We start from the raw sequence: 57,671 nt of genomic DNA on the forward strand, positions 1-57,671 counted from the left end.
GTGACGAGATAGATTCCGCCACCGGAAGTAGGCGGGGCCATCGCTTGATCGCGCCGTGATGTCGTCTCGAGGTCAAGCGTGCTCTGCAACACGGCGAGTAGATGATGCTCGCTGTCGTACTTCAGATCGTACCGAGTGCCGCCGCGCTCGAAATACTCGGCAACCGTTTCTGCGCCGTGATACCGCGCAAAGCGCATCCCGGCCTGTGATCCTGCGCGCTTGTGGTGGGGATTCTTCTCGATCCAGTCGATGCGCTGATGAAGTTCCGGGCACACCCATCGCGGTTTTCTTGTTCTGAACATCCCCATACCAAACCTCCCTATGGCACTTGGTAGATGGAGAGATACTTGAATCTCGGCGTCGACATCCGCTGTTGGATCGTGGGGATGGCATCGCCATTGCGAACCTGCGTGGCTCGGCCAAGGAGGGTTTCGGCTTGAAGAGGAGAAAAGACAACGAGCGCGAGCAGGAGGGCCGCGAGGTAGGAGCACTGGGCCAAGTGGGACCGAGGCCAATGTTCAGGAGCGGTGAAGCCAAGAGGCCGAACGGCAGTTGATAGGTAGCCAACCCCAACAGCGGCGCGACCCTGAGCAAAGTCTTGGTCTTGCTGCTCAAATCGCGTGTCATCCGAGTGCCATGAAGCGACGACTATCGCTTTCACCATCCCCAGTGCCTCATGCAGTTGACGCGACTGAACCTTAGCCTTGCGCGTCTTGACTCGTCAGTGAGGCTGACGCTACCACAGGGAACGAGATGATACCGTTGACTTGGGGCAAGTTGAGGGGTGGTTAGCTAGACGACGGCTGAAGATACAGAGGGCGGCTGATTGACGACCTGTTGCCAGGACTCGAGCAAACCACAAAAATTATCTGGTGCTCCAAGTCCCACCCTAGGTCCCACCTAAAGAAAAACGGGCTAGACCCATCTGAATCTAACCCGTTGTTTTATATGGTGCGCCCTGTGCGACTCGAACGCACGACCACCTGATTAAAAGTCAGATGCTCTACCAACTGAGCTAAGGGCGCGTTTAGTGGTGCTGAGCTGTATATCATACCTCAGTAAGCGTCCGTCCGAAAGTTGCTAGACTTTGTCAGTCGGCGGCCTGGCTTAAGCTGCGAGCGGAGTGAGATCGACTCTGTTCCCGAGTATTGCCACCGCGGGAAGAACGAGTTACGGCGGGCGGTGCGGGGTAGAGATGATGGATGGTCAGTCAAGCGGGTGCTGTCGGGGGCAGGATGCGGTTGCCGAGCGCATGGCGCGGCGTTTTCTGGTGAGCACATATCCTTTGCGCCTGAGTCCGCTCGGCGAGGGGTTGATCAACGATACCCGCTTGGTTGAGGCCGGCGGAAATCGCTTCGTACTCCAGCGGATCAACGGCGCTGTGTTCGCTGATGCCGATGCCATCGCAGGAAATCTCCTGCAGGTGCAATCCTGGCTCGGCACGCAGGCCAACACCACTGTGCGCTTACCGCGGCTGATTCGCGCCGCTGGCGGCGAGGCGACGCTGCGAGACGCCGATGGACAGGCCTGGCGACTACTCGAGTACATTGACAACAGTCGCGTCGTCAAGCCACTGGAGAACCTCGCCCAGGCAGCCGAGGTTGGCCGCGCCCTCGGTCGATTCCATGCCGCCTTGGCCGGGCTCAACCCAAGACGGTTAGCGCTGACGCTACCAGGGCTGCACGACACCCCAGGCTATAAGGCGAGACTCGAGTGGGTCGTCACCTCGACCCTCTCTGCCAATGCGGCAGATAGTGCCAAGACCACCAAAATCGACAAGACGACTCGACTCGGCGGGATCGACGCGATTGGTCACCCGTTGCTTGATCAGACGCGCGGTAGCGACTCAAGCCTGCGTCGAGTAGACGCGGTGGTGGCTTCCGCGCTCGCGCAAATCGAGGCTCGCGCGGCTCTGATCCCGCTACTGCAGCAGGCTTGGGGTGATGGGCGACTTGCTCTTTCTGTCACCCACGGCGACCCAAAGCTCGATAACGTGCTGTTTGCGAAGGGCGAAGACCGGGCTCTTTGCCTCATCGACTTGGATACAGTCCAACCTGGACTCCTGCATCAGGACGTTGCGGACTGCCTGCGCTCCTGCTGCAACCGCAACGGCATCGCCAGTCCGCATAACGGCCAGCCGACGGATGATAAGCGACTGATTGGCAAGCCCTCGGCGACCTTCGATCTCGATCTCTGCCGGGCGCTGTTGGGCGGCTATGCAGAGCTTGCCGCTTCGCTGTTCGACAACGATAGCATCGCGTTCCTGTACCCCGCCATCCGATTGATTCCGCTCGAACTCGCGATCCGGTTCTTGACCGATTATCTCCAAGGCGACCGCTACTTCCGCGTCACCCGCCCGCGCCAGAACCTCGACAAAACGCTGATCCAACTTGCGTTAGTCGCTGATATCGAGGCCAAAGGCGCCGAGATCGAACACATCATCGACGACAGCTTCAACCGGAGGTGGCACCGATGATGACGCCTCACCTCACCGAGATCCTCGCCCTGTTGATGGTCATCGGCATCGCGGCGCAATGGATCGGTTGGCGACTGCAGATTCCGGCCATCATCCTGCTCAGTCTGAGCGGGCTCTTGATCGGCCCCGTGCTAGGCATTTTTCGGCCAAGCGAGGCCCTAGGCGATGCCTATCAACCGCTGATCAATCTCGCCGTCGCCGCGATCCTGTTCGAAGGTGGCCTGTCGCTCCATTTCGCTGAACTGAGACAGGCCGCCTCTGGCGTCAACCGCCTCGTGACCATCACGGTGGTATTGAGCTTGGGGCTGACGGCGGCTGCGGCGCATTGGGTTGGTGGTCTGTCCTGGGCAGTCGCGCTGATCTTCGGCGCGATCATGATCGTGACTGGCCCCACCGTCATCCTACCGCTGCTGCGTCAGGCGCGCTTAAAGCGACGTCCAGCGTCCTATTTGAAATGGGAAGGCATCGTCAATGATCCCATCGGTGCCTTACTGGTGGTGGTGCTGTTCGACTACGTCGCCGGCGCAGGCGCAGGCCCGAGCCCGCTGGATGAGGCCTTCTTGCGCATGGCCACTGGTGTTGCCGCCGCGCTGTTCCTCGGCGGCGTTGGCGGTTGGCTGCTCGGAAGAGCCTTCCTTGCCGGCAAGGTACCGGAATATCTAAAGGGTCCGCTTGCACTCGCCACGGCGATCGGCGTCTATGCACTCTCTAACATGGTGCTGCATGAGGCGGGTTTGATTGCCGCCACCGTGCTCGGGATCGTGCTTGGCAACATGAACCTGCCGAGCATCGGCGAGATCCGCCGCTTCAAGGAATACGTCGCTATCCTGCTGGTCTCCGGGGTCTTCTTGCTGCTCACCGCCGATCTGGACCCGCACATCATGGCAGCGATGGATTGGCGCAGCGGCGCGTTGATCCTGGTGGTCATCTTTATTGTCCGCCCACTCGCGGTCTGGATCAGCACCATCGGCGCCGGGATGCCCTGGCAGGAGCGCGCACTCTTAGGCTGGATCGCGCCACGCGGTGTGGTGGCGGCGGCTGTCGCTGGCGTCTTCGGACCTGCGCTGGCCGAGCGTGGCTTCTCTGGCGCAGAGCAATTGCTGCCGCTCGTATTCACACTGATCTTGCTCACCGTGGTCTTGCATGGCTTCAGCTTGGGCTGGATGGCCCGGCGCCTGAGTCTGAGCGCGCAGCGACGTGGCGGCCTGATTATTGCGGGTGGCACGGCCTGGAGCAATGGCCTAGCCAAGGCCCTGCACGAGCGCGAGGTGCCAGTGATCCTGGTCGATAATGCCTGGCACCGATTACGTGGCGCGCGCCTAGCCGGAGTGCCAATCTATTTCGGCGAACTGCTCTCGGAACACGCCGAGTATGCACTGGAGCTCGGCGCCTATGGCAATCTGCTCGCAGTCAGCAACAACGACGCCTATAACGCATTGGTCTGCGCGCACTTCGCGCCTGAGCTTGGCACCCAAAAGGTCTTTCAGCTCGCGAGCGGAGATACCAGTGAGACGCGGCGGCCATCGCCAGCCGCGCGCGGGCGCACCGCGTTCTCCAGCGAGGTGCAATATGAAGATCTGCAACGCCACTGGTATCAAAGCTGGGGCTTTTACGGCACCCGCATCAGCGAAAGCTTCGATCTGAAGGCGCTGCGCTCCACCTTGCCCGAGGGCGCGATCCCGCTGCTGGTGATCAATAGCGACAACGAAGCGACCCTGATCGAAGCGGACAAGACCTTTAAGGCGACCCCCGGCCAGCGGGTACTCTGGTTTGGCTGCAAGACTGCCTGCAACAGCGATAAGGCCGCAACGGTACCGCCGCTGCAAACCACGGAAGCCAGAGACCGTACCGCCAGCAATGCTAGGTGGCTGCCTAGCTAAGCAGCTGTCGACCTTCTATTTCCCGATGATCGCCCAGCGGTGCTCAACATCAGGAAGCCGTTGATGGACATCGCTAAGACCCGGCATGAGATGCTTGACGGCGGCTTGTCTTCCCGCGACGCTGGGCTTGCCATCCACTGATCCGCCAATAAGCCCAAGTGAAGAGGGCGATCCAGAGCGCGGCTAGCCAACCGATCACCCCATCGTATTGGCCCGCAAGAAAGGCCCAAGGCGAGGTCAGATCACCATCGGTGGCGCGACGCGTGAGCTGAATCACAAACACCCAACCAGCATGTAGGCCCACACTCCAGCCGATGTGCCCACTGCGCTCGCGGACCAAGGCCAGAAAGATTCCAGCGCTGAACAAGGCGGTCAGCGAGTCTAGGTGCTGCCACTGGAACAGACCCACGAAGACGTGCAGGAACATGCTCCAGGTGCCCGCCCAGTCGAAGGCGACATCCGGCGGCAGCGCATGTGGCTTGAGGAAATGCACCAGCGCATAGAGCGCGGCTGAGCCGACGGCGGCCGCGCCGATACTCGCGCGGCGCCGGATGGCTGAGTAGAGCGCACCGCGGAAGAAGAGTTCTTCAAGCAGACCAATCAGCAGACCGCCGATCAGAGCCGCCACGGCCTTCTCGAGCAGGCTCAGTGGCCTCAATCCATCGCGATCCGGTATCCGAATGCCAAGGTAAAGCTCAACCAGAACCAAGGCGGCGAGGATGACAACGCCGAGCAACCAGCCACCGCGAATCGCTCGTAACAGATCGGCGCGCTGCGGTGCGAGACCAAGCGCCTGGCGATTGGCGACCCCCATCAACCCTAAGAAGGGCCAGAGCCCCAGTAAGATCAACAGTTGGGCAAGCCGCCCCATTACCCGCTTCGGCTCGAGGTCGAGCCAGCCGGTCTGCATCAGGGGATAGGTCAGCGCAGCGGCAAGCAACAGCGCGATGAACAGATAACCAAAAAAGACCAGGCTGATGCGCGTGGCGTAGCGATGGGAGTCATCCATCAACTCAGGGACGGCGCCTGATGCAGATAGCGATCATCGCGCAGTTGTTGAAGCACGAAGTCGGCGACATCAGCGCGCGAGATGCGCGTGGCCTTGATCGACTTGTCCGTGCCGCTCAGATAGCTCCCAGTGGCCGGACCATCGGTCAACCCACCCGGGCGCACAATGGTCCAGTCCAGCCCGCTTTCACGGATCAGCTGCTCTTGGCGCTCCTTCGCCGCCATAATCTTCTTCAGGGTCAGCTGCATGATGACGCGGAAGAAGCCCGGCACCTGCTCACGGCTGTCGCCGACGCCCATTGAGGTCACCGCGACGAGCCGATTGATACCAAGGCGCTGCATGCCGGCAATGATGCGCTCGGTCCCATCGGCCTCAACAGGCTCCGCACTACCATGACTGCCGAGCACGCAGATCACTGCATCGGTGCCGGTCAGGCAGCGATCAACCGCGGCTTGATCAAGCACATCACCAGCGATGACCTCAAGATCCGTTGCTGGCTGCAGTGTCTCGGGCGAGCGAGCCAAGACATGAAAACCATCGCCTTTAGCGAGCCCCTGGCTGAGGACTTGACGGCCGGTTCCGCCGGTTGCCCCGAAGAGAGCGATCTTCATCCTTCAGCCACCTCAGGATTGTGTCGGAACAGCATCATATAATTGACCGCCATCGAGTCAGTAAAACTGAATGACCGATTGAAGGGACTCACCCGCACGCCCGTGCGATCCAAGGGAACCAGTTGCTCGCCGAGCCCCTGCATGAGCTCGTCGGGCTTGACCAGCTTGCGGTAGTGATGGGTGCCTTTCGGCAGCCAGCCCATGATCCACTCGGCACCGATAATGGCGGTGATCCAGGCCAGGGGGGTGCGGTTGATGGTCGCCACCACCATCACGCCGCCTGGACGCACCAAGCGCGCGCAGTCGGCGAGGAAGTCGGGCAGATGATCGACATGCTCGACCACTTCCATGTTGAGCACGGCATCAAAGGTCTCGCCGGCATTGGCAAGCTCGCGCGCGGTAACCAGGCGATAATCGATATCAAGCCCACTCCAGCTTGCGTGAATCTGAGACACGCGAATATTCTTCTCGGTGATCTCAGTGCCGGTTACGCGTGCGCCAAGACGCGCCATCGACTCGCTGAGGATGCCGCCGCCGCAGCCGATGTCCAGCAGCTGCAGCCCCTCAAGCGGCTGCCTCGCCGTCGCATCGCGCGCAAAGATGCGGCAGAGCTGCGCGCGGATGTAGTCGGCTCGGAACCGATTCAGCTTGTGCAGCGGCCAAAAAGGACCGTTCTCGTCCCACCAGCGGTGGGCAAGCTTCTCGAAGTAGGCGACCTCTTTCGGGTCGATATCAGGGGCAGTGAGATGAACAGCCGTCATAGCACGCAATATCTCCGTTGATCTTGGTGCAAACGTCGTGCTCGCCGGCCCCGATTGCAAGCCCGCGAAGCCGCAGCCAAGCCTGGCCCTGGGTGTCCCGCCTAGATGCCGGCCTAGTAGGTGCCGGCCTCGATGCGCGAAGCAGTTGCATTACTCGGCTATTTTCAGCGCACGCACCTTCTCCAAGAGGGCCGGGTCATCCCATTCGCGCTCGCCGATCGCCTGGTAGATCAGGCGCCCATCTGGAGCGACCACAAAGGTGGTGGGCAAGCCACGCATCGGCCAGCGCTGGGCGATCCTGGAGTCAGTATCCAGCGGTAATGGAAAGTTCACTGGCACCTGTTCTAAAAAGGCCTGAACCGTTTCCAGGTCCTCGCCGACGTTGATCGCGATGAGGCCGATACCCTCTTGCTCGATCTGCTCCCAGGCGCGTTGCATTGAGGGCATCTCGGCGCGGCAGGGCGGACACCAGGTTGCCCAAAAGTTGACGATCAGCGGCTGGCCTTTGAAATCTGCTAGGCGGTATGTATCACCGTCGGCCCCCATCAGCACAAAATCGGGCGCCTGGGGTGTCCCTGGCAGCCTGTCCAAAGATAGATGAGCGTCTGCGGCACGCGCCACCGACATTCCCGACAGCAGCGGTGCAGCCACAACTAGCATCGCCAGACTGAACACCAAACGGCTCAACCAGCCGAGGGATCGGGGCTGCTGGATCAGCGGCTCGATCCTCGGGGCGGGCTGCGGCAAGGCTGAGCAGCTGAGGGTGGCTTGGGGCTGGGCTCGGTTCATCATGGTCCTCTGAGTCGTCGTTCGAGACGCTCGCACAGCAGTGAGAGCAAGGTTGTGGCGTTCAGTCACGCCACGCTCGCCATGCATCAATATCAGCTCAGATAATCCTGAGCAATGGGGTTTCAGGCAGATTCCGAGAGCCTAAATCGCCATATTGTCAACCCTAACGCGCGAGATCACGCGCCGCGTTCCGCAGGTCGATCTACAGCTCCCCGCTGGTGGGTGGGATCTGCTGGATCTGAATCGACCGCCACAGCCGCCTTCTCGAGTCGCGACCGCACCGGGGCGAAGCTGCGGCGATGCGCGATACAAGGACCAAGCCGGTCCAAGGCAGCGAGGTGGGCCTTGGTACCATAGCCCTTGTGTTGAGCGAAGCCGTAGCCAGGATGACACTGATCTAGTCGGCACATCTCCTGATCACGCGCTACCTTGGCCAAGATGGATGCAGCGCCAATGGACAGCACTCTTCGATCTCCGCGCACGATGGCCTGCGACGCGCAGCTCAGTCCCTCAGGACAGCGGTTACCGTCGATCAGTGCCAGTGTTGGGGCCAGCCTCAAGGCATCAAGCGCGCGGCGCATCGCCAACAGCGACGCCTGGAGGATATTGATGCGGTCGATCTCGGCAACATCGACGAAGGCGACCGCCCAGGCGATCGCGGAGTCTTCGATCGCAGCCGCCAGCGTTTCGCGTCGCTTGGCAGAGAGCAGCTTCGAATCCGCGATTCCGATCGGACACTGCGCCGGATTCAGGATCACCGCGGCCGCGCAAACTGGCCCCGCGAGCGGACCCCGCCCTGCCTCATCGACACCAGCAACCCGCTCGCTTAGGGTCGGTTTGAGCCCAGCAAGATCAAGCGCATCTGGATCAAGACTCCTTGAATCATGCACCTTTGAATCAACCATGATCGCAAGCCTTGGATCGATCGACTAGCGCTAGAATCGCCTCGGCTGCGCGCTGCGCAGCCTGCTGCCGCAGCGCAAGATGGACTTGCCGATAGGCGGTCTCAATCTCAACCCGGCGATGAGGATCATCGAGCAATGCCAACAAGGCTGGCCCCATCAGGTCGGGGCGGCAGCGGTCTTGGAGAAACTCGGGCGCCAGCTCGCGTCCCACCAAGAGGTTGGCCATCGCTGCATAACGGACCTTAATCAGCCGCAGCCGAGTCACCAGCCAATAGGTCAGCGGATGCAGCCGATAGGCGACCAACATGGGCCGCTTCGCCAGCAGCGCCTCCAGGGTTGCGGTTCCCGAGGCGGTCAGCACCACATCAGCGGCTGCCATGGCCTCGCGGCTCTGACCGTTGAATACCTTAAGCGGAAGCTGAGGCGCCATCTCGCAGCGCATCGCCTCGAAGCGCTGACGCAGGGCATCCGAGACCATGGGCGCAAGAAAGCGCAGCCCCGGTCGCTGGGCATGACACCAAGCCGCCGTCTCCAGCATGGGCTGACCGAGCTGCTCGATCTCGCTACGCCGACTGCCGGGAAGGATGGCGATCACACCGGCCGATGGCTCAAGTGGCTCGGCAGACGCCTCTGCAGCCAAGGCTTCAGCGGAGATTGGGGTTTGAGCAACCTCTGCCGCCTGTGCGTGCAAGCCGAATCCTAGGGCGCTACGCGCGGCCGCACGGTCGGGCTGCAGCGGGAGCTCGTCGGCTAGGGGATGGCCGATGTATTGCACCGGGACGCGGTGCGCGCGCAGGAAATCCGCCTCGAAGGGAAAGATACTCAGCATCAGATCGACCGAGCGCCGGATCTGCTTCACCCGACCTCTGCGCCAGGCCCAAACCGTTGGACTCACCAGATGCACGGTCGTCAGACCGCGAGCACGGAGGCGCCGCTCCAGGCCAAGGTTGAAGTCCGGTGCATCGATGCCGATCACAAGTCGTGGATTGAGCTGCGGCAATCCGCGCACCAGATCACGCCGAGCGCGGAGCAGGTCTGGAAGCACCTTGGCCACCTCAACCAGCCCCATCACCGAGAGCCGCTCCATTGGGAACAAGGTCTCGCAACCTTCGGCGAGCATCTTCGGACCAGCAACACCGACGAAGCGCAGGTCAGGCTGTCGTTCGCGCAGCGCCCGCACAAGCAGGGCCCCCAGCTGATCACCCGAGGGCTCATTCGCGATGATGCCGATCAACGGTTGGGATGGGCTCGAATCGGACGCTTGCACGATGCGGGGATCAGCGGACGATACTGCGAGCACTCGCATCCAGAAAGGCGGTCATCGCAGCGACCACGGGTTGAGCTTTGGCAAGCGTATCCAAAGCACCTGTCGCCTCATCGAGCTTGAGGTTCGATAGATAGAGGAGTCGGTAAGCGCGTCGAATCGCACTGATCTGATCAGTCGAGAACTGCCGGCGCTTCAGGCCTTCGCTATTGATCCCGCGCGGCACCGCCGGATGACCGTCAATGGTGATATAGGGTGGCACATCCTTGCCGATCACCGAGCCCATGGCGCTGAAACTGTGTGCACCGATACGGCAGAATTGATGCACGATGGTAAAGCCACCGAGGATAGCCCAATCCTCGATCACCACATGGCCGCCAAGAGAGGCGGCATTAGCCATGATCACCTGGTCACCGATGATGCAATCATGTGCGACATGGGTGTAGGCCATGAACAGGTTATCGTTGCCGATGCGGGTCTCGCCATAGCCCTGGACCGTACCCCGATGGATGGTCGCGGACTCGCGCACCACATTGCGATCCCCCAGGGTCAAGGTCGTCGGCTCACCACCGTACTTCTTGTCCTGAGGATCTTCGCCTACCGATGCAAACTGAAAGATCCGGTTGTCACGACCAATGACGCTAGGACCACGCACCAGGGCATGGGGGCCAATCCGGGTGCCACGGCCAATGCGGACATCCGCGCCGATGATGGCATAGGGCCCAACCTCGACATCCGCGTCGAATTGCGCCGAGGGATCGACGACCGCGGTTGGATGGATCAAGGCTTAGAAATCCCGCGCGGTACACATGATCTCAGCGCTTGCGACCATGCGCTCATCGACGCGCGCCTCCCCTGAGAACTTCCAGATGCCGCGCTTGACGTTGCGGATCTTGACATCAAGGAAAAGCTGATCACCAGGCTCAACAGGACGCTTGAAGCGCGCCTTGTCAATACCGACAAAGTAGTAAAGCGACTTCTCTCCCACCTCTTCCGGACGGGACTCCATCGCCAGTAGCCCAGTCGCCTGGGCCAGAGCCTCAATGATCAACACCCCAGGCATCACCGGGCGTACCGGGAAATGACCCGCAAAATAAGGCTCATTGAAGGTCACATTCTTCAAGCCGATCAGTTGATCGTTGGGCTTGAACAGCACCACGCGATCGACCAATAGAAACGGATAACGGTGCGGCAGCAGGCTGAGCACCTTATGGATATCCATGTTAATCAAGACCACCTCCAGAGAGCCGGCTGCACGCCAACATCACGCTGTCTCATCACCTTACTCGTTCTTGCTCAGTCTGCTTGCTCGCGCTGAGCCTCCTGCAGCTCGGCCACTCGCTCCTCGAGCCGCCGCAAGCGCTTCGCCATCGCGTCAAGATGCCGAAAGCGCGCGACATTACGTCGCCAATCGGCACTCGACATGGCCGGAATTCCACTGCTGTAGGTACCCGGCTCCGCAAATGAACGGGTCACCATGGCCATCCCCGTGAAGTGCACATCGTCGCCGATCTCAAGGTGCCCAGCCATGCCGACGGCACCAGCGATCGTGCAGCCCTTGCCAATCCGCGTTGAGCCCGAGATCCCGGAGCAAGCCGCCATCGCGGTATGCTCACCAACCTCGACGTTATGCCCAATCTGGATCAGGTTGTCGATCTTAACCCCATTGCCGATGACCGTCTCACCGATCGCGCCACGATCCACGGCGCTATTGGCGCCGACCTCGACATCGTCGCCAAGACGCACGCGACCAATCTGCGGAATCCGAATCCAGCGTTCGCCGTCCCGTGCAAAGCCAAACCCTTCTCTACCGATCACCGCACCAGGATGTAATAGTACACGTTTGCCAATGATCGTCCGCTCACAAACCGTGACCGCCGCCACCAGACGTGTCTCGGCGCCAATCAGGCTATCGCGCTGAATCACGCACTGAGGTCCTATCTCGACACCAGCGGCAATCCGCACCCCCTCCTCAATAACGCAGAGCGCACCGATCGACGCGGTGGGATGCACCTCGGCGCTCATCGCAATCACAGCACTGGGGTGGCACCCAGCCGGCGCGCGCCTCCGCGGGTGCAATAGCTCGGCAGCGCGCGCAAACGCCAGTACCGGGTTGTCGACCAACAGACAAGGACAGGGTGCATCCCCAGCCAAGGCTGGCGTCAAAATCACGGCTCCGGCATGGGTCGCTCGCAGCGCAGATCGATACTTCTGGGCGCTAACATAAGTGACTGCGGAAGGATGACCATCGGCCAGCGCGCAAATATCTTGGATCTCGAGGGCGGCGCCCGCTCCTCGCAGCTCGGCACCGATTCGCCTGGCAAGCTCAGTCAGCAGCATCGTCTTGGCTGTCTTGAGTCATCGATCCGAAACGCACAGGCGCCTAGAAGGTGATCTCAGGGCTTCTCGAAGACCTCTTTCAAGCGGCTGATGACCTCGTCTGAGATATCGGCGCGCGCACTCGAATAGACCACGCCTTCGCTCAAGATGAGGTCGATACCGTTGTCTTTGGCGACCTGCTCTACCACTTCTTCGACCTGCTGAACGAGCTTCGTGCGCAGATCGCTCTGACGCAGTGCGAAGTCAGCTTGCAGTTCCTCCTGCGCATAACGTAGCCTTCGCTCGCGGGCACGAATGTCGTTGCGCAGCCGCGTCACCTCATCGGCGCGCATCAAGGCACCGTCACGCTCAAGGCGTGTTTCCAAGCGCGCAATATCATCCTGCTGCGAGGTCAGCTCGGCCTCCCGCTCCTGGGCCTCTGCGCTCAGCAGATTGCGCGCAGCCTCGTATTGAGGCGACTCCTCAACGATCCGATTCGGATCAATCACGGCGATACGAAACGACTCTTCTGCAGACAGCGTACCGACAAACAGAAACACGCATGCGACAGAAGCGGTCAAAAGGGGTTTCAACATGACAACTCGACTCTAGAATGCCTGCCCGAACGAGAACTGGAAGACCTGGGTCTCATCCTCATCCTTGGAGTTGACCGGATAAGCCAAACTCAACGACAAGGCTCCAACGGGCGACAGCCAAGCGAAAGAGAGACCGGTCGAGTAGCGAAGCTCGCCAAGATCGAAACCGGTTGGCTCAACCAATGAGTTTGACTCGGTCCACCAAACATTGCCGAAGTCAAAGAACGCACCGAGACGCACGCTGTTCTCAAAGCGACCACCGATGGGCGGCGGCGCGTAAATCTCAAGCGAGCCCGTGAGCTTGAGATTACCTCCGACTGGATCTTCGTCGCCGCCAAACTCACGCGGGCCGAGTGAGTAGGCCTCATAGCCACGCACCGATTGTGGTCCACCCGCGTAGAAATTATCGAAGAACGGAAGTTGCTCCGTATCGCCGTAGCCGGCGCCGTAGCCCAGGTCACCCTTTAAGGCAAAGGTGAAACGACGTGTCAGCGGGATGTACTGGCGACCCTGCACATTCAGCCTGTAATACTGAAGGTCGCTACCTGGAATGGCAATTTCGCCAAAGATGCGCTGTACCGCGCCCCGGTTCGGGAAAATCGCCGAATCCCGACTATCTCTGGTGTAGCTGGCGGTCAAGAAAAAATCGTTGAACTTATCCCCATTCTTATCAACGAAGTCTTGTGCCAGCCGCGAGGCTCCACCTGGAAAGAAATGGGTATACTGGTAGCGAAAGCCGAGGCCGGCACGACTATTATCAGAGATCGGCAAACCAAAATTAACCTCGGCAATGCCAACATCGGTCGTATAATCGGCGCCGGTGAGATCATCGAAATTCGTTGCCCGGTAGCTCAGATCAAAGCCTCGGCTAATGCCATCGACCGTAAAGTAAGGGTTGGTGTAGGCCAATCGATAGAGCTGGGTACTGCGGCTCGTATTCAGCGCCAACGAGACGCGCTTACCCGTACCCAGGAAATTATTCTGGGTCACGCTGGCATTGAACAAGATGCCCTGCGACTGCGAAAAGCCGACGCCAGCAAGCAGATTGCCAGAGGGCCTTTCCTTCACCCTTACATCAACATCCACCTGATCGGCGAGGCCGGGCACGGCCGGTGTTTCGATGGTGACATCCTCGAAGTAGCCAAGCCGCTGCAAACGCTCACGCGAACGCTTGACCAATTCGGTAGAAAACCAGGCACGCTCCAGCTGGCGCATCTCGCGCCGCAACACCACATCACGGGTGCGTGTGTTGCCTTCCATGTTAATTCGCCGAACATAGACACGTTTGCCGGGATCGACGAAGAAGGTGATGCTCACCTCCTTATTTTCTTCATCGATTTCTGGCACTGCATTGACGTTAGCAAAGGCATAACCCTCACTACCCAGCAGCTCTGAGATCCGCTCTGCGCTCTCGGTCGCCTTGATACGAGAGAAGTCTTCGCCTCGACGCAGGTGAATCAGCGGGAAGAGCTCCTCGGTGGGGACCGAAGACTCACCCGCCAGCTTGATGTCTTTCACCCGATACACATCGCCCTCTTCAATTGCGATGGTGACGTACATGCCGTCCTTATCCGGGCTGATCGAGACTTGGGTCGAGGTAATCTCGAAATTGACATAGCCACGATCAAGATAGAACGAGCGTAAGTCCTCGAGATCACCACCAAGCTTCTGCTTCGAGTACTGGTCGTTCTTGGTGTAGAACGAATGCCACCTCGTGGTCCCAAGGTCGAACTGCTTCAACAACTCTTTGTCGGAGAATGCCTGGTTGCCGATGATATTGATCTGTTTGATGCGCGCGGTGCGCCCTTCGGTGATCGCAATCCTGACCGCAACCCGATTGCGATCCAGTGGCGAGATCGTGGAATCGACGTCGACCCCATACTTGCCAGCACTAAAATACTGCCGAAGCAGTTCTTGTTTGATCCGATCAAGCATCGCCGGATTGAACACCCGACCCTCGGCGAGGCCGATCTCCTCAAGCCCCTGGATCAGTTGATCGGTCTTCAGCGACTTGTTGCCGGAGAGATCGATCTGGGCAATCGCCGGTCGCTCGCGCACCACGACGATCAGCACATCGCCTTCGCGCTCAACCTTCACGTCACTGAAGAAACCGGTTGCGTAGAGCGCGCGGATGATATTGCCGGTGATGCCTTCGCTGACCTGATCACCAACCTGCACCGGCAGATAGTTGAAGATGGTTCCAGCAGCAATACGCTGAAGACCCTCGACGCGAATGTCGGCGACCTCGAAGTCGGCGGCCTGGACGCCGATGGCTAGGAACAGCAAGGCGAAAACCGCTGCCCTCAATCGGCCTACTGCGCTGATGGCGCGGGGCGACGTCACATTGACCTCCTGGACACGAGAAGAACGGGCTCTGAGAGACCGGTATGACCGGGTTCTAGGGACAGTGTCACATCGGATCATGACAACCTGATGCCCCAACGCCTGCAAAGCGCTCGAGTATAAGGGATTCACCCAAATCAGCCCAGCAAGATCAGCCCAGGGATATCAATTCAGGAATCGTGTGATGTCGACATAGAAGGCCAGCGCCATCAGCGAGACCAGCAAGGCGATGCCGATGCGCTGGCCCTGTTGCTGAACGCCCTCGGATAAAGGCCGACCAATCACGCCTTCGATGGCAAAGTACAGCAGATGGCCACCGTCCAGAACCGGAATCGGGAACAGGTTGATCAAGCCGAGACTCAGGCTCAGCAACGCAAGGAACTGAACGAACGACGCCACACCATAGCTGGCCGTCTGCCCCGCCGCATTGGCGATTCCGATCGGGCTGCTGATGTTCTCGACCGAAGCGGTGCCGATCAGCATCTTGCCGACGATCTGCAAGGTCAGCACGGAGACGTCCACCACGCGCCGGCCCGCCTGAGCAGCAGCATCGATGGGGCCGTAGTTGACCCAGACCTCTTGTTCGGCAAGGAGATCCTCGGGGTAGAGCACACCCGCACCGATACGCCCGCTCACCTGACCCTGCGCCTCAACCAGCCGTGGACGGATCGACAGCGTCATACGCTCAGCGCCGCGCTCAATGGTCAGACGAAGGACGTGATCAGGGCGCGTCTGAACCGCCTCAACGAGGGTCTGCCAGTCGCTCACCTCGGCCCCATCGATTTGCAACACCCGATCACCGACCTCCAGCCCCGCCTCCGCTGCCGGTTCGCCGGGGATCAGCTCGCCAATGACCGCGGGAATGCGCGGCGAGGCGCGTTGAAGGCCGATTGCATCAAGAAAACCCTGGCTGGGTTCGATGCCAGCCAGTCGACCGCCGTCTAGCACACGCACCCGTTCGCTGCCATCGGGCCGTTGGACACGGATACTGAGGTCATCACCACCGATCCCTTCGGCCAACGTGCTAAGCCAAACGGCACTCCAAGTCGGGGTCGGGCGATCCTCCACTGCGAGCACCAGATCCCCAGACTCAAAGCCTGCGTCAGCCGCGATACTCTGTGGCACCACTTCGCCAATCTCAGGCTTGAGACCGGACTCCCCAGCCATGAACAGCAGCCAATAGAGTAGGAAGGCGAAGAGGAAGTTGAAGGCGGGACCAGCCACGACGATGGCCGAGCGCACCCATAACCTTTGCCGATTGAAGGCCTGCCCCAATTCGGCTTCAGGCACTGGCTCCTCGCGCTCATCCAACATCTTGACGTAACCGCCAGCGGGGATCGCGGCAATGACGTACTCGGTCGGGTCAGCGCGGCGGCGCCAGGTCAGCAGCGGCCGGCCGAAACCGATTGAGAAACGCAGCACCTTGACCCCAAGCCGTCGAGCCACCCAAAAATGCCCGAACTCATGCACGGTCACCAGGACGATGATCGCGACGAGGAAGGCGCCGAGCTTGAGCAGTAGGTCGAGCATATCGGATTAAGCGGCCATTTGGAGCAGATGTTGTTCCGCGATCTGCCGTGCGCGGGCATCAACCGCGAGCAGATGCTCAAGGCCATCTGCGCCCACAGGCTCGGCTGGTAGCTGGTCCATCGTCCGCTCGACCAGTGTCGCGATCTGGGTAAAACCGATCCGTTCTGCCAGGAAAGCGGCTACCGCGACCTCATTGGCCGCATTCAGCACCGCCGCAGAGGTACCCCCTTCAGCGGCAGCACGATACGCGAGCGCCAAACAGGGGAAACGCTCCGGTGCCGGCGGCTCGAAGTCGAGATGGGCAGTCACAAACAGATCCAGCGGCTCGACCCCGGAAGCCATGCGCTCAGGCCAGGCCAGGGCATGCGCGATCGGGGTGCGCATGTCCGGGTTGCCCAGTTGCGCCAACACCGAGCCATCAGAGTACTGGACCATCGAGTGAATCACGCTCTGCGGATGGACAACGACCTGGATCTTTGCGGCTGAGGTATTGAACAACCAGCAGGCCTCAATGATCTCGAGTCCTTTATTCATCATGGTCGCGGAATCGACCGAGATCTTGCGCCCCATCTGCCAATTTGGATGCGCGCAGGCCTGATCTGGCGTCACTGCCGCCAGAGACTCAGGCGCCGCATCCCGAAACGGCCCGCCCGAGGCAGTCAGCAGGATACGCTCAACGCCGCACTGACCCAATCCCTCAGCAAAGCTTGGCGGCATGCACTGGAAGATGGCGTTGTGCTCGCTATCGATCGGCAGCAGCAGGGCATTATTCTCTGCCACAGCCCGCATCATGATCTCGCCAGCCACGACCAAGGCTTCCTTGTTCGCCAGCAAGACGCGCTTACCGGCACGGGCCGCGGCCAGGGTCGATTGCAGACCGGCGGCACCGACGATAGCCGCCATCACATAGTCGGTGTCGGGCAGTGCGGCAATGGTCTCGAGCGACTCGGCGCCCGCAAGCACCTCGGGCGGTTGCGACATATCCGCAAGCCGCTCGCGCAAATCAGCCGCGGCCGAGGCATCGACCATCACCGCGTAGGCAGGCTGAACGCGCCGGCATTGCTCGGCCATGCGCTCGACATTGCGCTGCGCACTCAGCGCGACCACCCGAAAGCGGTCCGGATGTCGAAGCACGACATCCAGCGTACTCACACCAATGGAGCCGGTCGACCCGAGCACCGTGATACCAATCATCGCCTCACCTCCGTCATTGCCCACCAATCAGCCAGATGTAGCCTAGTGCAAAGATCGGAGCCGCTGCCGTCAAACTATCGATCCGATCCAGCATGCCGCCGTGGCCTGGCAACAGAGAGCCAGCATCCTTGATCCCACGCCGGCGCTTAAGCAAGCTCTCAAACAGATCGCCGACCACCGACATCACCGCCGTGACCACGCAGATTAGAACGATGAGCAACGTCTTGAACGCCGACAAGCCAAGCAGGGCGGCGATGAGCGCGCCCCAAAGTGCCGCCGCGGCCAGCCCGGTGTAGACCCCCGCGCGGGTCTTGCCCGGGCTCAACAGGACCGACAGCTTTGCGCCGCCAAAATGCCGGCCACCAAAATAGGCCGCCGAATCCGCAATCCAGATCAACATCAGCAAGCCAAGCGTAATGCCGGGGCCATCCCCCGGAAGCCCGTGGAGCAACACCAACGCCAGCCAAGGCGCGACCAACACGAGCGCACCTAGCAGCAGCAACATCGGCTCGACCTGGCGCGGCTGATCAATGCGCTCGATCAAGCCTAATCGCACTGAGAGCAGGAGCCACCAGAGCGCGGCCAAGGCAACCATGACGACACCGAGCGCGTTAACGGCGGCAAGCCACAAGAACAGCAAGCACAGGAGCGTGAGGACCACGTAGCCGAGGCGTGCCTGCCGAGCCTCAAAACCCGCCAATCCTGACCACTCCCAAGCGCCCATCGCAACAAACAGGGCCATCAGCAGTGCGACCCAACCGGTCGGCAACAGCAGCACGCCGACCATCACCAAGGGCGCCAACAAGCCTGCGGTCAGCACCCGGGCACGCAAGGCCGGAGTCCACCAACCGGTCTGATCAGGTGCCATAGACTTCCGCTAACTCAGTGACCTGCTCGCTGGTGAGTCCAAAGCGCCGCTGACGTCGACCGAAATCCTTCAGGGCGGCGACAAAGGCGTCGGCATCAAACTCTGGCCACATCAGATCAGAGAAATAGAGCTCGGCATAGGCAGACTGCCACAGCAGAAAGTTGCTAATGCGTTTCTCGCCGCCCGTGCGAATGAACAGATCGGGCTCAGCTAGCCCAGCGGTGCAGAGCCGTGAATCGATGAGCTGCTCAGTGATCGCGCCTGGCTCAAGCCGGCCCGCAGCGACCTCCTGGGCAAGGGCGCGGGTCGATTGCGCAATGTCCCAGCGACCGCCGTAATTGGCCGCAACCTGTAGCAGCAAGGCATCGCCATCGCGGGTCGCCGTCTCGGCGGCAACGAGTTGGCGCTGCAGCCGGTCGGAGAACGCAGACAGGTCGCCAATGAAGCGCAGCTTCACGCCGTGCTCGGCAAGGCGGCTGACCTCAGTCCTCAGAGTACTCATGAAGAGCTCGAGCAGGGTATTGACCTCAGACCTTGGGCGCCGCCAATTCTCGCTGCTAAACGCAAACAGCGTGAGGATCTTCACGCCACTGCGGAGGCTCTGCTCGACCACAGCGCGAACACTCTTTGCCCCAGCGCGATGGCCTTGCGTCCTTGGCAAGCCCCGTTGTCGTGCCCAACGCCCATTGCCGTCCATGATAATGGCGACATGGATGGGTACCTTGAATGAGGCTCCTTCGCAGTCAACAATCGGCGCTGAAGACATGAATGATCAGCGAGCTTCACGAGGCAGTAACATGAGGCAAGGGAGACAGGAGACAGTCACGCGCCTCAAATCGCCATCAGATCCTGCTCTTTCTCGTCCAAGATCTGATCCACCTCTTTGACGAACTGATCCGTTAATTTCTGCACGATCTCTTGACCGCGGTGCTCATCGTCTTCAGAAATCAGCTTTTCTTTGACCAACTCCTTCAGCTCATGATTAGCATCGCGGCGAATGTTACGCACCGCCACTCGGGCCTGTTCCGCTTCTTGCCGAGCGATCCGCTGCAGGTCACGACGCCGCTCCTCGGTCAGCGCGGGCATCGGCACACGAATAACAGTCCCCGCACTGTTCGGGTTGACGCCGAGATCCGACTGGATGATCGCCTTCTCGACCGCCTGCACCATGGTGCGCTCCCAAGGGGTCACGGTCAGGGTGCGAGCATCCTCGACGGCGACGTTGGCGACCTGATTGATCGGCACGTCGGAGCCGTAGTAGCTCACCTTCAGGTGGTCAAGCAGCGAGGGGTGAGCTCGCCCGGTGCGGATCTTCGCAAGCTCGTGACGCAAGGCCTCCGCGCTCTTTGACATCCGATCAGCCGCGTCTTTCTTGATGTCGTCGATCATTGTTCGTTTCCCGTTACCACCAGCGAGCCAATATCCTCACCCGCCGCCACTCGGGCAAGCGCGCCGGCCTCGTAAATGTTCAAGATGCGCAGCGGAATCCCATGATCGCGGCAGAGCACAATGGCCGTTGTATCCATCACCTTCAGCCGCTCGGCGATGGCCTGATCATAGGTCAATCGTTTGTAGAAGATCGCGTGCGGATTCGTCATCGGGTCGTCAGAGAAGACCCCGTCGACCTTGGTCGCCTTGACCAGCAGATCAGCGCCGATCTCGACCGCGCGAAGGCTAGCGGCTGAATCGGTGGTAAAGAAAGGGTTGCCGGTTCCGGCTGCAAAGATGGTCACGCGCCCCTTGTCCAAATGCCTCAACGCACGTCGGCGAATGTAGTCTTCGCAGACCTGGTTCACCTTGAGTGCCGACATCACACGAGTGGGGACCGAACGGCGCTCAAGCGCATCTTGCATCGCCAGCGCGTTCATGACCGTCGCTAACATCCCCATGTGATCCCCAGTGACGCGATCCATGCCTTCGGCCGCCAGCGCGGCACCACGGAAGATGTTGCCGCCACCGATGACCAAGGCGATCTGCAGTCCTTGGCGGGCCAAGTCCGCGATATCGTCAGCCAGTCGCCCCAACAGTTTCGGATCGATGCCACAGGATTCATTGCCGAGCAGCGCCTCTCCGCTCAACTTCAACAAGATACGCCGATAGGGGGTCTGCGACACGATCCGATCCTTACGCCTTAGGGTTGACGGCTAGCCCTCGACCTGGCCAGCTTGGGCCTTGACCTCATCGGCAAAATTCTCGACCTTCTTCTCGACACCCTCCCCAACTTCCATGCGGACGAAGCGTTTGACCTCGGCGCCGCGCGCCTTGAGTAGATCGCCGACCTGGGTATCAGGGTCTTTCACGAAGGACTGACCGACCAAGGTCACCTCTTCGAGGAATTTTCGCAACCGGCCCTCGGTGATCTTGTCGATGATGTTGGCCGGTTTGCCACTCTCCAGCGCCTGAGCTTGGAAGATCTCGCGCTCCTTTGCAAGGGCCTCCGCCGGCACCTCTTCGGGCGAGACACAGAGCGGACTCGAGGCGGCGATGTGCATCGCGATGTCGCGCCCCAAGGCCTCATCGCCCCCAAGCATTTCGACCAAGACAGCAATGCGCACGCCGTGCTTATACTGATAGAAGGTGCCCACCGGGCTATCGAAACGCTGCATGCGGCGAACGGCCACATTTTCCCCGATCTTTGCGATCAGCGCCTGACGCGCCTCTTCCACGGTTTGCCCTGAGCTATCGGCCAATGGTTGACTGGCGAGCGCGCCTTCGTCGCTCACGCCGCTCGAGAGCGCCGTTTCGGCGACAGCGGCTGCAAAACCAGCAAAATGGGCATCCTTGGCAACAAAATCAGTCTCGCTATTGACCTCGACCACCACAGCTGTGCTGCCGTCGTCTGCGATACGCAGCTCAACGACCCCGTCCGCAGCAACGCGCCCGGCCTTCTTCGCGGCCTTTGCCTGCCCCGACTTACGCATCGCCTCGATGGCAGCGTCGATATCGCCATTCGTCTCGACCAACGCCTTCTTGCATTCCATCATGCCGGCGCCGGTACGCTCGCGCAGCTCCTTGACCAGTGCGGCTGAAATCGCCATGAGTCACTCCCGAAAATTAGATTAAGCCCGAGTCAGGCACGTCGCCCGCTCGGGAGAGATTCAAATGCGCCTAGTGGCTCGCTCAGCCAGCGGTGGCCATTTCAGGCTCGTCTGCAAGATCGCGTCCGCCGGCCATGGCCGCTGCGGTCTGACGCCCATCAAGGATGGCCGAGGCCGCACCCTCGATGTAAAGCCGCACCGCGCGGATCGCATCATCATTACCAGGAATCACGTAGTCGACGTGGCTGGGGTCGTTATTAGTATCGACCACGCCAACCACGGGGACGCCCAGCTTGTTGGCTTCATTGACGGCGATCTTCTCATGGCCGACATCGACCACGAAGAGGGCATCTGGCAACCCGTTCATGTGCTTGATGCCACCTAGGCTGAGCTCAAGCTTGTCGAGTTCGCGGCGCAGGGTGAGCTGCTCCTTCTTGCCGAAGCGCTCGATGCTGCCATCCTCGAACATGGTTTCAAGCTCTTTGAGCCGCGCGATGGATTGCTTGACCGTCTTGAAGTTGGTCAGCATGCCGCCAAGCCAACGATGATTCACGTAGGGCATATTGCACCGCACCGCCTCCTCGCGGATCGCCTCCTGCGCGGCACGCTTGGTGCCAACGAACAAAACCTTACCGCCGTTGGCCGCAAGCTTGCCCAGATAGCCCATCGCCTCTTGGTAAAGCGGCAGGGTCCGCTCGAGGTTGACGATGTGGATCTTATTTCGCTGCCCGAAGATGTAGGCCGCCATCTTCGGGTTCCAGTAACGGGTCTGATGGCCGAAATGGACACCGGCCTGCAGCATGTCCCGCATCGATACGTCGCTCATGATCATGTACTCGTATTGGGTTGGGCCTCCACGCGCCCCATGATGCAACCTCTAAACGAGGCACCCAGCATCATGTGTCGGCACGTGTGTGGCGTCTTGTTGCTCGCCGCGCGCGCAAGGGTTTCGGACCTTGACCTGACCCGCCGGCGGCGACATCTGTGTGAGAAGAAAACGCGGAGAACGGAACGCTGGCTGATTGCCCGACTCCGCTGCGTCTTATACCATGGCGGGTTCGATGGTCGCAAACCGCCGCGGTGTTAGTTAGGCGCTCGTCGTTCGCTCGACAGCGCGTTGCCGTCGCCGCTTTCACTCTTGAATCCAGCATCGCAGTCGCGGGACCCACGAACCTTATGAGTGTTGCTATCAAAAGCGCCGAGGAGATTGAAAAGATGCGGGTTGCCGGCCGGCTGGCCGCATCGGTGCTCGAAATGATCGAGTCGCACGTGGTTCCTGGCGTCACTACCGATGCACTCGATCGCATCTGTCATGACTATATCGTCAACCAGCTCGACGCCATTCCGGCCCCCCTCAACTATCGCGGCTTCCCGCGTTCGATCTGCACCTCGGTCAACAACCAGGTTTGCCACGGAATCCCAGGCAACAAGCGCCTAAAAAAAGGCGACATCATCAATATCGATGTCACTGTGATCAAAGGCGGCTACCACGGTGATACCAGCAAGATGTTCTTTGTTGGCGAGCCAACGGTGCTGGCGCGCAGGCTGGTCGAGATCACCCAACAAGCGATGCGGATCGGCATCGACGCGGCCAGACCGGGCGCAACCCTTGGCGACATCGGCCATGCCATCCAGACCTTCGTCGAGAAAAATCGCTTCTCGGTGGTGCGCGAATACTGCGGTCACGGTATCGGGCGCGAATTTCACGAAGAGCCGCAGGTGCTCCATTACGGCAAGCCGGGCGACGGACTCCGACTGCAGGCGGGGATGTGCTTCACCATCGAGCCGATGGTCAATGCCGGCAAACGCCACGTCAAGCTCCTCCCGGACGGCTGGACCGTCGTGACCAAGGATCGAGCGCTCTCAGCGCAGTGGGAGCACACCATCCTGATCACCAACAGCGGCCACGAGGTGTTAACCCTGCGCGAGGAAGAACGAGCGGCGGCCTCTGGTATACAAGGCGCCGACCTGGCTAAGGACAACGCAGCGCCTGTCCAACTGCGGACAGGCACCGGGTGAAGACCGAGGGCACCTTAGGGCTCGACCTCCTAGAGCGCGAGGCCGAGCTGCTCAGTGCCGATCCCAGCAGCGCCCTGAAGGGGTTTCGGCGAACCCTCAAGGATGGCCGCGACCGTCTCTTTGAAAGCTACGCACAGGGTATCCCTGTCGGTCAACTGCTCGCTGCGCGCTCGGCCTTGGTCGACATGGTGCTGCGCTGCGCCTGGCAGCGCTTGATGCCCGAGCCCAATGCCGGCGCCCTGATTGCCGTCGGCGGCTATGGCCGCGCCGAGCTGCATCCAGCCTCGGACATCGACCTCTTGATCTTGGTCGACGAAGGCCAGCTCGAGCCCTTGCAGGGGCCTCTCACCGAGCTAGTGACCTTTCTCTGGGATATCGGTGTCGAGCTCGGCCATTCGGTGCGGACACTCTCTGAGTGCGCGGCCGCCGCGGCCGATGATCTCACCGTCATCAGCAACCTGATCGAGGCCCGTTTTATCACCGGGCGCGGCGCGCTCTTCGACCAGCTGCAAGCGGCGATCGCACCGGATCAGCTGTGGCCGACCGACCGCTTCTTCGAGGCCAAGATCGAGGAGCAGCACAAGCGCTGGCGGCGCTATGGCGAGACCGCCTACAACCTCGAGCCGAACATCAAGGAGAATCCGGGCGGGCTGCGCGACATCCAGATGATCTCTTGGGTGACCAAGCGCCACTTCGGCTCAGACTCGCTGCACGAACTGGTCGAGCATGGCTTCCTGACCGAGAGCGAGCACCTCGCGCTGATCGAAGGCCGCGCCCTGCTCTGGCGGATTCGCTTCGCGCTGCATCGACTCACCGGTCGTCACGAAGATCGGCTGCTGTTCGACTATCAGCGCACCCTGGCCGAGCAATTTGGCTACAGCGACCACAGCGACAACCTCGCCGTGGAGCAGTTCATGCAACAGTACTATCGCACCGTGATGGAGCTGAACCGGCTCAACGAGATGCTGTTGCAGTTGTTCCGCGAGGCGATCCTGCTGCACGATCGCATCGGCCCGCCAGAACCGATCAACCGCCGTTTCCAGAGCCGCAGCGGCTATCTGGAAGTCACCCATGACAAGGTCTTCAAACAGCGGCCAATCGCGCTGCTTGAGGTCTTCCATCAGCTGCAACTGCGGCCAAACCTGCGCGGGGTGCGCGCATCAACCATTCGCTTAATCCGCGAAAATCGCCATCGCATCGACGACGACTTCCGCGAAGATGTGCGCGCGCGCAGCCTGTTTATGGAGATCCTGCGCCACCCCAGCGGGGTCACCCAGACACTGCGTCGGATGAACCGCTACGGCGTGCTCGCCAGCTACATCCCAGCGTTCGCCAACATCGTCGGGCGCATGCAATACGACCTCTTCCACGTCTATACCGTCGATGAGCACACCCTGCGCGTGCTGCGCAATCTGCGCCGCTTTTCAGTGCCCGCGCACGATAACGAGCTGCCACTCTGCAGCGCCGTGGCAAGGCGCGTCCCGAAGCTCGAGATCCTCTATCTAGCCGGCCTCTTCCACGACATCGGCAAGGGTCGTGGTGGCGATCATTCGCTGCTCGGCGCCCATGACGCCTGGGACTTCTGCCAACTGCACTATCTGAGCGAATTCGATAGCCGATTGGTCGCCTGGCTGGTCGAGCACCATCTGCTGATGTCGGTCACTGTTCAACGCAAGGACATCTCTGATCCGGCCGTGATCCAAGCCTTCGCCGAGCAGGTCAGCGATATCAACCGGCTCGACTACCTCTACCTGCTGACGGTCGCCGACGTTCGCGGCACCAACCCGAAGCGCTGGAGCAGTTGGAAGGACGCCTTGCTGCGCGAGCTTTATCAAGCCGCCCGGCGCAGCCTCAACCGCGGGCTCGACAATCCGCAGGCGCAGGATGTGCTGATCGAGCAGAAGCAGATCGAGGCCATGCGCATCCTCGCGCGCCAAGGCGTCGAGGCCGAGGACTGCCGCAACCTTTGGTTCCGCTTCTCGGTCGACTTCTTTGCCCCCAGCCAGCCGGAGGAGATCGCCTGGCAGACCAAGCGCATCCTCGAGTCCAGCCCTGAAGAGCTGCCGATCGTCAGCCTGCGCTTGCTGCCAACACGCGGCTGCACCGAGATCTTCATCTACACGCGGGATCGCGAGAGCCTGTTCGTGCAGATCACGGCCCTGCTCGACCAGCGCAACCTCGACATCGTCAATGCGCGCATCATGACCACCGATGACGGCATCGCGCTGAACGTCTTCCAAGTCCTGACCCGCGACCATGAGCCGCTGGACCAAGGCGAGCCCAGCGAGGAATTAGCGAGCGAGCTACGCCACGAATTGCAGCAACCGCCGAACGCCGAGCTGCGCGTCAACCGCCGGCTGCCGCGCCAGTTGCGGTACTTCCCGATCGAGACCCGCATTAGCTTTACCGAAGATGCCACCAATCAGCGCACGCTGATGCACCTCACCACCCGCGACCGGCCAGGACTACTCGCCGAAATGGGCGCCGTCTTCGAAGGCTGCGATATTCAGGTACAAGGGGCCAAGATTGCGACGGTTGGCGCCGAAGTCGAAGACGTCTTCTTCATCGCCACCCGAGATGGGACGCCGGTGCGCTGCGGGCAGACCCTGAGCTGCCTACGACGAGAGATCCACGACCGCCTTGACCAAAGCTCAACCCCCTGAATCCCCGACGCTTGAAATTTGCCAGGCAGATGCCAGCTCAATTTTCCCAAAAAGAGCCATTCGGATTGACGATGTCGATCGCACGCCCTTGTTCATTATGTCCTTTCTTATTGCTCATCGTCTTAGGCTTGACGAGCACCCAACTGGTTGCGACGGAGCTAGACAGACAGACAGAGGGACCGCCGGGACCAGGGCCAATGCATGCCATGCCGGGTCAGATAGGCCCGCCGTCATCAACACCGCCTTGGCTCGAAGAGGTGCGAGCCCAGCGGCGCGCCCTGCGTGAGCAGCGCCGCCATGCGCACGAGGCACGCATGAAGGCATTGGACCCGATCGGGGCCGCTCAACGCGATGAGCACAAAGAGCTGGTGCGACGACGGCAAGAAGAGATGCGCGATCTGTTCGAAACTGAGCGTCGACTCTATCTGAATCGCGGCCCTTGGTTCAGTCCCCTGACCCCCAATCAGCCGTTGGCGCCGGCCCTCACCCCCTTCGCTGGCGGCAGTCTCAACCCCCAAGTCAGGGCAGCTGACGAACAACCCAGCGACAGCACGCGCGGTCTAGCCCCATCCGACTGGAACAATCTCTGGTATTACAACGGTTGGTAAGGCTGCATGGCGGTGTTCGCACCGGAAGCCCCTTGAGGCAGCCTGCTGAGTCTGTTCACGAAGCTAGCGCGCCGCCGCCCCTGAAGACGGGGCGTCCGTTTCAGGGTCAGGCTGCTCAATCACCTCGAGCGCGTTGGCATCGGGATCACGCGTGAACAACGCCCGGCGCCCCGAGCGGCTCAGGCTGTAGCCGATGCCAGCGCCTTCAAGCAGCCTGGCCACCGCATCCAGATGCGTCACCACAACGGCGAGATGCCGATCGCGCCCACCGTGCGGAGGACGCCTTTCGATGGGGTCAGGATTGGGTAGCTCCAACAGGTGAATCTGCTGAGCGCCAATCCGCAGCCAGGCGCCGGGATAGCCGAGCTCTGGCCGCTCAGGATCGACTTCGAGGCCGAGCAGATCCCGATAAAAGCCAAGCGCGCGCTCGGTGTCGGCCACGATCAGGCTGACATGATGGATAGCATGGATCAGACGCATCGAATCGATTCCCCCTTGTGATGGCGGAGAGACCCACTCGAACCCAAACGAGGACTCATCCCCGGCCCTGATCAAACAGCACCTCGGCATGCTGGCGGTCGTCGTCATCACCGCTTGAGTGGAGCAGATCAGCCCCCTAGCCTATACTCGCGGATTATTTCACGAACTCCGTTTTCGACGGCGCGGCCACTCAAGGCCCGCAGCGTCGCCACGCTCGTTGCCATGAACCCAAACCTCAGCCGCCTGCAACCCTACCCGTTCGAGAAGTTGGCGGCGCTCATGCGCGATATCGAGCCCGCGGCCGAGATTCCACCCATCTCCTTATCGATCGGCGAGCCCAAGCACGCGACCCCGTCATTGATCAGCAATGCCTTGGTCGCGCACATCCACCAGCTCTCCAGCTATCCGAGCACCCGCGGGCTGCTCGAGCTACGTCAAACGCTTGCCGACTGGCTCTGTCGCCGCTTCAAGCTCGGACCAGCGGCGATCAACCCTGAGACTCAGGTACTGCCGGTGAATGGCACCCGTGAGGCCCTGTTCGCCGTCGCCCAGGCGCTGATCGACCCGCGCGATGCGGCGCTGGTGCTGATGCCGAACCCCTTTTATCAGATCTATGAGGGGGCCACGCTGCTCGCTGGGGCCACACCTTATCTGCTCCCCTGCACCGAAGCAACGCAGTGGCGACCAGACCTCGAGTCAGTACCCGAGGCGGTCTGGAAGCGCTGCCAAATGATCTACATCTGCTCACCCGGCAACCCGACCGGCGCGGTCATGGACCAAGCCCAGCTGATGCGGCTGATCGAGCTGGCGCAGTGGCACGATTTCATCATCGCCTCTGACGAATGCTACGCCGAGCTCTATCTTGACGAGGCGAGCCCACCGCCCGGTCTGCTGCAGGCCGCCGCTGCCCTGGGTCTCGACGATTATCGGCGCTGCCTCTGCTTTCACAGCTTATCGAAGCGCTCCAACGCGCCGGGGCTGCGCTCCGGTTTCGTCGCCGGCGATGCGCAGCTCATCGAGCCGTTCTTCCAGTACCGCACCTACCATGGCTGCGCGATGCCGTTGCAGCATCAGCAGGCGAGCCTGCTGGCCTGGCAAGATGAGGCGCATGTGATCGAGAATCGGCGCCTATATCGCGAGAAGTTCGCTGCCGTGCTCAAGATCCTGGACGGCGTGCTCGAAGTCAACGCGCCGCCAGCCGGCTTCTATCTCTGGCCGCGCACGCCGATCCCAGATGATACGTTTGCGCGCCGCCTGCTCGCCGAGCAGAATCTGCGCGTACTGCCAGGGCGCTTCTTATCGCGCGCCGACGACCAGGGCGACCCCGGTCTGAACCATATCCGCATGGCGCTGGTGCCACCGCTCGACGACTGCATCGAGGCCGCACAGCGCATCCGCGCGGTCTGCGAGCAGTGATGAACAGGCGCAGGGTTTGCCAACCATTGCCTTAAAAACCGTCCATCAACCTCTTCCCGATTTGAGAACCAGTGTTGGGCGATCATCGGGAAGTCGAAAATGGACGGCCACTTAGCACCGCCTTTCCAACACCCCCTCTCTTCAACATTTTCTTTTCATCAGTCTCCACAGGAGCCCCTATGTCCGACCAACACAGCGAACAGCAAGCCATCATCGAGCAGGCCTTCGAGCATCGCGCCGAGATCACCCCACGCACGGTCGAAACCCGCGTGCGCGATGCCGTCCTCGATACCATCGAGCGCCTTGATCGCGGTGAGCTGCGCGTCGCCCAGCCACACGATGGCGACTGGGTGGTCAACGACTGGATCAAGAAGGCGGTGCTGCTCTCGTTCCGCATCGAAGACAACCAGTTCATCAAGGGCGGCTTCACCAACTATTACGACAAGGTGCCCTCGAAGTTCGCCGACGTCAGCTCCAAGGACTTCCGCGATGGCGGCGTGCGCGTGGTGCCACCAGCCACCGCCCGGCGCGGCTCCTATATCGCGCCGAGCTGCGTGCTGATGCCCTCCTACGTCAACATCGGCGCTTATGTCGATTCCGGCACCATGGTCGACACCTGGGCCACGGTCGGCTCTTGCGCGCAGATCGGCAAGAACGTGCACCTCTCCGGCGGCGTCGGCATCGGCGGCGTGCTCGAACCGATCCAGGCCGCGCCGACCATCATCGAAGACGGCTGCTTCATCGGCGCCCGCTCGGAAATCGTCGAGGGCGTCATCGTCGAGCAGGGCGCGGTGATCTCGATGGGGGTCTACATCGGCCAGAGCACTAAGATCTATCATCGCGAGACCGGCGAGATCACCTATGGCCGGGTGCCCGCCGGCGCTGTCGTCGTCCCCGGCAACCTGCCCTCGAAAGACGGCAGCCACAGCCTCTACTGCGCGGTCATCATCAAGCAGGTCGACGAGAAGACCCGCGGCAAGGTCGGCATCAACGAGCTGCTGCGGGATATCTGAGCGCATGCTCCACAACCAGTGCGCCTAGCCAAGGCCCCAAACACTTTTCAGTCTCGCCGCTTCTCGATAGATCAGCCGCATGATGTCCACAGACACCAACGTCTCCCCGACCCTCGATCTGGCCCTAGACCTGATCCGCCGGCACTCAGTCACCCCTGAAGACGCCGGCTGCCAGCCGTTGATGGCCGAGCGGTTGGCGGCACTCGGCTTCACCATCGAGCCGATGCGCTTCGGTGAGGTCGACAACCTCTGGGCACGGCGCGGCAGCGACGGCCCGCTGTTCTGCTTCGCCGGCCATACCGATGTGGTGCCGCCCGGCCCGCTCACCGACTGGGCCTCTGATCCGTTCGCGCCCGAGATCCGCGACGGCCTGCTCTATGGCCGCGGCGCCTGCGACATGAAGGGCTCGCTGGCGGCGATGATCACCGCGACCGAGCGCTTCGTCGCTGAACATCCCGATCATCAGGGCTCGATCGCCTTCTTGATCACCAGCGATGAGGAAGGCCCCTCGATCGACGGCACCCGCCGCGTCGTCGAGGCGCTCTCAGCGCGCGACGAGCGCATCGACTATGCCTTGGTCGGTGAGCCATCCAGCCATCAGCGGCTCGGTGACATCATCAAGCATGGCCGACGCGGCAGCCTTGGCGGCCGGCTGCGCATCCGCGGCAAGCAAGGCCATGTGGCCTATCCGACGCTCGCCGACAACCCTGTGCACCGCGCGGCACCCGCCTTAGCCGAGCTCTGCACGGAATGTTGGGATGAGGGCAACGACCACTTCCCCCCAACCAGCTTCCAGATCTCGAACATCCACGCCGGCACCGGCGCCGACAACGTCATCCCTGGCGAGCTCGAGGTCCTGTTCAACCTCCGCTTCTCGACCGAGCAGACGCCGGAAAGCCTCCAACAGCGCATCCACGCCATCCTTGACCGCCACGGACTCGATCACCAGATCGACTGGCGCGTCTCCGGTCATCCGTTCCTAACCCCCACCGGCGCACTGGTCGACGCCACCCAAGCCGCGATCCTCGCTGTCACCGGCGGGCCGACTCAGCTCTCGACCGTCGGCGGCACCTCGGACGGACGCTTCATCGCCCCAACGGGCGCCCAAGTCGTCGAGCTTGGCCCGATCAATGCCAGCATCCACAAAGTCAACGAGTGTGTTGGCATCGACGAGCTAGATCAGCTCTCGGCGATCTACACCGACATCCTGCGCCGATTGTTAACCCCATCAACCGCAGATAGCGCAGATTAAAGGTTATGCCGCTCGCTGATGCCGAGAGAGAGGGTCAGTGGCCAGCAATATCCTAAAGCGCCGAGCATTTTTCGCGCTGCTGAAACCGGCGAAGATCGCGCTGAATCGATCCCGGACGCATGCCTGGTCCTGCAGCAGTTGCCCGACCAGCGCTCCCATCGCCAGCAGCGTTGCAGGCGGCAGCGCATGATCGCCAGCGCTTGACTCAGCGTACTCGCGCAGGTGCGCGGCCTGAACTGCGGCATCTTGGAATCGGCCAAGATGATCAAGCAGCAGTTTGATCTGCTTCAGCTGCTCCCGCATCCGGCCCTTCGGGTACAGGCCCTGAAAGAATTCCATCAAGTACCGGAGCTTCTTACAGCTCTTGCGCAACTCGTGCAGATCCTCTGGCGGTGACTGCTCCGTGATCGCGTTACCCTCAGCACGCACCCGCTTGAGCATCTTTCGAATCCGCTGATCAGCAACCTGCTTGATCGGCGCGGCAGCCTGCTTGGGCAGCCATGCCTGTAACGATCGCTGCTCGCCATCGACACAGGATCGCTCGCCGATACCATCAGCCTTACCCGTCTGGGCGAGGCTCGCATCAGGCTGCCCTTCAATCCGGCTGCTTACCGCCTCAACGCCCGGCACCGGCGCATCGATAAAGGCTTGCCAGTCTTGCAACAAGCGAATGCATTGCGGCGACCCGAGCTCGCTCGCTAGCTGACGTTGAGCCTCCGCATGGCGCTGAAGCAGCTGCGCATACAGTGGTTGCAAGTCACGCCTCAAGGCCGGCGGCAAGCGCTGCTCTATTGCTGGGAAATCGAGCAGATAGACATCGAGATCGCGCACCGGTCCAGTCACCTGCTGCAGCCAGGCAAAACGCTGCTTGAAATCAGCGACGACATCTTCCGGAAAGACCTCTTTGATCTGCCCCAGTGCCGAGCGTGTCCGCCGGGTCGCAACGCGCAGATCGTGCAGGTATTCGCTATCCAGGTTCTGGCGCGCGCCTTCGATATTCGCCTTGATCGTCTCTAGCTGACCGCGCAGGATCTGCTTGGTCGCCAGATCCGCCCGCTGCCCAGGATCAAGCACATCCACCGGCTCTTGCATCGTTTTTCGCACCTTGTTGAAGGACTTCAACGGCTCTGGCCTGGCTGGCCTGGGCGATCAACCATCCTTACATTATCCATCAATCAATAAGATTCAGCAGCCAAGTGTCGACCCCCTATTCCCAATCTTGAGCGGCATCCACTATGGTAAGGCCCTAGGCAGACACTGACCCATTCCGGCCCATCCAAGGTGACCCATATGAGCAAGCTCGAGCAACTCAAGACCATGACCACCGTGGTCGCCGATACCGGTGACTTCGAGGCTATCGCCGAGTACAAGCCGCAGGATTCGACCACGAACCCGTCACTGCTCTATAAGGCTGCGCAGATGTCAGCCTACCGCCATCTGGTCGAAGACGCGGTGAGTTTTGGCAAAGACAAGGGCAACAACGCCGACGAGCATGCCCTCTGGACCATGGATAAGTTGGCTGTCAACTTCGGCGCCGAGATTCTGAAGATCGTGCCCGGCCGCGTCTCCACCGAGATCGACGCAAGACTGTCATTCGACACCCAAGCCACCATTGCCCGCGCCGAGGGCCTGATTCAGCTCTACGAGGATATTGGCGTTGATCCGCGCGAGCGCGTGCTGTTCAAGATCGCCTCGACCTGGGAAGGCATCCGAGCTGCCGAGCAGCTCGAAAGCCAAGGCGTGCATTGTAATCTCACCTTGCTGTTCAGCTTCCCGCAGGCCGTCGCTTGCGCCGAGGCCGGGGCCACACTGATCTCACCGTTCGTCGGCCGCATCCTGGATTGGTACAAACACGCCGAGAATGTGAATGGCTATCCCGCAGACGAAGACCCGGGTGTCAAATCGGTGACCCAGATCTTCAACTACTTCAAGCGCCACGGCTACAAGACCATCGTCATGGGCGCCAGTTTCCGCAATCTCGATGAGATCCTCGAGCTTGCTGGCTGCGACTACCTGACCATCGCGCCCAAGTTCCTCGCCGAGCTCGCCGAGACCGAGGGTCCAGTGCCGCGCAAGCTTGACGCCGAAGCGGCGCGATCAATGGACCTGCCCCGCGTTAGCTTTAACGAGCAGGAGTTCCGCTGGGCGCTGAACGAAGACGCCATGGCGACCGATAAGCTCTCGGAAGGCATCCGACTCTTCGCCGCCGATACCCACAAGCTCGAGGAATTTACCCGAGAGATCTGCAAGAACTGCTGAACGCAGCAGCCACCGACGGCCATCGATAACGGAGCTCGAAGGCAATGGATTGCTCGATCCGCTCCGCAAGGCGGTCATATCTCGATGGTTTGTCGATCCACGTCGCCATAAAAGTGCGCGCTATCGCGTCGCAAACCCGCTACAGAGGTCTCCAAACTAGTCAATCGCTGCTTGATCTCGCGCACAATGAAACCGAATCTCTAGGAGCGCCGCCGCAGTCACATCGGGCCCGCGGCAAGTCCGCGCGCCAGATCGGTCTGAATATCAGCCACATCCTCAAGCCCAACGGCGATCCGGATCAGCCCCTCGCTGATACCCGCTGCGGCTCGCGCCTCGGGACTCAGACGACCGTGGGTGGTGGTCGCCGGATGGGTGATGGTGGTCTTGGTATCGCCGAGGTTCGCGGTGATCGAGAGCATCTGGGTGGCGTCGATCACCGACCAGGCGGCCTCGCGCGCTCGGCTCGGATGGGCCGATGCCACCTCGAAGGCGATGATGCCGCCGCCGGTCTGCTGCTGTGCCTCTGGACCAGCGCTTGGGCCGTCACGGGGGCCATCAGCGATCAGATGATGCTGCGGGTGATCCGGCAGACCGGGATAGTAGACGCGCGCGACGGCCGGATGTGCGTCGAGCCACTGAGCCAGCAGCAGCGCGCTCGCGGCGTGGGCTTGCATGCGCAACGACAGTGTCTCTAGTCCCTTCAGAAATAGCCAGGCATTGAAGGGACTCAGCGAGGGACCGGCGGTGCGCACGACACCGTAGACATCTTCGCCAACCCGCTTGACATCCCCAACCACGGCGCCGCCAACGCAGCGACCCTGCCCGTCCAGATACTTGGTCGCCGAATGGATCACCAGATCGGCGCCATGCTCGAGCGGGCGCTGCAGCGCCGGTGTGCAGAAGCAATTATCGATAGCGAGCAGGCAGCCTCGCGCGTGGGCAATCTCGCTCAGCGGTCGGATCGCGACCATCTCGGTAAGCGGGTTCGATGGGGTCTCAGCAAAAAGCAGTTTGGTCTCGGGGCGGATCGCGGCGGCCCAGGCATCAAGGTCGCTGAGCGGGACGTAGTCGGTGGCGATACCGAAACGCGCAAGGTATTTGTCGAACAGCATGGTGGTGCTGCCGAACAGACTGCGCGCGGCGAGGATGCGGTCTCCAGCCTGCAGCAAGCCCATGCAGGTGGCCAGGATCGCGGCCATCCCGGACGCGGTTGCAACGCAAGCCTCACCGCCCTCGAGCGCTGCGAGCCGTTGCTCAAAGGCACGCACGGTCGGGTTGGTAAAGCGCGAGTAGATATTCCCCGGTTGCTCGCCAGAAAAGCGCGCGGCGGCCTCAGCGGCACTCTCGAAGACAAAGCTCGAGGTGGCGAAGATCGGCTCGCAGTGCTCACCCTCAGCGGTGCGCTGATGCCCAGTGCGGATCGCGCGGGTCGCGAGCTTCATGCGGTGTTGTAGAGCTCGATGACGGTCTCGTCCTGGCGCGACTGACGCTCTTCCTTGGCGCCATCGTTGCGGGCGCGCTCCAACTCTTCGAGGTAGCCCGGCGTCACATCGCCGGTCACATAAACCCCATCGAACACCGAGGTATCGAAGCGGTCGACCAGACTCTTGCCGCGCTTCTGTACCGCGTCGATGAGATCATCGAGGTCTTGGAAAAAGAGTCGGTCAGCACCGAGTTCCTCCTCGATCTCGGCCTCGCTCCGATCGTGCGCGATCAGCTCGCTGGCCGAGGGCATATCGATCCCGTAGACGTTCGGATACCGGACCGGCGGCGCGGCGGATGCGAAGTAGACCTTTCGAGCACCGGCGTCGCGCGCCATCTGGATGATCTGCTGCGATGTCGTCCCACGCACGATCGAGTCATCGACCAAGAGCACGTTCTTCTTGCGAAACTCAAGATCGATCGCGTTCAGCTTCTGGCGCACCGACTTCTTCCGCACCTGCTGTCCCGGCATGATGAAGGTACGGCCAATGTAGCGATTCTTGATGAAGCCCTCGGCATAGGGCACGCCAAGATGATTGGCCAATTGCAGCGCGGCGGTGCGGCTAGTGTCTGGCACTGGAATCACGACGTCGATGTCGTGATTGGGCCAGACCCGTTTGATCTTGCTCGCCAGCTTCTTGCCCATGCGCGAGCGCGCCTTGTGCACCGAGATGTTGTCGATGATCGAGTCTGGCCGCGCAAAGTAGACGAACTCGAAGATGCAAGGCGAGAGCACCGGCTGCGGCGCACATTGCTTGGTGTGCAGATGGCCGTCGATATCGATGAAGACACACTCACCAGGGGCAACATCACCGATCAGCTCAAAGCCAATGGTGTCCAGCGCCACACTCTCGGAGGCGATGATGTATTCGTCACCAGCCTCAGTCTCGCGCTTGCCGTAGACCACCGGGCGAATGCCGTGCGGGTCGCGAAAGCCGAACACGCCAAAGCCCGGGATCATTGCCACCGCCGCATAGCCGCCGCGACAGCGTCGGTGCACACCCTCGACGGCGCGAAAGATGTCTTGCTCGTTGATGCGCAGCTTGTTCTGCAGCTGCAGTTCGTGGGCGAAGACGTTGAGCAGGATTTCGGAATCAGACTCGGTGTTGATGTGTCGGAGATCATCAACGAAGACGTCGCGTTTCAACTCTTCCGCATTGGTCAGGTTGCCGTTGTGGGCCAGCACAATCCCATAGGGTGAGTTGACGTAGAACGGCTGCGCCTCAGAGGAGCAAGAGCCGCCGGCGGTCGGATAGCGGACATGGCCGATACCCATGTTGCCGCGCAGGCGCAGCATGTGTCGGGTGCGAAACACATCACGCGCCAGCCCGGTATCTTTGCGCATGTGTAGCTTTTTGCTGTGGCTGGTGACGATGCCGGCGGCATCCTGGCCCCGGTGCTGGAGCACCAGTAGGGCGTCGTAGAGGATCTGATTCACCGGCGACTTGCCGACGATACCGACGATTCCACACATGGTCCTGCCTCAGAATGCCTTGATGCGCTCGGTCACATCCGGCGGCACCTGCTCCAGCATCCAATCCGCGAGGATCTTAAACTGATCGAGCAGTTGCGATTGCTCCCACCAGGGGTCCGCAGTGAGCGGCGTGAGTGAGGCCAAAAAGACCATCAAAGCGACCAGCACCACACCTCTTGCACCGCCAAAGACCACACCTAGAAGACGGTCAGTGCCGGTCAATCCCGTCTTGTCGACCAGGGTCGCGAGCAGGTAGCCAAAGATCGCGCCGGCGATCAGCACAGCAAACACCAGGATCAAGACCGCGACCCCGATCCGCAACGAAGGTGTCGAGATCCAAGGCGTCAACTGAAGGGCGACAGGCTCGTAGAACAGCCAAGCCGCTGCCAACGCGGCCACCCAGACCACCAGAGAGATCACCTCGCGTACCAAGCCTCGCGCGAGCCCGACTAGCGCCGAAAGCGCGATGATGGCGATGATGACGTAATCAACCCAGATCATAGTTGGTCCTGCCTAAACCTCGTCGAGCCCTATCTTGAAACCCGTAGATCGCATGCCTGGTCGTTGAAGCCCATCAGCTCCGATGAGAGCCGGGCTCGATGCCGCCAACGCAGGCCGCAACAACACCAAGGTCGCAGCGCCTAAGGGTATCGCTGGACCAATGGCTGAGCACCGGTATCGGAAGCAAGCTGCGTGGCGAGACGATCTGCCCGCGCACGCTCAATCTCAGGGCCCACACGCACCCGGTAATAGCGACGCCCACCGACATCCGCTTGCTCAACAAAGGCCGGATAGCCCTTGGTGCGCAGCTCATCTTGGAGGGATCGGGCCGCTTCCGGCGAGCCGAGACTCGCGACCTGGATCACCCAGGCCCGCGTGCCAGGCGGGATCGGCTTGGGGCCAGCGGTCGCAGGGGCTGTGGCTTCGCCACGAGCGCGATCAGGACGCGCCCCGCTCGCCGTCGCACTCGACTCCCTCGCCGGGCGCTCCGCTGAGGATCTGCTGGCTTCGCTCGGCACTGTCGAACGCACATCGGCTGCAAGCGGCTCAGCATCCAACGCCGACCCTGGTGGCTCCGGTGTTGGCAGCGGCAGCGGCACATCATCAGGCTCCGGGAGCGGCCACTCAGATCCCGACTCGGTCATCAGCGTTTCGGCATCGCCACCCAAGGCATCATCTTGTTCTGGCACCTCAGGGATAATGATCGGCTCACCGAACTCATCATCGCTGTGCTCGACCAGCATTGGCACAAAGATCACCGCCAGCGCAACCAAAACGGCTGCACCGACCAGACGCCTCTTAGCCGCTTCATCCATCCGCGTCATGACCCCAAGGTACCTGCTCGTTGCCCAACGGCCAATTATACAGCAGCAATGATCGGGCTGCGCAGCGCAGCCTCAACCGTCACGAACGAGCCGAACACCAGGATCAGATCATCCGGCTCGGCCTGGGCTGCAGCTGCCGCAAACGCCTGCTCGAGATCGGGATGCGCAAGGCAGCCGACCGCAGGCGCCACATCGGCCAAGGCCGCCGCTAAGTCCTCCAGCGCCATCGCCCGCTCACTCGTCGAGCGCCCAATGTGCCAACCCTCGATCAAAGGCGCAAGCGGCGCGATCACCGCGCGCGCATCCTTATCCGCAAGCAACGAGAGAACCGCCAAGCGCCGCCCTGCGCAGGGGTAACTCGCCAGGTTCTCGGCCAAGGTCAGGGCGGCCTTGTCGTTATGCGCAACGTCAAGCACCCAGGTCGGCCGCCCCGGCAGCACCCTGAATCGCCCCTCGAGCTTGACCCGCAACAAGCCCTGCCGAATCGCCACCAGGCTGACTGGGAACCGATCGCTCAGCTGCTCCAAAGCGCAGAGCGACGCGGCTGCATTGTCGAACTGCCGGCGCCCCCGCAAGGCCGGTGCTGGCAACGCCCCATGCTGTTTGCTGAGCGGACCGCGCCAGGCCCATTGCCCGACCTCCGCGGACCAATCGAACTCCCGCCCAAGCTGCATCGGTAGCGCGCCGACCTCTTCAGCGCGCTCGCGTAAGCGGGCTGGCGCATCGCGCTGCCCAATCACCGCCGGCTGTCCGGCGCGAAAGATACCGGCCTTCTCAAAGGCGATCTGGTCAAGGGTATCACCCAGCCATGAGCAGTGGTCAAAGCCAATGCTCGCTACCAGCGCAACATCCGCGTCGATGATATTCACCGCATCAAGACGCCCGCCAAGACCGACCTCGAGCAGGGCGATCTCAACGCCAGCCCGAACGAAGAGATCAAATGCCGCGAGGGTGCCAAACTCGAAATAGGTCAGCGAGGCATCCGCCCGAACCTGGTCGATGCGTGCGAAGGCCGCGCACAGGTCCTCGTCAGCGGCCATCTCAGCGTTGATCCGAACGCGCTCGTTGTAGCGCAGCAGATGCGGCGAGGTATAGGCGCCACAGCAATAGCCAGCCGCACGATACCAGGCCTCGAGATAGGCGACGCAGGAGCCCTTGCCATTGGTTCCGGCAACAGTGATCACAGCACAAGGCAGCCGACCCGGCTTAAGCTCCGGATGCAACCGTTGCCAGACCGCACCCACGCGCTCAAGCCTGAGGTCGATCCGACTCGGGTGCAGGGTCTCCTGCCAGGCGAGCCAGTCTGCCAGGGTTTGAAACCGCGCGCCCGCAGCCACCGGCTCAGAGCGGACTTGGCAACAGGGCGCACGACTCAACGATCACCGACTCATCAGAGCCGTTGGCCTCGGGCAGGGTTTCATCGAGCAGCGAGCGGCGCATCAGCATCGCGATCAGATCGGCGGTTCGGTCGCGCAACTCACGTCGATCGCAGATCTGATCCAAGGCCCCGTGATCGAGCAAGAATTCACTGCGCTGAAAACCATCCGGCAGGGTCTCGCGCACCGTCTGTTCGATCACGCGCGGGCCAGCGAAGCCGATCAATGCGCCCGGCTCGGCGATATTGATATCGCCGAGCATGGCCAGACTCGCCGAGACGCCGCCCATGGTGGGATCGGTCATCACTGAGACGAAGGGCAACCTTGCCTCGCGCAAACGCCCAAGCGCGGCGCTGGTCTTCGCCATCTGGAACAGCGAGAACAGTGATTCCTGCATCCGCGCCCCACCGCTGGCCGAGAAGCAGACCATCGCGGCGTTCTGCTCGAGCGCGGCATCGACCCCGCGCACGAAACGCTCCCCGACCACCGAGCCCATCGAGCCGCCCATGAACCGAAACTCGAACGCCGCGGCGACGCAGGCCATGCCTTTGAGCCGGCCACGCATGACGATCAACGCCTCCTTCTCGCCGGTCTGCTTTTGCGCCTGGCTGAGCCGATCCTTGTACTTCTTCATATCCTTGAACTTGAGCGGATCGGTCGAATCCAGCTCGACACCAATCTCCTCGGCCGAGTCCGGATCAAGGAATTGCTCGAGCCGTTTACGAGCGAGCATCCGATTATGATGACCACACTTGGGGCAGACCTCGAGGTTACGCTCCAGGTCAGCCCGATAGAGCACCGCGTTGCAACCTGGGCACTTATCCCAGAGGCCTTCGGGCACTGCCCGTTTGCTGATCGCCTCGGTCCGGATGCGACTCGGGATCAGCTTCTCGAACCAGCTCATCGCTTCACCGCGGGCAGTCTTCTCAGCCATGCTGGCCTCCGTCGTTAGTCGCATCGATCGCGGTGCGCAGTTCGCCGAGGAAATCGCCGATGGCCGCTGGAATCCGCTCGGCCTGCCCCTCCTGCGCAAGCACCTCGATCCGACTGACGATAGCGCTCCCGACGATCACCGCATCGGCGACGCGCGCCACCCGCGCTGCGGTGGCCGCATCCCTGATCCCAAAGCCAACCCCAACCGGCAGCGCGATGCGCGCGCGGATTGCATCCAGCTTGGCGCTGACCTCGTCGACATCGAGATGGCCAGCACCGGTCACCCCCTTGACCGAAACGTAGTAGACAAACCCAGAGGCCACCTCAGCGATGGCCTCGATGCGCGCGGCATCAGAGGTCGGCGCCAGCAGGTAGACCAGATCTAGGCCCTGAGCCTTGATCGCATCGACCAGGTCGTGGCTCTCTTCCGGCGGCACGTCGACGATCAGCGCGCCATCCATACCGGCCTCGCTCGCCGCCTGCGCGAAGACCGCACCGCCCATGACCTCGATCGGGTTCAGATACCCCATCAGGACTACTGGTGTTTGATCGTCGGTCTCGCGAAAGCGACTGACGATGCCGAGCACATCGCGCAAGGAGACGCCTTGCGCCAAGGCCCGCTCGGTCGCGCGCTGAATCACCGGCCCATCAGCGATGGGGTCCGAGAACGGCACCCCAAGCTCGATCAGATCGGCGCCCGCAGCGACCATTCGGTGCATCAGCTCCAGTGTCAGCTCGGGCGTTGGATCACCGGCGGTGATGAACGGGATCAATGCGGTGCGGCCCTCGCCGCGCAGGCGATCGAATAGGGTCTGAATCCGACTCATAGCTGTAGCCCTTCCATGCGGGCGACGGTCTGCATGTCTTTGTCGCCACGACCCGAGAGGTTGATCAGGATGCTCTGATCCTTGCGCATGGTCGGTGCGACCTTGGACGCCTGCGCCAACGCATGGCTCGTCTCGAGCGCCGGGATGATGCCCTCGGTGCGAGTCAACCCATGGAAGGCCGCTAGCGCCTCATCATCAGTGACGGCGACATACTGAGCACGACCGCTGTCCTTGAGCCAAGCATGCTCAGGACCAACGCCCGGATAATCGAGTCCGGCCGAGACCGAATGGGTCTCTTGGATCTGCCCGTTAGCATCTTCCATCAAATAGGTGCGGTTGCCATGCAGCACACCGGGCTTGCCGGCGCAGAGCGGCGCCGCATGGCGACCGGTGGCGAGTCCATCGCCAGCGGCCTCGACGCCGATCATGGCCACCTCGGTATCGGCGATGAATGGATAGAACAGACCGATGGCGTTCGAGCCACCGCCCACACAAGCCATCACCACATCCGGCAGGCGTCCGGTCTGGTCGATCATCTGCCCACGCGCCTCGCGGCCGATGACTGCCTGAAAGTCACGCACCATCGCTGGGTACGGATGGGGTCCAGCAACCGTGCCGATGATGTAGAAGGTGTGATCGACATTGGTAACCCAGTCGCGCATGGCCTCGTTCAAGGCGTCCTTCAGCGTGCGGGTGCCGGACTTGACCGCGACCACCTCGGCGCCAAGCAGACGCATCCGGTAGACGTTGGCCTCCTGCCGCGCAACGTCGACCTCGCCCATGTAGACCACACAGTCGAGCCCGAGCCGGGCCGCGACCGTCGCGCTTGCGACGCCATGCTGACCGGCACCAGTCTCGGCGATGATCCGGGTCTTGCCCATGCGCTTCGCGAGCAAGGCCTGGCCGATGGTGTTGTTGACCTTGTGCGCGCCGGTGTGATTGAGGTCTTCCCGTTTCAGGAAGAGCTGCGCCCCGCCCAGCTCGCGGCTCCAGCGCTCGGCATGGTAGACCGGCGATGGACGTCCAACGTAGTCGTGCAGATCGGCATCCAGCTCACGCAAGAAGTCGGGATCACCGAGATAGCGCTCGTAGGCCTCACGCAGCTCGGTCAGCGGATGCATCAGCGTCTCGGGCACGAACATGCCGCCATAGGGGCCGAAGTGGCCGCGCGCATCCGGCCACTGATAAGGCGCCGCCATCAGCGGCGGCTTAACGAGTCCGAGATCATCAGCTCTGGTCGCCATCACCTACACCTTTCATAAAATCAGTCATCTTGTCTGGACTCTTGATGCCCTTCGACTGCTCAATCCCGCCGCTCACATCAACGGCATGGGGACGCAGCTGACGAATCGCATCCGCCACATTCGCGGCCGTCAGTCCGCCGGCGAGGATGACGCGCGATGCCTGCTGGATCGGCACCAACCCCCAATCAAACCGGCGGCCGGTGCCCCCGGCGAGCACCGGGTCGTAGGTATCCAGCAGCAGCGCGCTTGCACCGGCATAGCGCCGAGCCTCGGCCTTGAGATCAACACCCGCGCGCACCGCAACCGACTTGATCCAAGGTCGCCCGAAGCCGCGGCAATAGTCCGCTGGCTCGGCGCCGTGGAACTGGAGTGCGCCGAGCGGCACCCGCTCGAGCACGGCGCGGACCCGATCGGCCTCGGCATCGACGAACAACCCAACCGCCGTCACGAAGGCCGGCAAAGCGGCAACCAATGCGGCAGCCTGCTCGACATCCAGGCCGCGAGGGCTCGGCGGGTGAAAGACGAGGCCAATGGCATCGACTCCGAGCGCGACCGCCGCATCGACGTCCGCAAGCCGGGTGAGACCACAGAACTTAACCCGTGTTCGCATCGAAGAGGACCGCCTCATCACAAACCGCGCATTAGATCACAGCCAGCCCCTCGTCGTCTGGCTCCGCGGTAAGCGGTTTGCGATCGGCTGGCAACGCGAAGGCGTCCGGATAATCGACTCGCATCAGATACAACCCATGCGCGGGCGCGGTGACGCCCCCGCGCGCGCGATCCTTGAGCGCCAGTAGCTCAGCGGCCCAGTTCACAGGTCGATCGCCACGCCCGATCGCCAGCAGCACCCCGACCAGATTCCGGACCATATGATGCAGGAAGCCATCCGCGCCGACGCTGAGCTCGAGCAATGCGCCGCGCTCGGCCAGGTCGAGATAGTGCAGGGTGCGCACCGGGCTCTTCGCTTGACAAGCCAAGGCACGGTAGCTAGTGAAATCATGCCGCCCGACCAGCGCCGCGGCCGCCTCCCGCATCGGCGCGATCGCCAGCGAGCGATGGGTCCAGAGTGCGCGCTGATGCCAGAGCGCCGAACGCACTGGCCGGCGCAGGATCAGATAGCGATAGTGCCGCGCCAAGGCCGAGAAGCGGGCGTGGAAATCAGCGGCGACAGGCCGCGCCCAACGCACCGCGACATCGTCGGGCAGGTTGGCGTTGACGCCTAAGGTCCAAGCGCGCTCTGGCCGCTCGACCGGGGTTTCGAAATGCACCACCTGGCCGATCGCATGCACCCCAGCATCGGTGCGGCCGGCACAATGGACCTTGATCGGCCGATCGGCGACCCGAGCGAGCGCCTGCTCCAGCACCTGTTGAACACTGATGCCATGGCGCTGGAACTGCCAGCCGCAGTATTGGCTGCCAAGGTATTCGACGCCAAGCGCAACGCGCGGCGTCGAGCCCCAAGAGACGGCATCGACAAGACTCATCGGTTAGCGCAGCCCGGCCAGCAGTGCCTCGGCTTGGCGACGCTGTTCAGCACGCCCTTCGGCCACCACTTCCTGCAGGATGGCGCCCGCGGCATCCGAATCTTCCATGTCCAGATAGGCGCGCGCCAAATCGAGCTTCAGGCCGATCTCGTCCCCACCCTCGTCACTCTCGATCGGCCAATGCTCAACGGCTGAATTCCCGCTCACAAGCGCCCCTTGACTCCGATCAGCCGACGCTTGATCGGCGAGATCCTGATCGGATGTCGGCGTCATGCCCGAAGAGACTGCCTCATCGTCGGGCAGGCTGGCCAGGATCGGCAGCTCGATCGCCTCAGCGGGACCCAATATCTCAGCAGAACCCAATACCTCCGACGCCTCCGAAAACAACGGCCTAGGCTCAGGCTCAGGCTCAGACTCGAGTTGCCCAGCAAGGCTTGACTCAGCGCTTGTCAGCGCGTCGAGGGCTGCAAGATCAAGCTCAAGACGTGTTTGGGCCTCATCCTGCGAGCGACGGTGAGCAGCAGCTTGATCAAGTGGGGATCTTGGCCGGAAAGGCTGAGCTGGGCTTGATTCGGCTTTCTCCTCAAGCTCATCGAGATCGAGGAACAAGTCTTCATCATCCTCATGGCCATCGATAGCTTGATCATGACCCTTGATGACTTCATGGCCACTGACTTTATTGGCACTGACTTCATTGATGCTGTCATCGAGGATTCCAGCGATGGCGTTATCAACGCTGTCATCAAGGGCATTGAGGCCGGTCTCCGACAAGCGAGCCTCTTTCCCCAGAGCGGCTTCAATCTTCATCCATCGTTCAGGATCATACTGAGGATCAGCCGTTGATTGCATCCGATCCGCGAGCGGCGCCAAGGCAGCCAGATTGCCAGCAGCAACATAGGTCTCAGCCAGTTTATAGCGCAGCTCTGGGCTCTCACCCACAGCAGCGATTGTCTCCCGTAGCACCCGCTCAGCATCTTGATAACGCCCATAGGTCAGGAAGACCTCTGCCTCAGCAAGACCATCGATCGCATCAGGACCTTGCTTCTGCTTCTGCTCCTGCTCTTGTTCTTGTTCTGCTGGTGCTGAGAGGGCGACCTCTAATTCTGGCTCGCGTCTCTCATTGGCGACCATCTTTGCTTGCTCGGTTGCCTTATCCTTGGCCAGAGCACGACCACTCATCAGATCCTCTAGCTCAACCAACTCCCCTTGCCAGGATGCCTCCTGTTGATCAACAGCGGCGATTGAAACAGATCCCCTATCCTGATCAGCGTTCTCGGCCATGGTTGCACACACGGTCTCGGCAAGCAGCCAGTTAGGGTCCAATCGAAGACCCTCGGGAAGCGCGGCATGCGCTTCAGCTCGACCGCCCGGCAGCTCGTCGTCTAAATCGACCGCATCAACGGCAGAAGCCTGCCGTCGACGACGCTGCAGCATGAGCGCGAGCAAGGCTAATAGCAGCGCCACCCCAAGGAGCGGCAGCGCCCAGCCGGGCATTGCTTGGCGCCAAGCGTTCATCACACCAACCGGATCAAGCCCCGGGCCCGCTTCCACCACATCAGAGCCGGTATCCCTACCAGCGGTCGAACCAGCAGCACTCCTCGAGGGGCTTTCGTCGGCATCGGCGAGCACCGGCCCCTGATTGAGAGCCTCGTCAGCGAAGCCCTGCGTGGCGAGACCGGCTAATCGCGTATTACGCAGTTCGAGCAGCCGACGAATATCATCCAACTGCGCCTCCAGCGACTTGATTCGGGTTCGGAGCTCATTCGCCTCCTGACGATTGGCCTCGCTGACCTCGCGCAGCAATAACAGCTCGGCCTTAAGTACCCCATCAGCCTGAGAGGGGCTGCGCGTCGCAGCGGTCGCTTCAGGTGATCTTGGGTCAGGCGCATCCGCCAACTCTTCAGCAGACCCTTGAGTCGATGGCGGCTCAGATGCATCAGCTAAGCTTGGTTCAGTCCCGTCGGCGAAGCTCAGCTCTGACGTTATCGCCGGCTCCTGCTCTGGCTCTAGCTCTGTGAGCAAACCTGGTCCTTCGAGATCGACCTGGCCCTGCTCATCGCTCGCGGCATCGGCAACGGCGACTCCAGTCGTTTCCGGGGTCGCAATGGTCAAACGTGCGTCGATATCCGTCAGCGGTCTTTTCACGACAGGACGCCCGGCCAAGGCGGCGCGATACTGCTTGCGGGCCACTTCGGGCCCTAGCGCAAAGAGCTCGTCCGCGGTCGGAATCACCAACTCGGCACCCACGCGCAAGCGGTTAATGTCTGAATTGAAAAAGGCGTCTTGGCTATTGCGGTAGAGCGCCATGATGGTCTGCTCTAGGGTCGCACCAGGCGGCGCCAAGCGACGCGCGATCACAACAAGCCCAGCACCGGAAGGGACAGGACCATAGCGTAGGGGAAAGTCAATCTCGGCCACTGCCGCCGGGATCTCGACATTGATCGACAGGTCTTCGCCCTTAGCCTCTGCCCAGGTCGCTCGAGATGATGCTGCTGCAGGCACAGACCGCGAGCCTGGCTTCGCCTCTGCTTCCGAGGAGTCCGCGCTGGGTAGCAACGAGGTGGCAGACGCAGGCTCGATCCCCGTTGATCCCTCGGCGGCAGCCGCTAAGGGCGACTGCAGGGTCTTTGACGGGTGCCGCGGCGCCGGCGCGCGCGCTGACGGCTGTCCGCCCAACGCGGGCGGGTCCAGAAGCACCGCATATTCCTTGACCAACCGCCCGCCCGGCCAGACGACCTCGACCAACAGATCCAGGTAAGGCTCACGAATCGGCTCGCGGGTCATGACCTGGATGATCGGCTGGCCCCGCGGACCGATCATCGGCGTGAACTGAAGACGCGTCAGCGTGAATGGCCGTTCAATCCCAACCTGCTCGAACGCCGACCGACTTGCAAGACTGGCCTTGACCGAATCCAAGGCATTCGCGTCGACCTCATAAAGATCGATCTCACCATAGAAGGGCTGGTTCAGCGAGGACTGGGTGCGCAGTTCGCCGAGCCCCAAGGCGCTGGCAGGCGACTCATAGAGCAGGATGGCAAGGACTGGCAGCGTCCTCAGTGTCTGCCCACTGAGCCGCCGAGCATGGGCACTGACTGGCCTTAGCCGTCGCAGCCTCAACCTGAGTAGCTGGTCGAAAAAAACGACAAGAGAGGATTGGCGTCGCTGGCGCTTGGCGATCGACAGCCACATGTGACCGGCATCAGCGCTCGAGAAGGATGCGGAGCATCCGCCGCAGGGGCTCAGCCGCGCCCCACAACAGTTGATCACCGACGGTAAAGGCATTCAGAAACTCCGGCCCCTGCGCCATCCTGCGCAAGCGACCAACCGGAATGCTCAGGGTACCCGTCACCGCCGCCGGCGACAGCCCAGCAACGGTCTGCTCGCGCTCGTTCGGTATCACCCGCACCCACTCATTGGCCTCGGCCAGCATGGCGGTGATCTCGTCGATCGGGATCGCCTGCTTGAGCTTAATCGTCAGCCCCTGGCTGTGGCAGCGCATCGAGCCGATGCGCACACAGGTGCCGTCGATCGGGATCGCGTTCGCCGCACGACCGAGGATCTTGTTGGTCTCGACCCCGCCCTTCCATTCCTCTTTCGACTGGCCGTTGTCCATCGGCTTGTCGATCCAGGGAATCAGACTGCCAGCGAGCGGCACGCCGAATTGCTCGGTCGGGAAGGCCTCGGCGCGCATCGCCGCGGTCACCGTCCGATCGATATCAAGGATCGAGCTACGCGGATCGGCCAGCAGCTCGCTGACACTGGCCTGCAGGGCGCCCATCTGCGCGAGCAGCTCACGCATGTTGCGCGCGCCAGCACCGGACGCAGCCTGATAGGTCATGGCGCTGACCCAATCGACCAGGTCGCGGCGCAACAGCTCACCGACCGCCATCAGCATCAGGCTGACCGTGCAATTGCCGCCGATGAAGTCGCGCTTGCCCGCCGCCAACGCCTGCTTGATCACATCCAGATTCACTGGATCGAGCACGATGGTGCTGTCTTCACGCAGCCGCAGCGTCGAGGCGGCATCAATCCAATAGCCCTGCCAGCCGCGCGCGCGCAACGGCTCAAACAGCTGCCCGGTGTAGTCCCCGCCTTGGCAGGTGACGATGGCGTCCATCCCAGCCAAGGCGTCCAGATCATGGGCGTCGAGCAGCGGCTGCGCGCCCTGCCCCACATCCGGCCCCGGCTCGCCTTGTTGCGAGGTCGAAAAGAAACGCGCCTCAGGGATCAGCGCGAAGTCATCCTCCTCGCGCATCCGATCCATCAGGACCGAGCCCACCATGCCACGCCAGCCAACAAAACCGACTCGATTCATCGAGATTTCACCCATGTTAGGAACAGCTCAGGAAGCAACAGGAGCATGTACAGAGAGCGCAAGACGCCAGATTAAGAGGCCCCTCAATCTGCGCGTCAAGCGGCGCGCCAAGCCCGCTCGCACTGACTAGCCAGCCGACGCGCGCATGGCCTCCAGTACCGCGTCACCCATGGCGGACGTGCCAACCGTCGTCGTACCCGGCGACGCAATATCAGGCGTGCGCAGTCCGTGATCCAGCACCTTGGAGACGGCCGCATCAATGCGATCAGCCGCATCGGGCGCACCGAGCGAATAGCGCAGCATCATCGCCACTGAAAGCAAGGTCGCGAGCGGATTGGCGACCCCCTGACCGGCGATATCGGGTGCCGAGCCGTGGATCGGCTCGTACATGCCCTGTCCCTGCTCGTTGAGCGAGGCCGAGGGCAGCATACCAATGCTGCCGGTGAGCATGGCGGCGCAATCAGATAGGATGTCGCCGAAGATATTGCCGGTGACCATCACATCAAACTGCTTGGGCGCACGCACGAGCTGCATGGCGGCATTGTCGACGTACAGATGACTGAGCTCGATCTCAGGATAGTCGGCAGCGGTCTTGATAGCGACCTCACGCCACAGCTCGGTGCATTCGAGCACGTTGGCCTTGTCGACCGAGCAGACCCGCTTGCCGCGCTGCATAGCGATGTCAAAGGCGACGCGACAGATGCGCTCGACCTCAGACTCAGTGTAGACCATGGTGTTGAGGCCGCGACGCTCACCGGAGGGCAGAGTCTCGATCCCGCGCGGCTGGCCAAAATAGATGTCGCCAGTCAGCTCGCGCACGATCATGATGTCGAGCCCTGCGACCACCTCAGACTTTAGAGTCGAGGCCTCGGCAAGCTGCGGATAGAGGATCGCCGGGCGTAGATTAGCGAACAGGCCCAGCCCAGAACGCAGACCCAGCAGTCCCTTCTCGGGACGCTTGGAGATGTGCAGCGGCTCCCACTTCGGGCCGCCGACCGCACCGAGCAGCACCGCATTGGCCGCCTTTGCGGCGGCGAGCGTCGCCTCCGGCAGCGGGTTGCCGTAAGCATCGTAAGCGGCACCGCCGACCAAGGCGGTCTCGGTCTCGATATCGAGGCCGAAGTCGGTGCGCAAGCCATCGAGCAGCTTTGTGGCCTCAGCAACGATCTCGGGACCGATGCCATCGCCGGGCAGAATCAGGATCTTTTTGGTCAATGCATATTCTCCAATTCGCGCGCCTGTGCGTCTGGAGCAAGACCATAACGCTCAGGCTGATCAGCAATGGATTGGATGCCTGTCATCCAATCCAGATTGCGCCCGATGACAAGTTCAGTCATGGGCGCATGATGGGTATTCTTCATCGGAATCGGCTTGGCGATAAAACCGTACTGGCGAGCCAGCGCCTTGACCTCTTCCGCATGATCATAGGTCATAATAAAATCGCCCTTGAGTTGGGCGCATCGCTCGAACAGTGCTTGATGATCCAGCTCGAAATGCCGATACAAACGCTGTCCGGCTTTTTTACCGCCGGCGGTATAGGGCGGGTCGATGAAAAAGACGGTATTCGGATCATCGCGATAACGTTCAAGCACGGCCAGCGCATCGCCCTGCTCGAAACGCAAACGTTCGCGAATTTGATCGATATCGCGCAGACGTTTGGCCAGTGTGCTCGGATACCAGCGCGATCCGATGCCTTTTCCCGATTCACCGCGTTTGATGAATCTGGAGCCGGGCGCCAGGATGCCGCCGTGCAATGTTCGATTGCGGAGAATCGTCCTGAAAGCATGTTCGCGGGTACTCGTCGGCCCCTGACTCAAAGTGTCGGTGACGTTTTCCAGCGACATCTCAAAAGCCAGAATCCGCCTCGCCAGCCACTCGGCCTCACCATCCCGGATCGACTGCCAGACCGCCGCGACATCCTCGTCCAGTTCGACCATCAAAACCGCTTCAGCAAGCTGCTCGAAGGCCGCCGTCAGCGATACGATCCCGCCGCCGGTGAAGGGTTCGATCAACAGCGCCGGACGGCGCGGCTGATGACGCAGCCAGTCGCGCAAACGCGGCACAAACCATGTCTTGCCGCCCGGATACCGGAACGGACTGCGCTGCGGAACAGAGGCGACGTTGACCATTCTTGGGCGGTCATCGACTTCCCCGAAAAGCGACTGCTGAATCATGATGAGCGGCTAACCTAATGGATTATCGATGACGGAATTGATCGGCGGAGATTCCAATTTTTCGTCGACTTTTTCCTGTAAGCGACGCATGAAATCATCGATGCAACCGACATTCGGCATCGTGATTCGGGTCAGTGCATCCGCAAACAATGTATAAACGACTTCCGTTTTCTGCAAAACATAACGCAAAGTGTTTTCATCGAAAACGAGGTCGTAAATCAGCCAGGTAACTTCAGCTTCCTGGGGATTCGCGCTCTGAAGCTTGGGCAATGTGTTGAAAAATTGACGATCAATGGCAACCGCCATCTTTTTCTTCCAATCGTGAAGAATATTGCCCTTGAACATCAGCTGTGGCGCAAGCCGCTTTCTCGACGACGACAGAAAATCCGGTCGCGGATAATTCGGCTCGCGAGTCCAATCCATGTCGGCATGGATTCGGCAATCCGACATGTAGCGCGCGAACGGATCTCTGACGTTGCCGGAAATATAGACGGCTTGAATCTCCAGCGAGCCAAAATCATACACCTGACCGGTCTGATCATAAGCCGCCAAAACCAGATCGATATTACCCGCCGATTTTCCATCCCGATCCGCCAATCTAACCTCGGTCAACGACGTCCAGGAGGCTCCATCAGGAAAAAAGAACTCGGCTGCATCATCCGCAATTCGCCAGTCTTCTCTAAAACGGATCGGACAGGTGATGACCGGCCCGTCTTTTGTGTGGACGCTACAGACGCCCAGCGGATTCTTTGCTTTATCCTTAGTGCAGCTTGGCACCTTGTTATTGAAAGGACACAACCTGTTTCGACGGAATCGCTGCGCCCTTTCGCTGAAGTCGTCCGGCGCATGACCGAAGACTTCAGCCAGCGGATGTCGTGGCGACTGCCGCACAACCAGCTTCAGTTGCCGCTCGCAAACAGCCAGGGCGCTTCGGCGCGGCGGCGTTCTTCGTAGGCGCGGATGCTGTCGGCTTCTTGCAGGGTCAGGCCGATGTCGTCCAGCCCCTCGACCAGACGCTGCTTGCTGCCGGCATCAACCTCGAAGGCAATGACCTGGCCGTCGCTCAGGGTCAGGGTCTGCGTCGGCAGATCGACGGCGATGCGCAGCGGCTCGGCGCCGGTCGCCTTGGCGAACAGCTCGTCGATCACAGCGGCGTCGAGCCGGATCGGTAGCAGGCCATTCTTGAAACAGTTGTTGAAAAAGATGTCGGCGAAGCTCGGCGCCAGGATGACGCGGATGCCGAAATCGGTCAGCGCCCAGGGCGCGTGCTCGCGCGAGGAGCCGCAGCCAAAGTTCTCGCGCGTGAGCAGGATCTCGGCTTGGGCGAAACGCGCATCGTTGAGTACGAACTCAGGATTGCGCGGACGCTGGGTGCAGTCCATGTCCGGCTCACCGTGATCCAGATAGCGCCACTCGTCAAACAGATAGGGGCCGAAGCCGCTGCGCTTGATGCTCTTCAGGAATTGCTTGGGGATGATGGCATCGGTGTCGATATTGGCCCGGTCGAGCGGAGCAACGACGCCGGTGAAATTCGCGAAAGCCTGCATCAGAGCGTCCTCACGTCGACGAAATGACCGGTCACGGCAGCTGCCGCCGCCATCGCTGGGCTGACCAGATGGGTACGACCGCCCTGCCCCTGCCGACCCTCGAAATTCCGATTGCTGGTCGCGGCGCAACGCTCGCCCGGCTCCAGCCGATCGGCATTCATCGCCAGACACATCGAGCAGCCCGGATCGCGCCACTCAAAACCGGCGTCGATGAAGATCTTGTCAAGCCCCTCAGCCTCGGCCTGTTCCTTGACCAGACCCGAGCCGGGGACGACCATCGCCAGCTTGATCGAGTCGGCGATATGGCGCCCCTTGGCGACCTCAGCGGCAGCGCGCAGGTCTTCGATACGACCATTGGTGCAGGAGCCAATGAACACCTTATCGATGCCAATCTGGGCGATCGGTGTGAGCGGCTCTAGTCCCATGTAGGTCAGCGCATGGCGATAACTGCCGGCCTTGACGGGATCAGCCACCGCGTCCGGGTCTGGCACCTCGCTGTCGATCGGCACCACCATCTCGGGTGAGGTGCCCCAGGTCACTTGCGGGCGGATGCTGGCCGCATCGATGCGCACCACGCGATCGTACTCGGCGCCAGGATCAGTGTTCAGCGAGCGCCAATAGTCGGCAGCCTGTTCAAAGGCCTCGCCCGTCGGCGACTGCGGACGACCGCGCAGATAGTCGACGGTCTTCTCGTCGATGCCGATCAGCCCAGCGCGCGCGCCGGCCTCGATCGCCATGTTGCAGACCGTCATCCGGCCTTCCATGCTCAGCGCCGAGATCGCCTCGCCAGCGTACTCGATCACATGCCCGGTACCGCCAGCGGTGCCGATCTCGCCGATGATCGCCAGCACGATATCCTTGGCGGTGATGCCGCGACCCAGCGCACCCTCAACGCTCACCAGCATGCTCTTCGGCTTGCGCTGCAGTAGACATTGGGTGGCGAGCACATGCTCAACCTCGGAGGTGCCGACACCAAACGCGAGCGCGCCAAAGGCGCCATGGGTCGAGGTGTGGCTATCGCCGCAAACCACGGTCATGCCCGGCTGGGTGAGGCCCTGCTCGGGGCCGATCACATGCACGATGCCCTGGCGCGGATCACCCATGGCGAAGAGCTGGATGCCGAATTCGCGGCAGTTGGCCTCGAGCGTCTCGACCTGCAGACGCGAGATCGGGTCGACGATGCCGAGATGACGATCGCTGGTCGGCACATTGTGATCCGGCACCGCCAGGTTGGCCTCGGGGCGGCGCGGCTGGCGACCGGCCAGGCGCAGTCCCTCGAAGGCCTGCGGCGAGGTCACCTCATGCACCAACTGCCGGTCGATGTACAGCAAGGCGGTGCCATGCTCATCGGTACGGACGATATGGTCGTCCCAGATCTTGTCGAAAAGTGTTCTTGGTGAGGCGCTTTGAGCCGCCATCGAGCATTGCTCCGATCAGAAAATAAGCCGTGCAGCATAAACGGCTGGCGCCCAAGGCTCAATCTGCGCGTTGCTGCTCAGCAGTTCGCGGATGACGCGGGTCGATCACACGGGTCGATCAACGTACCGACCGCTTGCGAACTGTGACGCGGTTCACAGCATGCGGATCTCGCCGCCATCAGGCACGCAAAGCGTCCGCCTTCTCCGATGCAATCCGTTGCAACCATGATACAAATCAAGCCTTCAACCCATCGGATCTCAAGCCTCGTCGTTCTGGCGTCGATATAGCCATTAGCCCTGATTGCTAGACTCAGATATGACGCTCGCTTTCAGTTGGCGTGAATCAGGTATCTGGATATCAGGTGCGATGGCTATAACTGACAGGGCGGGCATGGAACTGGAAACTGGACGTGGCACCTCAACCCCGGAAAAACGACAAGCCGCACATCTTGGCGGTCGATGACGACCCGGTCACGACACTGATCATCGAGAACGCGCTATCGCCTCGATTTCATGTCGATACCGCCAGCAGCGGCGAGCAGGCGCTGCAGTTGTTCGAGCAGCGAAACCCGGATCTGATTCTGCTCGATGTGGTCATGCCGGGCATCGACGGCTTCGAGGTCTGCAGCAGGCTGCGCGCGCACCCCAAGGGGCAAACCCTGCCGGTGGTGATGCTAACCTCGCAAGATGATCTCGACTCCATCGGCCGCGCCTACCAGATGGGCGCCACCGACTTCATTGCCAAGCCGATCAACCCTGCGCTGATCGCCCATCGGGTCAGCTATCTGCTGCGCGCTCACGAGACGTTCAAGGCGCTCGGTCGACGCGAGCGACAACTGGCCGCCGCCCAACGCATCGCTCGCCTGGGTCACTGGGAATTCGCCGTTGGGCAAGACCGGTTTCAGCTGGCCGAATCGGCCTGCGAGCTGCTCAATCTGCCGCATCAGCCAGAAGGCATCAAGCTCGCTCAGCTGCTCGATCAGGTGCATCCGAGCGAGCGCGCGCAGGTCGAGCAAAGCCTACTTGGCCTGAATGCTCGTCACAGCGGCCTTCATCAAAGCCCTGCTCATCAAGGCCCTACTCATCAAAGCTCGGATCATCAAAGCCTCGATCAGCGAGACCTTCATCAGATCCCGGTTTCTCCTAGACCCAGTATCCACTTTGAGCATCGCCTGCACGACGGTATTCGCGTGCTGCGCCAGAACGCGGAATATTCGCCCGAGGCGAGACCTGGCTCGGTACCGTGCAAGATGTCACCGCCATGCAGCGCTCGGCGCAGCGCATTATCAAGTTGGCCTACTACGACGAAGCCACCGGCCTGCCCAACCGGGATTTCTTCGTTGATTACCTGCAACGCAAACTCAATCAGGATGACGCCGTTGAGCAGGGCGCCGCTGTACATGGCAATCGGATGCATGGCAGCGCTGAGATCTGTGTGCTGGTGGTTGAGATCGATGCGCTGAAACGGGTCGGCATGGGCTGGGGTCAGGCGGTCACCAAGCCCTTGGTGCGCGACCTGGCAAGACGCCTGCTATCAGACCTGGACATCGCCGCGCCGGAAGCGCCGCTGCCCGCACCAAAGGCCTGGAACCCCGAACACCCCCTGCTGCTGGCACGCATCAGCGACGCGGCTTTTGCGCTCTTATCGACCCGTGGCAACCCAGGACGCTCGCTCACCACGCGCCTGCTGGCCGCGCTGAGCCAGCCGTTGACCGTTGCCGGCATCGAGCTACCGATCCAGGCCAAGGTCGGCACCGCGGATGCGAAGGCCTGCGCACTGAACGCAGAGACCCTGCTCCATCATGCAATGGCGGCGGCGGCAACCGCCTGCCTCAGCGCGGACAAGGTACAGGCCTATCACCAAGACCTCGATATCGGCGAGCGTGGCCGCCTGACGCTGGAGGCGCGGCTGCGCCGTGCCATCGATGAGCAACAGCTAGAGCTCTGGTATCAGCCGAAGATCGACGGCCGTAGCGGCAGGCTGATCGGGGCCGAGGGCCTGGTGCGCTGGCGCGATCCCGACAAGGGGCTGATCTCGCCCGGTTGTTTCATCCCCCTGGCTGAGGAGACCGGCTTGATCGTACCCCCTGACCAATCAGGTGCTGGACCTGGTCTGCGCCGACCTGCGCCTGATGCACGGGCCAGGGCGGCAGCGGTTGAAGATCTCGGTCAACATCAGCGCCGCCCAGCTCGATGACCAGCGCCTGCCGGAGGAGATCGCTCAACGTCTATCCCGCGCTGGACTCAAGCCAGACGACCTGGAACTGGAGATCACCGAGCGGGCGCTGATGTCGCGTGTCGACAGCGTACTCGACACCCTCAACGCCCTGCACGAGCTTGGCATCTGTCTCTCGCTGGACGATTTCGGCACCGGTTACTCCTCGCTCGGCTATCTCGGCCGGTTCCCGATCGATGAGCTCAAGATCGATCAATCCTTCGTCAGGGAATTGTGCAGCGGCAGTGCTGGCGAGACCGTGGTGCGCGCCATCATCGCGCTGGCGCGCGGTCTCGGGTTCTGGGTGATCGCCGAGGACATCGAAACCCAGGAGCAGGCGATCTGGCTGTGTAACAACGGCTGCGAATGGCATCAGGGTTATCTCTACTCGCGGCCACTCGAGCGGGACGCCTTTATCCAACTGCTCGACCAGCGCGCAGCACTGCCCTGGAGCGCCTTGCCTTGCGCGACTTCTGTACAAGCGCGTCGCTGAGCGCCGGCTGCATGGCCGCTTTGATGTTGGTCGCACTTGGCCTAGCTGCCTCCCCCGCGCGGGCAGCGTCAACCGCCCGATCAGCGCCGGCTGCAGAGGTCAGCGCGACCGCTGAGGCCGCAGGGCCGAGAGTGCCTGATGTTCAAGCCGCGTCGGCGACAGCCTCAGCATCGGCATCGGCGCCTGAGCGGGTCGCGGGGTCGCCACCAGCACCAGCACCCACCGCCACGACCGAGCGCGAGCTGGTGCTCGGCATGTTTGCCTTCCGCCCAACCGAGCTTCTGCAGCAGCGCTGGCAACCGCTAGCGATCTATCTCTCGGAGCAACTCCCCGGGCACCAGGTCAGCCTGCGCCTACTCGACCTCGAAGCGCTGAAACAGGCACTGTCGCGCGATGAGCTGGACCTGCTCTTCACCAACCCGGTCCATTATATTCAGCTGCGCCAGCAGTTCCCGATGAGCGGCGCCCTCGCGACCCTGATGCGTCGCGAACAAGACCAGGTTGTCAGCCAGCTCGGCGGCGTCATCATCACCCGCGCCGAGCGCGACGACCTCAACAGCCTGACAGACCTGGTGCATCAAGACATCCTCGCCGTTGGCCAAGAGTTTCTCGGCGGTTACATCGCGCCCTTAGAGACGCTGAACGCCGCGGGCGTCAGGGCGCATCAGCTGCGCATGCAGTTCGACCCCGCAACCCATGATGCCGTGGTGTTCGGTGTGATCAACGGCCGTGCTGATGCCGGCTTTGTCCGTACCGGCATCTTGGAGCAGCTCCAGGCCGAAGGACGCATTGAACTCGCGTCACTCAAGATTCTGGGGGCAAAAACCGACCCAACGTTTCCGTTTCTGCTCTCCACCCAGCGATTCCCCGAATGGCCAATCATGGCCCTCCCCGGACTCGACCCAAGCGTGGGGCGCCAGTTCGCGGCGGCGCTGATTCAGCTTGACCCTGAGCATCCGGCTGCCCAAGCCGCGGGCATTGCCGGTTTCGATCTGCCCGCTGACTATGGGATGCTGGAGTCGGTGATGCGCGAGCTACGCGTCGCGCCTTTCGACCACCAACGAGCGCCCAGTTGGCGCGAGATCTGGATCGCCTATCAGCATGAACTGCTGCTGGTCGCCGGACTGGTGCTGTTGGCGACTGGACTGCTCATTAGCCTGGTCATCAACAATCAACAGCAGCGCCGCATCCGCAGCCAGATCACCGCCTCAGAACAGCGCTGGTTCTCAGCACTGGATGGCGCTGGACATGGTGTTTGGGATTGGAACGCCCGCGCTAACAGCGCCTATTACTCGAAGCGCTGGAAGACGATGCTTGGATATCGCGACGAGGAGATTACCCCAGATTTTGAGGAGTGGTCGCAGCGCATTCACCCCGAGGATCGTGCGCCAACACTCGACGCCCTAGAGCGCTATCGCAGCGGCCACAGCGATGAATTCAGCGTGACGCATCGGCTAAGCACGAAGCAGGGGGCTTATCTGTGGATTCTCGCTCGTGGCGTGGCTGTTGAGCGCGATCGTAACGGCGAAGCCTTGCGTATCATTGGCACCAACACGGATTTCACACGCTATCGGACCGCCGAAATCGCCCTTGCCGAGAAAGAACAATTGTTTCTCGCCCTGGTCAATCAGGCGCCGGATGGCATGGCCCTGCTCGACCCCGATACCCGGCAATTCGTCGAATTCAATTCCGCCACCTACAGCCGACTCGGATACACCGCGGCAGAGTTCGCCGGTCTGGGCCTCGATGAGGTCGAAGCCCTACAGTCAGTCGAACAACAGATCACCCAGATCGAAGAAATCAAGCGCAACGGCTCGGCCGTCTTCTACAGCCAGCATCGCCAGAAGGATGGCAGGCTGCGGGATATGCGGATCAGTACGCGCATGGTGGTCCAGAACGGCAAACCCTTCATCGCCACCGTGATGACGGATCTCACCGATCTGCGTCAAGCCGAGCGCGCCCGACTGTTGAGCCAACAGGACTTTCAGGCCACCTTTGAACAGGCTGCGGTTGGCATGGCCCATGTGGCGCTCGACGGTCGGTTTCTGCGCGTCAATCGCCAGCTCGCAGA

52 protein-coding genes, 1 tRNA gene and 1 pseudogene (1 of these 54 running past the window's edge) are annotated in these 57,671 nt (G+C 61.6%); 13 read left to right on the top strand and 41 right to left on the bottom strand.

Features of this window, described 5'->3' with window-relative positions; translation table 11 throughout:
* Both VBE63_RS05590 and VBE63_RS05595 read right to left on the bottom strand, forming a co-directional pair.
* Positions 1-275: hypothetical protein (locus VBE63_RS05590; protein WP_323682019.1), on the bottom strand; the 275-nt coding region annotated here is incomplete at its 3' end.
* A gap of 674 nt (positions 276-949) precedes the next feature.
* Positions 950-1,025, bottom strand: a tRNA-Lys gene (locus VBE63_RS05595).
* Between the two features lie 245 nt (positions 1,026-1,270).
* Here VBE63_RS05595 and VBE63_RS05600 point away from each other — a divergent pair.
* Both VBE63_RS05600 and VBE63_RS05605 read left to right on the top strand, forming a co-directional pair.
* On the top strand, positions 1,271-2,476 hold the full coding sequence (locus VBE63_RS05600) for an aminoglycoside phosphotransferase family protein (RefSeq protein WP_323682020.1): 1,206 nt from the start codon (positions 1,271-1,273) through the stop codon (positions 2,474-2,476).
* Positions 2,473-4,356, top strand: coding sequence for a sodium:proton antiporter (locus VBE63_RS05605; protein ID WP_323682021.1), 1,884 nt, complete (start codon positions 2,473-2,475; stop codon positions 4,354-4,356). The genes VBE63_RS05600 and VBE63_RS05605 overlap by 4 nt, the downstream gene beginning before the upstream one ends.
* Positions 4,357-4,429: 73 nt before the next feature.
* Here VBE63_RS05605 and VBE63_RS05610 read toward each other — a convergent pair whose 3' ends face one another.
* The 19 genes from VBE63_RS05610 to rpsB form a co-directional block, all read right to left on the bottom strand.
* Positions 4,430-5,365, bottom strand: coding sequence for a CPBP family intramembrane glutamic endopeptidase (locus VBE63_RS05610; RefSeq protein ID WP_323682022.1), 936 nt, complete (start codon positions 5,363-5,365; stop codon positions 4,430-4,432).
* Positions 5,365-5,976, bottom strand: coding sequence for an NAD(P)-binding oxidoreductase (locus VBE63_RS05615; RefSeq protein WP_323682023.1), 612 nt, complete (start codon positions 5,974-5,976; stop codon positions 5,365-5,367). The genes VBE63_RS05610 and VBE63_RS05615 overlap by 1 nt, the downstream gene beginning before the upstream one ends.
* A complete protein-coding gene (gene ubiG, locus VBE63_RS05620) occupies positions 5,973-6,737 on the bottom strand; it encodes a bifunctional 2-polyprenyl-6-hydroxyphenol methylase/3-demethylubiquinol 3-O-methyltransferase UbiG (protein ID WP_323682024.1) in 765 nt (254 codons plus the stop codon). The genes VBE63_RS05615 and ubiG overlap by 4 nt, the downstream gene beginning before the upstream one ends.
* 150 nt (positions 6,738-6,887) lie before the next feature.
* Positions 6,888-7,529 (bottom strand): TlpA disulfide reductase family protein, encoded by a 642-nt coding sequence (locus tag VBE63_RS05625; RefSeq protein ID WP_323682025.1) that lies wholly within the window; start codon positions 7,527-7,529, stop codon positions 6,888-6,890.
* A gap of 173 nt (positions 7,530-7,702) precedes the next feature.
* Positions 7,703-8,431: a ribonuclease HII gene (rnhB, locus tag VBE63_RS05630; RefSeq protein WP_323682026.1), complete on the bottom strand. Its 729-nt coding sequence runs from the start codon at positions 8,429-8,431 to the stop codon at positions 7,703-7,705.
* Entirely contained in the window at positions 8,424-9,698 is a 1,275-nt protein-coding gene (gene lpxB, locus VBE63_RS05635; RefSeq protein WP_323682027.1) for a lipid-A-disaccharide synthase, read from the bottom strand. The genes rnhB and lpxB overlap by 8 nt, the downstream gene beginning before the upstream one ends.
* 10 nt (positions 9,699-9,708) lie before the next feature.
* Entirely contained in the window at positions 9,709-10,479 is a 771-nt protein-coding gene (gene lpxA, locus VBE63_RS05640) for an acyl-ACP--UDP-N-acetylglucosamine O-acyltransferase (protein WP_323682028.1), read from the bottom strand.
* A 3-nt stretch (positions 10,480-10,482) separates the two neighbouring features.
* Positions 10,483-10,917, bottom strand: a complete 435-nt coding sequence (fabZ, locus tag VBE63_RS05645; RefSeq protein WP_323682029.1) for a 3-hydroxyacyl-ACP dehydratase FabZ — start codon at positions 10,915-10,917, stop codon at positions 10,483-10,485.
* A 74-nt stretch (positions 10,918-10,991) separates the two neighbouring features.
* Positions 10,992-12,035, bottom strand: coding sequence for a UDP-3-O-(3-hydroxymyristoyl)glucosamine N-acyltransferase (gene lpxD / locus VBE63_RS05650; RefSeq protein WP_323682030.1), 1,044 nt, complete (start codon positions 12,033-12,035; stop codon positions 10,992-10,994).
* Positions 12,036-12,091: 56 nt separating this feature from the next.
* Positions 12,092-12,595: an OmpH family outer membrane protein gene (locus tag VBE63_RS05655; RefSeq protein WP_323682031.1), complete on the bottom strand. Its 504-nt coding sequence runs from the start codon at positions 12,593-12,595 to the stop codon at positions 12,092-12,094.
* Between the two features lie 27 nt (positions 12,596-12,622).
* Positions 12,623-14,917, bottom strand: a complete 2,295-nt coding sequence (gene bamA, locus VBE63_RS05660) for an outer membrane protein assembly factor BamA (RefSeq protein WP_323682072.1) — start codon at positions 14,915-14,917, stop codon at positions 12,623-12,625.
* Between the two features lie 201 nt (positions 14,918-15,118).
* Positions 15,119-16,483: an RIP metalloprotease RseP gene (gene rseP, locus VBE63_RS05665; protein WP_323682032.1), complete on the bottom strand. Its 1,365-nt coding sequence runs from the start codon at positions 16,481-16,483 to the stop codon at positions 15,119-15,121.
* Positions 16,484-16,489: 6 nt separating this feature from the next.
* Positions 16,490-17,677 (bottom strand): 1-deoxy-D-xylulose-5-phosphate reductoisomerase, encoded by a 1,188-nt coding sequence (gene ispC, locus VBE63_RS05670; protein ID WP_323682033.1) that lies wholly within the window; start codon positions 17,675-17,677, stop codon positions 16,490-16,492.
* A gap of 13 nt (positions 17,678-17,690) precedes the next feature.
* Positions 17,691-18,545, bottom strand: a complete 855-nt coding sequence (locus VBE63_RS05675) for a phosphatidate cytidylyltransferase (RefSeq protein ID WP_323682034.1) — start codon at positions 18,543-18,545, stop codon at positions 17,691-17,693.
* Positions 18,535-19,311, bottom strand: coding sequence for a polyprenyl diphosphate synthase (gene uppS, locus VBE63_RS05680; protein WP_323682035.1), 777 nt, complete (start codon positions 19,309-19,311; stop codon positions 18,535-18,537). Before uppS ends, VBE63_RS05675 begins: the two co-directional genes overlap by 11 nt.
* 65 nt (positions 19,312-19,376) lie before the next feature.
* Positions 19,377-19,934 (bottom strand): ribosome recycling factor, encoded by a 558-nt coding sequence (gene frr, locus VBE63_RS05685; RefSeq protein WP_323682036.1) that lies wholly within the window; start codon positions 19,932-19,934, stop codon positions 19,377-19,379.
* The gene (gene pyrH, locus VBE63_RS05690) at positions 19,931-20,659 is read right to left on the bottom strand and encodes a UMP kinase (protein ID WP_323682037.1); all 729 of its coding nucleotides are present in this window, start codon (positions 20,657-20,659) and stop codon (positions 19,931-19,933) included. The genes frr and pyrH overlap by 4 nt, the downstream gene beginning before the upstream one ends.
* Positions 20,660-20,689: 30 nt before the next feature.
* Positions 20,690-21,583 (bottom strand): translation elongation factor Ts, encoded by an 894-nt coding sequence (gene tsf / locus VBE63_RS05695; RefSeq protein ID WP_323682038.1) that lies wholly within the window; start codon positions 21,581-21,583, stop codon positions 20,690-20,692.
* An 82-nt stretch (positions 21,584-21,665) separates the two neighbouring features.
* Positions 21,666-22,394, bottom strand: a complete 729-nt coding sequence (gene rpsB / locus VBE63_RS05700; RefSeq protein ID WP_323682073.1) for a 30S ribosomal protein S2 — start codon at positions 22,392-22,394, stop codon at positions 21,666-21,668.
* Between the two features lie 365 nt (positions 22,395-22,759).
* On the opposite strand from rpsB, the gene map reads away from it, so the two are divergent.
* From map to VBE63_RS05715, 3 genes are all read left to right on the top strand, one after another.
* A complete protein-coding gene (gene map, locus VBE63_RS05705) occupies positions 22,760-23,602 on the top strand; it encodes a type I methionyl aminopeptidase (protein ID WP_323682039.1) in 843 nt (280 codons plus the stop codon).
* Entirely contained in the window at positions 23,599-26,265 is a 2,667-nt protein-coding gene (gene glnD, locus VBE63_RS05710; protein ID WP_323682040.1) for a [protein-PII] uridylyltransferase, read from the top strand. Before map ends, glnD begins: the two co-directional genes overlap by 4 nt.
* A 197-nt stretch (positions 26,266-26,462) precedes the next feature.
* Positions 26,463-26,873 (top strand): hypothetical protein, encoded by a 411-nt coding sequence (locus VBE63_RS05715; protein ID WP_323682041.1) that lies wholly within the window; start codon positions 26,463-26,465, stop codon positions 26,871-26,873.
* 63 nt (positions 26,874-26,936) lie between these two features.
* Here the strand turns inward: VBE63_RS05715 and VBE63_RS05720 are convergent, their stop codons facing one another.
* A complete protein-coding gene (locus VBE63_RS05720; RefSeq protein WP_323682042.1) occupies positions 26,937-27,353 on the bottom strand; it encodes a VOC family protein in 417 nt (138 codons plus the stop codon).
* A gap of 222 nt (positions 27,354-27,575) precedes the next feature.
* Between VBE63_RS05720 and dapC the strand changes: the two genes are divergently transcribed.
* The 3 genes from dapC (at position 27,576) to dapE (ending at position 31,034) form a co-directional block, all read left to right on the top strand.
* On the top strand, positions 27,576-28,769 hold the full coding sequence (gene dapC, locus VBE63_RS05725; RefSeq protein WP_323682043.1) for a succinyldiaminopimelate transaminase: 1,194 nt from the start codon (positions 27,576-27,578) through the stop codon (positions 28,767-28,769).
* A gap of 179 nt (positions 28,770-28,948) precedes the next feature.
* Entirely contained in the window at positions 28,949-29,782 is an 834-nt protein-coding gene (dapD, locus tag VBE63_RS05730; protein ID WP_323682044.1) for a 2,3,4,5-tetrahydropyridine-2,6-dicarboxylate N-succinyltransferase, read from the top strand.
* 79 nt (positions 29,783-29,861) lie between these two features.
* Positions 29,862-31,034 (top strand): succinyl-diaminopimelate desuccinylase, encoded by a 1,173-nt coding sequence (dapE, locus tag VBE63_RS05735; RefSeq protein WP_323682045.1) that lies wholly within the window; start codon positions 29,862-29,864, stop codon positions 31,032-31,034.
* Between the two features lie 3 nt (positions 31,035-31,037).
* On the opposite strand, the gene VBE63_RS05740 is transcribed toward dapE, so the two are convergent.
* Complete coding sequence (locus VBE63_RS05740) at positions 31,038-32,126, bottom strand: CHAD domain-containing protein (protein WP_323682046.1); 1,089 nt, start codon at positions 32,124-32,126, stop codon at positions 31,038-31,040.
* A 198-nt stretch (positions 32,127-32,324) separates the two neighbouring features.
* On the opposite strand from VBE63_RS05740, the gene tal reads away from it, so the two are divergent.
* Positions 32,325-33,293: a transaldolase gene (gene tal / locus VBE63_RS05745; RefSeq protein WP_323682047.1), complete on the top strand. Its 969-nt coding sequence runs from the start codon at positions 32,325-32,327 to the stop codon at positions 33,291-33,293.
* Positions 33,294-33,511: 218 nt separating this feature from the next.
* Here the strand turns inward: tal and VBE63_RS05750 are convergent, their stop codons facing one another.
* The 17 genes from VBE63_RS05750 to leuC all read right to left on the bottom strand — a co-directional run bounded on the left by VBE63_RS05750 (position 33,512) and on the right by leuC (position 52,892).
* Positions 33,512-34,735, bottom strand: a complete 1,224-nt coding sequence (locus VBE63_RS05750; protein WP_323682048.1) for an O-succinylhomoserine sulfhydrylase — start codon at positions 34,733-34,735, stop codon at positions 33,512-33,514.
* A complete protein-coding gene (gene purF / locus VBE63_RS05755; RefSeq protein ID WP_323682049.1) occupies positions 34,732-36,249 on the bottom strand; it encodes an amidophosphoribosyltransferase in 1,518 nt (505 codons plus the stop codon). Before purF ends, VBE63_RS05750 begins: the two co-directional genes overlap by 4 nt.
* A 9-nt stretch (positions 36,250-36,258) precedes the next feature.
* Positions 36,259-36,750, bottom strand: coding sequence for a CvpA family protein (locus VBE63_RS05760; RefSeq protein ID WP_323682050.1), 492 nt, complete (start codon positions 36,748-36,750; stop codon positions 36,259-36,261).
* A 140-nt stretch (positions 36,751-36,890) separates the two neighbouring features.
* Positions 36,891-37,565, bottom strand: coding sequence for an SPOR domain-containing protein (locus VBE63_RS05765; protein ID WP_323682051.1), 675 nt, complete (start codon positions 37,563-37,565; stop codon positions 36,891-36,893).
* A gap of 44 nt (positions 37,566-37,609) precedes the next feature.
* A complete protein-coding gene (folC, locus tag VBE63_RS05770) occupies positions 37,610-38,950 on the bottom strand; it encodes a bifunctional tetrahydrofolate synthase/dihydrofolate synthase (RefSeq protein ID WP_323682052.1) in 1,341 nt (446 codons plus the stop codon).
* On the bottom strand, positions 38,916-39,854 hold the full coding sequence (gene accD, locus VBE63_RS05775) for an acetyl-CoA carboxylase, carboxyltransferase subunit beta (RefSeq protein WP_323682074.1): 939 nt from the start codon (positions 39,852-39,854) through the stop codon (positions 38,916-38,918). The genes folC and accD overlap by 35 nt, the downstream gene beginning before the upstream one ends.
* A 22-nt stretch (positions 39,855-39,876) precedes the next feature.
* Positions 39,877-40,710 (bottom strand): tryptophan synthase subunit alpha, encoded by an 834-nt coding sequence (trpA, locus tag VBE63_RS05780; protein ID WP_323682053.1) that lies wholly within the window; start codon positions 40,708-40,710, stop codon positions 39,877-39,879.
* The gene (gene trpB / locus VBE63_RS05785) at positions 40,707-41,954 is read right to left on the bottom strand and encodes a tryptophan synthase subunit beta (protein WP_323682054.1); all 1,248 of its coding nucleotides are present in this window, start codon (positions 41,952-41,954) and stop codon (positions 40,707-40,709) included. Before trpB ends, trpA begins: the two co-directional genes overlap by 4 nt.
* Positions 41,938-42,564 carry a phosphoribosylanthranilate isomerase gene (locus tag VBE63_RS05790; RefSeq protein ID WP_323682055.1) on the bottom strand — a complete coding sequence of 209 codons (627 nt, stop codon included), beginning with the start codon at positions 42,562-42,564 and terminating at the stop codon, positions 41,938-41,940. Before VBE63_RS05790 ends, trpB begins: the two co-directional genes overlap by 17 nt.
* Positions 42,565-42,595: 31 nt before the next feature.
* Complete coding sequence (gene truA, locus VBE63_RS05795; protein WP_323682056.1) at positions 42,596-43,438, bottom strand: tRNA pseudouridine(38-40) synthase TruA; 843 nt, start codon at positions 43,436-43,438, stop codon at positions 42,596-42,598.
* A 3-nt stretch (positions 43,439-43,441) separates the two neighbouring features.
* Positions 43,442-46,627 (bottom strand): FimV/HubP family polar landmark protein, encoded by a 3,186-nt coding sequence (locus VBE63_RS05800; RefSeq protein ID WP_323682057.1) that lies wholly within the window; start codon positions 46,625-46,627, stop codon positions 43,442-43,444.
* A gap of 10 nt (positions 46,628-46,637) precedes the next feature.
* Positions 46,638-47,753, bottom strand: coding sequence for an aspartate-semialdehyde dehydrogenase (gene asd / locus VBE63_RS05805; RefSeq protein WP_323682075.1), 1,116 nt, complete (start codon positions 47,751-47,753; stop codon positions 46,638-46,640).
* 126 nt (positions 47,754-47,879) lie between these two features.
* A complete protein-coding gene (leuB, locus tag VBE63_RS05810) occupies positions 47,880-48,968 on the bottom strand; it encodes a 3-isopropylmalate dehydrogenase (protein ID WP_323682058.1) in 1,089 nt (362 codons plus the stop codon).
* The gene (locus VBE63_RS05815; protein ID WP_323682059.1) at positions 48,965-49,927 is read right to left on the bottom strand and encodes a DNA adenine methylase; all 963 of its coding nucleotides are present in this window, start codon (positions 49,925-49,927) and stop codon (positions 48,965-48,967) included. Before VBE63_RS05815 ends, leuB begins: the two co-directional genes overlap by 4 nt.
* Before the next feature lie 9 nt (positions 49,928-49,936).
* On the bottom strand, positions 49,937-50,818 hold the full coding sequence (locus VBE63_RS05820; protein WP_323682060.1) for a NotI family restriction endonuclease: 882 nt from the start codon (positions 50,816-50,818) through the stop codon (positions 49,937-49,939).
* 8 nt (positions 50,819-50,826) lie between these two features.
* On the bottom strand, positions 50,827-51,474 hold the full coding sequence (leuD, locus tag VBE63_RS05825) for a 3-isopropylmalate dehydratase small subunit (protein WP_323682061.1): 648 nt from the start codon (positions 51,472-51,474) through the stop codon (positions 50,827-50,829).
* Positions 51,474-52,892 (bottom strand): 3-isopropylmalate dehydratase large subunit, encoded by a 1,419-nt coding sequence (leuC, locus tag VBE63_RS05830; RefSeq protein ID WP_323682062.1) that lies wholly within the window; start codon positions 52,890-52,892, stop codon positions 51,474-51,476. The genes leuD and leuC overlap by 1 nt, the downstream gene beginning before the upstream one ends.
* 410 nt (positions 52,893-53,302) lie before the next feature.
* Here leuC and VBE63_RS31310 point away from each other — a divergent pair.
* Positions 53,303-53,611, top strand: a pseudogene (locus VBE63_RS31310) (response regulator); the annotation flags it as partial.
* On the opposite strand, the gene VBE63_RS05840 reads toward VBE63_RS31310, so the two are convergent.
* Positions 53,567-53,908, bottom strand: a complete 342-nt coding sequence (locus VBE63_RS05840) for a hypothetical protein (RefSeq protein ID WP_323682064.1) — start codon at positions 53,906-53,908, stop codon at positions 53,567-53,569. The pseudogene VBE63_RS31310 and the gene VBE63_RS05840 sit on opposite strands and share 45 nt — an antisense overlap.
* A 227-nt stretch (positions 53,909-54,135) precedes the next feature.
* Here VBE63_RS05840 and VBE63_RS05845 point away from each other — a divergent pair, with 227 nt between their 5' ends.
* The 3 genes from VBE63_RS05845 to VBE63_RS05855 form a co-directional block, all read left to right on the top strand.
* Positions 54,136-55,089, top strand: a complete 954-nt coding sequence (locus VBE63_RS05845) for an EAL domain-containing protein (RefSeq protein WP_323682065.1) — start codon at positions 54,136-54,138, stop codon at positions 55,087-55,089.
* Complete coding sequence (locus VBE63_RS05850) at positions 55,025-55,600, top strand: EAL domain-containing protein (RefSeq protein WP_323682066.1); 576 nt, start codon at positions 55,025-55,027, stop codon at positions 55,598-55,600. Before VBE63_RS05845 ends, VBE63_RS05850 begins: the two co-directional genes overlap by 65 nt.
* A gap of 131 nt (positions 55,601-55,731) precedes the next feature.
* A protein-coding gene (locus VBE63_RS05855; protein WP_323682067.1) for a PAS domain S-box protein crosses the window boundary here: on the top strand, positions 55,732-57,671 show its beginning. 2,851 nt of this gene lie beyond the right edge of the window; the window shows 1,940 of its 4,791 coding nt (coding positions 1-1,940); the start codon lies at positions 55,732-55,734; its stop codon lies off the right edge, out of view.

Source organism: Lamprobacter sp. (assembly GCF_034860625.1).
Classification (GTDB): Bacteria; Pseudomonadota; Gammaproteobacteria; order Chromatiales; family Chromatiaceae; genus Lamprobacter.

Bases quoted from the DNA above. Each gene is read 5' to 3' on its own strand.
- VBE63_RS05605 (WP_323682021.1), top strand. From the start codon at position 2,473: ATGATGACGCCTCACCTCACCGAGATCCTCGCCCTGTTGATGGTCATC.
- VBE63_RS05610 (WP_323682022.1), bottom strand. From the start codon at position 5,365: ATGGATGACTCCCATCGCTACGCCACGCGCATCAGCCTGGTCTTTTTT.
- VBE63_RS05615 (WP_323682023.1), bottom strand. From the start codon at position 5,976: ATGAAGATCGCTCTCTTCGGGGCAACCGGCGGAACCGGCCGTCAAGTC.
- ubiG (WP_323682024.1), bottom strand. From the start codon at position 6,737: ATGACGGCTGTTCATCTCACTGCCCCTGATATCGACCCGAAAGAGGTC.
- VBE63_RS05625 (WP_323682025.1), bottom strand. From the start codon at position 7,529: ATGATGAACCGAGCCCAGCCCCAAGCCACCCTCAGCTGCTCAGCCTTG.
- rnhB (WP_323682026.1), bottom strand. From the start codon at position 8,431: ATGGTTGATTCAAAGGTGCATGATTCAAGGAGTCTTGATCCAGATGCG.
- fabZ (WP_323682029.1), bottom strand. From the start codon at position 10,917: ATGGATATCCATAAGGTGCTCAGCCTGCTGCCGCACCGTTATCCGTTT.
- lpxD (WP_323682030.1), bottom strand. From the start codon at position 12,035: ATGCTGCTGACTGAGCTTGCCAGGCGAATCGGTGCCGAGCTGCGAGGA.
- rseP (WP_323682032.1), bottom strand. From the start codon at position 16,483: ATGCTCGACCTACTGCTCAAGCTCGGCGCCTTCCTCGTCGCGATCATC.
- ispC (WP_323682033.1), bottom strand. From the start codon at position 17,677: ATGATTGGTATCACGGTGCTCGGGTCGACCGGCTCCATTGGTGTGAGT.
- VBE63_RS05675 (WP_323682034.1), bottom strand. From the start codon at position 18,545: ATGGCACCTGATCAGACCGGTTGGTGGACTCCGGCCTTGCGTGCCCGG.
- uppS (WP_323682035.1), bottom strand. From the start codon at position 19,311: ATGTCTTCAGCGCCGATTGTTGACTGCGAAGGAGCCTCATTCAAGGTA.
- frr (WP_323682036.1), bottom strand. From the start codon at position 19,934: ATGATCGACGACATCAAGAAAGACGCGGCTGATCGGATGTCAAAGAGC.
- tsf (WP_323682038.1), bottom strand. From the start codon at position 21,583: ATGGCGATTTCAGCCGCACTGGTCAAGGAGCTGCGCGAGCGTACCGGC.
- rpsB (WP_323682073.1), bottom strand. From the start codon at position 22,394: ATGCGGGACATGCTGCAGGCCGGTGTCCATTTCGGCCATCAGACCCGT.
- map (WP_323682039.1), top strand. From the start codon at position 22,760: ATGAGTGTTGCTATCAAAAGCGCCGAGGAGATTGAAAAGATGCGGGTT.
- VBE63_RS05715 (WP_323682041.1), top strand. From the start codon at position 26,463: ATGCATGCCATGCCGGGTCAGATAGGCCCGCCGTCATCAACACCGCCT.
- VBE63_RS05720 (WP_323682042.1), bottom strand. From the start codon at position 27,353: ATGCGTCTGATCCATGCTATCCATCATGTCAGCCTGATCGTGGCCGAC.
- dapC (WP_323682043.1), top strand. From the start codon at position 27,576: ATGAACCCAAACCTCAGCCGCCTGCAACCCTACCCGTTCGAGAAGTTG.
- dapD (WP_323682044.1), top strand. From the start codon at position 28,949: ATGTCCGACCAACACAGCGAACAGCAAGCCATCATCGAGCAGGCCTTC.
- dapE (WP_323682045.1), top strand. From the start codon at position 29,862: ATGATGTCCACAGACACCAACGTCTCCCCGACCCTCGATCTGGCCCTA.
- VBE63_RS05740 (WP_323682046.1), bottom strand. From the start codon at position 32,126: ATGCAAGAGCCGGTGGATGTGCTTGATCCTGGGCAGCGGGCGGATCTG.
- tal (WP_323682047.1), top strand. From the start codon at position 32,325: ATGAGCAAGCTCGAGCAACTCAAGACCATGACCACCGTGGTCGCCGAT.
- VBE63_RS05750 (WP_323682048.1), bottom strand. From the start codon at position 34,735: ATGAAGCTCGCGACCCGCGCGATCCGCACTGGGCATCAGCGCACCGCT.
- purF (WP_323682049.1), bottom strand. From the start codon at position 36,249: ATGTGTGGAATCGTCGGTATCGTCGGCAAGTCGCCGGTGAATCAGATC.
- VBE63_RS05760 (WP_323682050.1), bottom strand. From the start codon at position 36,750: ATGATCTGGGTTGATTACGTCATCATCGCCATCATCGCGCTTTCGGCG.
- VBE63_RS05765 (WP_323682051.1), bottom strand. From the start codon at position 37,565: ATGGATGAAGCGGCTAAGAGGCGTCTGGTCGGTGCAGCCGTTTTGGTT.
- accD (WP_323682074.1), bottom strand. From the start codon at position 39,854: ATGAGCTGGTTCGAGAAGCTGATCCCGAGTCGCATCCGGACCGAGGCG.
- trpA (WP_323682053.1), bottom strand. From the start codon at position 40,710: ATGAGTCGGATTCAGACCCTATTCGATCGCCTGCGCGGCGAGGGCCGC.
- trpB (WP_323682054.1), bottom strand. From the start codon at position 41,954: ATGGCGACCAGAGCTGATGATCTCGGACTCGTTAAGCCGCCGCTGATG.
- VBE63_RS05790 (WP_323682055.1), bottom strand. From the start codon at position 42,564: ATGCGAACACGGGTTAAGTTCTGTGGTCTCACCCGGCTTGCGGACGTC.
- truA (WP_323682056.1), bottom strand. From the start codon at position 43,438: ATGAGTCTTGTCGATGCCGTCTCTTGGGGCTCGACGCCGCGCGTTGCG.
- VBE63_RS05800 (WP_323682057.1), bottom strand. From the start codon at position 46,627: ATGTGGCTGTCGATCGCCAAGCGCCAGCGACGCCAATCCTCTCTTGTC.
- asd (WP_323682075.1), bottom strand. From the start codon at position 47,753: ATGAATCGAGTCGGTTTTGTTGGCTGGCGTGGCATGGTGGGCTCGGTC.
- VBE63_RS05815 (WP_323682059.1), bottom strand. From the start codon at position 49,927: ATGATTCAGCAGTCGCTTTTCGGGGAAGTCGATGACCGCCCAAGAATG.
- leuD (WP_323682061.1), bottom strand. From the start codon at position 51,474: ATGCAGGCTTTCGCGAATTTCACCGGCGTCGTTGCTCCGCTCGACCGG.
- leuC (WP_323682062.1), bottom strand. From the start codon at position 52,892: ATGGCGGCTCAAAGCGCCTCACCAAGAACACTTTTCGACAAGATCTGG.
- VBE63_RS05850 (WP_323682066.1), top strand. From the start codon at position 55,025: ATGCACGGGCCAGGGCGGCAGCGGTTGAAGATCTCGGTCAACATCAGC.